At 40.1% G+C, this 56,470-nt stretch carries 43 protein-coding genes and 1 CRISPR repeat array; of the genes, 30 read left to right on the top strand and 13 right to left on the bottom strand.

Annotation, left to right across the window (positions count from 1 at the left end; genetic code table 11):
* Positions 1-696: 696 nt before the first annotated feature.
* Both NFS43_RS17095 and NFS43_RS17090 read right to left on the bottom strand, forming a co-directional pair.
* Positions 697-1,539 carry an aldo/keto reductase gene (locus tag NFS43_RS17095; protein ID WP_251553955.1) on the bottom strand — a complete coding sequence of 281 codons (843 nt, stop codon included), beginning with the start codon at positions 1,537-1,539 and terminating at the stop codon, positions 697-699.
* A 105-nt stretch (positions 1,540-1,644) separates the two neighbouring features.
* Positions 1,645-2,847, bottom strand: a complete 1,203-nt coding sequence (locus NFS43_RS17090) for an MFS transporter (protein ID WP_251553954.1) — start codon at positions 2,845-2,847, stop codon at positions 1,645-1,647.
* Between the two features lie 187 nt (positions 2,848-3,034).
* On the opposite strand from NFS43_RS17090, the gene NFS43_RS17085 reads away from it, so the two are divergent.
* Complete coding sequence (locus NFS43_RS17085) at positions 3,035-3,406, top strand: winged helix-turn-helix transcriptional regulator (protein WP_251553953.1); 372 nt, start codon at positions 3,035-3,037, stop codon at positions 3,404-3,406.
* A 40-nt stretch (positions 3,407-3,446) separates the two neighbouring features.
* Here the strand turns inward: NFS43_RS17085 and NFS43_RS17080 are convergent, their stop codons facing one another.
* From NFS43_RS17080 to NFS43_RS17070, 3 genes are all read right to left on the bottom strand, one after another.
* Complete coding sequence (locus tag NFS43_RS17080) at positions 3,447-3,830, bottom strand: DUF6157 family protein (RefSeq protein ID WP_338150617.1); 384 nt, start codon at positions 3,828-3,830, stop codon at positions 3,447-3,449.
* A 392-nt stretch (positions 3,831-4,222) separates the two neighbouring features.
* Entirely contained in the window at positions 4,223-4,717 is a 495-nt protein-coding gene (locus NFS43_RS17075) for a DUF2798 domain-containing protein (RefSeq protein WP_251553951.1), read from the bottom strand.
* Positions 4,718-4,879: 162 nt separating this feature from the next.
* The gene (locus tag NFS43_RS17070; RefSeq protein ID WP_251553950.1) at positions 4,880-5,797 is read right to left on the bottom strand and encodes a LysR family transcriptional regulator; all 918 of its coding nucleotides are present in this window, start codon (positions 5,795-5,797) and stop codon (positions 4,880-4,882) included.
* Positions 5,798-5,919: 122 nt separating this feature from the next.
* Here NFS43_RS17070 and NFS43_RS17065 point away from each other — a divergent pair, with 122 nt between their 5' ends.
* The 4 genes from NFS43_RS17065 to NFS43_RS17050 all read left to right on the top strand — a co-directional run bounded on the left by NFS43_RS17065 (position 5,920) and on the right by NFS43_RS17050 (position 12,238).
* A complete protein-coding gene (locus NFS43_RS17065) occupies positions 5,920-7,923 on the top strand; it encodes a YhgE/Pip domain-containing protein (RefSeq protein WP_251553949.1) in 2,004 nt (667 codons plus the stop codon).
* 198 nt (positions 7,924-8,121) lie between these two features.
* Positions 8,122-9,075 (top strand): L-lactate dehydrogenase, encoded by a 954-nt coding sequence (locus tag NFS43_RS17060; protein WP_251553948.1) that lies wholly within the window; start codon positions 8,122-8,124, stop codon positions 9,073-9,075.
* Positions 9,076-9,131: 56 nt separating this feature from the next.
* Entirely contained in the window at positions 9,132-10,361 is a 1,230-nt protein-coding gene (locus NFS43_RS17055; RefSeq protein WP_251553947.1) for an MFS transporter, read from the top strand.
* 218 nt (positions 10,362-10,579) lie between these two features.
* Positions 10,580-12,238 (top strand): PAS domain-containing sensor histidine kinase, encoded by a 1,659-nt coding sequence (locus NFS43_RS17050; protein WP_251553946.1) that lies wholly within the window; start codon positions 10,580-10,582, stop codon positions 12,236-12,238.
* Between the two features lie 80 nt (positions 12,239-12,318).
* On the opposite strand, the gene NFS43_RS17045 is transcribed toward NFS43_RS17050, so the two are convergent.
* The 4 genes from NFS43_RS17045 to NFS43_RS17030 all read right to left on the bottom strand — a co-directional run bounded on the left by NFS43_RS17045 (position 12,319) and on the right by NFS43_RS17030 (position 17,350).
* Positions 12,319-13,764, bottom strand: coding sequence for a L,D-transpeptidase family protein (locus tag NFS43_RS17045; RefSeq protein WP_251553945.1), 1,446 nt, complete (start codon positions 13,762-13,764; stop codon positions 12,319-12,321).
* A 284-nt stretch (positions 13,765-14,048) separates the two neighbouring features.
* Positions 14,049-15,191 carry a WD40 repeat domain-containing protein gene (locus NFS43_RS17040; RefSeq protein WP_251553944.1) on the bottom strand — a complete coding sequence of 381 codons (1,143 nt, stop codon included), beginning with the start codon at positions 15,189-15,191 and terminating at the stop codon, positions 14,049-14,051.
* A complete protein-coding gene (locus NFS43_RS17035) occupies positions 15,184-16,638 on the bottom strand; it encodes a HAMP domain-containing sensor histidine kinase (RefSeq protein WP_251553943.1) in 1,455 nt (484 codons plus the stop codon). Before NFS43_RS17035 ends, NFS43_RS17040 begins: the two co-directional genes overlap by 8 nt.
* Positions 16,639-16,654: 16 nt before the next feature.
* Entirely contained in the window at positions 16,655-17,350 is a 696-nt protein-coding gene (locus tag NFS43_RS17030) for a response regulator transcription factor (protein WP_251553942.1), read from the bottom strand.
* 206 nt (positions 17,351-17,556) lie between these two features.
* On the opposite strand from NFS43_RS17030, the gene NFS43_RS17025 reads away from it, so the two are divergent.
* On the top strand, positions 17,557-18,384 hold the full coding sequence (locus tag NFS43_RS17025) for a M15 family metallopeptidase (protein WP_251553941.1): 828 nt from the start codon (positions 17,557-17,559) through the stop codon (positions 18,382-18,384).
* A gap of 87 nt (positions 18,385-18,471) precedes the next feature.
* Here NFS43_RS17025 and NFS43_RS17020 read toward each other — a convergent pair whose 3' ends face one another.
* The gene (locus NFS43_RS17020; RefSeq protein ID WP_251553940.1) at positions 18,472-18,948 is read right to left on the bottom strand and encodes a DUF4188 domain-containing protein; all 477 of its coding nucleotides are present in this window, start codon (positions 18,946-18,948) and stop codon (positions 18,472-18,474) included.
* A 623-nt stretch (positions 18,949-19,571) separates the two neighbouring features.
* Here NFS43_RS17020 and NFS43_RS17015 point away from each other — a divergent pair.
* Positions 19,572-20,375, top strand: coding sequence for a M15 family metallopeptidase (locus NFS43_RS17015; protein ID WP_251553939.1), 804 nt, complete (start codon positions 19,572-19,574; stop codon positions 20,373-20,375).
* A 107-nt stretch (positions 20,376-20,482) separates the two neighbouring features.
* On the opposite strand, the gene NFS43_RS17010 is transcribed toward NFS43_RS17015, so the two are convergent.
* The 3 genes from NFS43_RS17010 to NFS43_RS17000 form a co-directional block, all read right to left on the bottom strand.
* Positions 20,483-21,247 (bottom strand): IclR family transcriptional regulator, encoded by a 765-nt coding sequence (locus tag NFS43_RS17010; RefSeq protein ID WP_251553938.1) that lies wholly within the window; start codon positions 21,245-21,247, stop codon positions 20,483-20,485.
* A 669-nt stretch (positions 21,248-21,916) separates the two neighbouring features.
* Positions 21,917-22,630, bottom strand: a complete 714-nt coding sequence (locus NFS43_RS17005; RefSeq protein ID WP_251553937.1) for a GntR family transcriptional regulator — start codon at positions 22,628-22,630, stop codon at positions 21,917-21,919.
* A gap of 81 nt (positions 22,631-22,711) precedes the next feature.
* Complete coding sequence (locus NFS43_RS17000; protein WP_251553936.1) at positions 22,712-23,911, bottom strand: enolase C-terminal domain-like protein; 1,200 nt, start codon at positions 23,909-23,911, stop codon at positions 22,712-22,714.
* 299 nt (positions 23,912-24,210) lie between these two features.
* Here NFS43_RS17000 and NFS43_RS16995 point away from each other — a divergent pair, with 299 nt between their 5' ends.
* The 23 genes from NFS43_RS16995 (at position 24,211) to cas2 (ending at position 50,182) form a co-directional block, all read left to right on the top strand.
* Complete coding sequence (locus NFS43_RS16995; RefSeq protein WP_251553935.1) at positions 24,211-25,608, top strand: PTS transporter subunit EIIC; 1,398 nt, start codon at positions 24,211-24,213, stop codon at positions 25,606-25,608.
* Positions 25,609-25,736: 128 nt separating this feature from the next.
* Positions 25,737-26,597 (top strand): Cof-type HAD-IIB family hydrolase, encoded by an 861-nt coding sequence (locus tag NFS43_RS16990; protein WP_277613960.1) that lies wholly within the window; start codon positions 25,737-25,739, stop codon positions 26,595-26,597.
* Positions 26,598-26,648: 51 nt separating this feature from the next.
* A complete protein-coding gene (locus NFS43_RS16985) occupies positions 26,649-27,143 on the top strand; it encodes a PTS sugar transporter subunit IIA (RefSeq protein WP_251553934.1) in 495 nt (164 codons plus the stop codon).
* Positions 27,144-27,444: 301 nt separating this feature from the next.
* On the top strand, positions 27,445-28,488 hold the full coding sequence (locus NFS43_RS16980; RefSeq protein WP_338150616.1) for an APC family permease: 1,044 nt from the start codon (positions 27,445-27,447) through the stop codon (positions 28,486-28,488).
* Between the two features lie 676 nt (positions 28,489-29,164).
* Positions 29,165-29,455: a hypothetical protein gene (locus NFS43_RS16975; protein WP_251553932.1), complete on the top strand. Its 291-nt coding sequence runs from the start codon at positions 29,165-29,167 to the stop codon at positions 29,453-29,455.
* 75 nt (positions 29,456-29,530) lie between these two features.
* Positions 29,531-29,830 carry a hypothetical protein gene (locus tag NFS43_RS16970; RefSeq protein WP_251553931.1) on the top strand — a complete coding sequence of 100 codons (300 nt, stop codon included), beginning with the start codon at positions 29,531-29,533 and terminating at the stop codon, positions 29,828-29,830.
* Positions 29,831-30,300: 470 nt separating this feature from the next.
* Positions 30,301-31,698 (top strand): OmpA family protein, encoded by a 1,398-nt coding sequence (locus NFS43_RS16965; RefSeq protein ID WP_251553930.1) that lies wholly within the window; start codon positions 30,301-30,303, stop codon positions 31,696-31,698.
* 363 nt (positions 31,699-32,061) lie between these two features.
* Positions 32,062-32,577, top strand: coding sequence for a DNA-binding response regulator (locus NFS43_RS16960; RefSeq protein ID WP_251553929.1), 516 nt, complete (start codon positions 32,062-32,064; stop codon positions 32,575-32,577).
* Complete coding sequence (locus tag NFS43_RS16955; protein WP_251553928.1) at positions 32,546-32,725, top strand: hypothetical protein; 180 nt, start codon at positions 32,546-32,548, stop codon at positions 32,723-32,725. The genes NFS43_RS16960 and NFS43_RS16955 overlap by 32 nt, the downstream gene beginning before the upstream one ends.
* Positions 32,726-33,390: 665 nt before the next feature.
* Complete coding sequence (locus NFS43_RS16950; protein ID WP_251553927.1) at positions 33,391-34,710, top strand: DUF7281 domain-containing protein; 1,320 nt, start codon at positions 33,391-33,393, stop codon at positions 34,708-34,710.
* The gene (locus tag NFS43_RS16945; protein ID WP_251553926.1) at positions 34,686-36,116 is read left to right on the top strand and encodes a hypothetical protein; all 1,431 of its coding nucleotides are present in this window, start codon (positions 34,686-34,688) and stop codon (positions 36,114-36,116) included. The genes NFS43_RS16950 and NFS43_RS16945 overlap by 25 nt, the downstream gene beginning before the upstream one ends.
* 37 nt (positions 36,117-36,153) lie before the next feature.
* A complete protein-coding gene (locus tag NFS43_RS16940) occupies positions 36,154-36,783 on the top strand; it encodes a hypothetical protein (protein WP_251553957.1) in 630 nt (209 codons plus the stop codon).
* Complete coding sequence (locus tag NFS43_RS16935; protein WP_251553925.1) at positions 36,780-39,986, top strand: coiled-coil domain-containing protein; 3,207 nt, start codon at positions 36,780-36,782, stop codon at positions 39,984-39,986. Before NFS43_RS16940 ends, NFS43_RS16935 begins: the two co-directional genes overlap by 4 nt.
* A 171-nt stretch (positions 39,987-40,157) precedes the next feature.
* A complete protein-coding gene (locus tag NFS43_RS16930) occupies positions 40,158-40,904 on the top strand; it encodes a hypothetical protein (protein ID WP_251553923.1) in 747 nt (248 codons plus the stop codon).
* Positions 40,901-41,146, top strand: a complete 246-nt coding sequence (locus NFS43_RS16925) for an LPXTG cell wall anchor domain-containing protein (protein WP_251553921.1) — start codon at positions 40,901-40,903, stop codon at positions 41,144-41,146. The genes NFS43_RS16930 and NFS43_RS16925 overlap by 4 nt, the downstream gene beginning before the upstream one ends.
* Before the next feature lie 470 nt (positions 41,147-41,616).
* Entirely contained in the window at positions 41,617-44,043 is a 2,427-nt protein-coding gene (gene cas3, locus NFS43_RS16920; RefSeq protein ID WP_251553920.1) for a CRISPR-associated helicase Cas3', read from the top strand.
* A gap of 290 nt (positions 44,044-44,333) precedes the next feature.
* Positions 44,334-44,468, top strand: a complete 135-nt coding sequence (locus NFS43_RS24430; protein ID WP_277613959.1) for a hypothetical protein — start codon at positions 44,334-44,336, stop codon at positions 44,466-44,468.
* Between the two features lie 252 nt (positions 44,469-44,720).
* Positions 44,721-45,437, top strand: coding sequence for a type I-C CRISPR-associated protein Cas5c (gene cas5c / locus NFS43_RS16915; RefSeq protein WP_251553919.1), 717 nt, complete (start codon positions 44,721-44,723; stop codon positions 45,435-45,437).
* Positions 45,437-47,326: a type I-C CRISPR-associated protein Cas8c/Csd1 gene (gene cas8c, locus NFS43_RS16910; RefSeq protein ID WP_251553918.1), complete on the top strand. Its 1,890-nt coding sequence runs from the start codon at positions 45,437-45,439 to the stop codon at positions 47,324-47,326. Before cas5c ends, cas8c begins: the two co-directional genes overlap by 1 nt.
* Positions 47,327-47,341: 15 nt before the next feature.
* Positions 47,342-48,205: a type I-C CRISPR-associated protein Cas7/Csd2 gene (gene cas7c / locus NFS43_RS16905; RefSeq protein ID WP_251553917.1), complete on the top strand. Its 864-nt coding sequence runs from the start codon at positions 47,342-47,344 to the stop codon at positions 48,203-48,205.
* A 19-nt stretch (positions 48,206-48,224) separates the two neighbouring features.
* Complete coding sequence (gene cas4 / locus NFS43_RS16900) at positions 48,225-48,854, top strand: CRISPR-associated protein Cas4 (RefSeq protein WP_251553956.1); 630 nt, start codon at positions 48,225-48,227, stop codon at positions 48,852-48,854.
* Complete coding sequence (gene cas1c, locus NFS43_RS16895; RefSeq protein ID WP_251553916.1) at positions 48,851-49,882, top strand: type I-C CRISPR-associated endonuclease Cas1c; 1,032 nt, start codon at positions 48,851-48,853, stop codon at positions 49,880-49,882. The genes cas4 and cas1c overlap by 4 nt, the downstream gene beginning before the upstream one ends.
* A gap of 9 nt (positions 49,883-49,891) precedes the next feature.
* Entirely contained in the window at positions 49,892-50,182 is a 291-nt protein-coding gene (gene cas2, locus NFS43_RS16890) for a CRISPR-associated endonuclease Cas2 (RefSeq protein WP_251553915.1), read from the top strand.
* Between the two features lie 169 nt (positions 50,183-50,351).
* Positions 50,352-56,270: a CRISPR direct-repeat array (repeat unit 32 nt; unit sequence GTCGCACTCCTCGTGAGTGCGAGGATTGAAAT).
* Between the last annotated feature and the right edge of the window lie 200 nt (positions 56,271-56,470).

Here is a 56,470-nt window from a genome sequence, read left to right as displayed (position 1 = left end):
GGTGAAGGAAAACTGGTTTTTGTCGTCATGAAAGGGTTAAGGCGCCAAAATCGGTGAAGGAAAACTGGTTTTTGTCGCCATGAAAGGATCAAGGCGCCAAAATCGGTGAAGGTAGACTGGTTTTTGTCGTCATGAAAGGGTCAAGGCGCCAAAAACGGTGAAGGAAAACTGGTTTTTGTCGTCATGAAAGGGTCAAGGCGCCAAAAACGGTGAAGGAAAACTGGTTTTTGTCGCCATGAAAGGGTTAAGGCGCCAAAATCGGTGAAGGAAAACTGGTTTTTGTCGTCATGAAAGGGTCAAGGCGCCAAAAACGGTGAAGGGGACCAAGTATTTGTCGCCATGAAAGGATCAAGGCGCCAAAATCGGTGAAGGGGACCAAGTATTTGTCGTCATGAAAGGGTTAAGGCGCCAAAATCGGTGAAGGGGACCAAGTATTTGTCGCCATGAAAGGATCAAGGCGCCAAAATCGGTGAAGGTAGACTGGTTTTTGTCGTCATGAAAGGGTCAAGGCGCCAAAATCGGTGAAGGCAATCAAGTTTGTGTCGTCTCGTGACCGTAAACCAGAAAAAAGAAGGATCAAGGTAACGTAGAAGGGCCCTACGTTACCGTAAATCATGAAAAAGAAGAATCAGGGTCACGTGAAAGGTTCTACGTGACCTTGTTCTATCAGCAGCCAGGAGGCGTTCCCGCACTTTATTAAAAATCAATATTGTCGGGGTCTGGGCCGACTCGGTGATTTTCGTTCAAGGCATTAATTTGATCCATATCTTCTTTCGATAGCGAGAAATCAAATACACTTGAATTCTCAACAATTCGATGCTCCTTAGTGGATTTTGGAATCGTAATCACCCCATTTTGCAAGTCCCAGCGCAGAATGATTTGAGGCACTGTTTTGTGATATTTATCAGCGATTTCCTTTAATGCCGGATGCTCCAATAATTGACCCTGCATCAAAGGGGACCAAGCCTCTAATTGAATTCCGTGTTCAAGGCAGTAGGATTGGACCTCCTTTTGCGTTAATTTTGGATGATATTCGACTTGATTGATCATTGGTTTGATTTCAGCATCCTTCATAAGGTCCTCCAAATGGTGGACTTGGAAGTTGCTGACACCAATCGCCTTAACTCTTCCTTGTTTGTAAAGAGTCTCCAAGGCACGCCATGCCTCTTTAAATTTGCCTTCAACCGGCCAATGAATCAAATATAAATCTAAATAATCAAGACCAAGCTTTTTTAAACTCGTTTCGTAAGCGGCTAGGGTAGACTCATAGCCTAAGTCAGAATTCCACACTTTTGAGGTGATAAATAGCTCCTCTCTTGAAAGGCCTGTCTCTTGCAGCCCTTCCCGGATCGCCTGTCCAACCCCTTCTTCGTTCCCATAAATGGCTGCTGTATCAATACTTCGGTACCCGTGTTTAATGGCAAACTTGACAGCATGGACTAATTCAGGACCTTCTTCCACTTTAAAAACGCCAATGCCAAACCCAGGCATTTGAACACCATTATGCAATGTAACCGTATCTTGTAAGTTATGAATCATTTTGATTATCCTCCAATATTTAAAAATGAAATAAACCTCATCATTCCGTAAAAACTATCACCCCCTTTAAAGAATTGATAGAGTTCCACAAACGGATTCGTACCGTTAAGCCACGCTTTGATGCTGTTTTTGCCGATGTCTTTCAAGTGAGCGGCTCCAGCCTGTAAGTAGAACAGCAGCCGCTACCATTATGGAGCCAATCCATGTGGTATGAATAAGGCCAAGGGAGTCGGTGACCATGCCTCCCAGGAAAGAGCCAATGGCAATCCCAGCATTAAACGCAGCGATATTAATCGCGGATGCCACATCGACCGCTGCCGGCACATAACGCTCAGCTAAAATCACAACATATACCTGCAGCCCTGGCACATTCATAAAGGCCATTAGCCCCATCAAAAAGATGGTGACTAACCCGATGACTTTAAATGGTGCTGTAAACATCAGGATCAATAGGACAATGGCTTGGATGATAAACATATAAAATAACGCTTTAAGCGGGTTCCGGTTTGCCAGCCTGCCGCCGACGGAATTCCCAATGGCAATGGCCACCCCATAAATAAGCAAGATGACGGCCACCGTTTCTGCTTTAAAGCCTGTGACATTCTGCAATAATGGAGCTAGATACGTAAAGACAACAAACGTTCCTCCATAGCCTAAAGCAGTAATAATAAACAGAAGCAGCAAGCGTCCGTTTGTCACTAATTGGAGCTGATCGCTAAATTTGGCAGGCTTCCCTTTCCGCAAATTGGCAGGGACGAGAACACTATTGGCAAATAAGGCAATCACTCCGATAACGGAAATGACGATAAAGGCCACTCTCCAGCCCAGCTGCTGCCCGATAAAGGTACCAAATGGCACACCTGTCACCGTTGCCACTGTCAGTCCGGTGAACATAATCGAAATGGCGCTGGCTCTGCGATTTTCCGGCACTAAATCAGCCGCAATTGTCGAACCGATTGACATGAAGACACCATGCGAAAAAGCAGCAATCACACGGGCCGCAAGTAATATCCCAATGCTTGAAGCGGCTGCCGCAAGACTATTTCCTGCAATAAAAATGACCATAATCCAGATCAGTAACGTTTTCCTTGACATCCTTGATGTGAGTGATGTTAAAACGGGGGCACCAAATGTAACCCCTAAAGCGTATAAAGAAACCGTTAAACCCGCTGTAGTTACAGGGATCTGCAAATCCTTGGAGATTAACGGCAATAAGCCGACACTAATAAACTCTGTTGTACCTATCGCAAAGGCGCTTACGGCTAATGCCAGCAGAGCAAACATACTTTGCTTTCTATTAAAAGACATCATTTCTCCCCCTTTTAATGGTGATAGTGGATAAAGGTACTCCGCAAAAGGAAACTATATTTTTAGGGAATACGTTGAAATCCAACCCGCAAATGCTATTATGGGATACAGGGAAGTTTAATGGAAGTACGCACTTTAAAGTGATATAGGTACTTTTTAGTGCCTATCAATTCAGGAGGAAATCATCATGAAGAAAAAGAAGTACAATATATCGGTTGAAGCGACACTTGAAGTAATCGGGGGAAAGTGGAAGTGTGTGATTTTATGCCATCTGACCCACGGAAAAAAGCGGACCAGTGAATTGAAGCGCCTGATGCCTGATATTACCCAAAAGATGTTAACCCAGCAGCTGCGGGAACTAGAGGAGGATGGAATCATTAATCGGATCGTCTATAATCAAATCCCTCCAAAAGTGGAGTATGAATTAAGCGAGTATGGCTGGAGTTTAAAAAGCATCCTGGATGCCCTTTGTTCCTGGGGGGAAAACCATATTACGAAGGTATATGGGGACAAGTTTTCGGTTTTAGAAGAGAATGTATTGAATGAACATTTAAAGTAAGAGAATGAACGGGGGTGGCTGGGATGTCCATCCCCGCGTTTTATTTCTTCCTTTTGGAGCGCATGCCCTTTAGTTTTGCTGTGTTTTCCTGATGGAGCAGCTGCTCATAAGTGTCACTGTTCACCTCATAAATGGCTATTTTTCCATGTTCGTTGTAATGGATGCCCCAGCCAGAATTTTTTACCAAGGGTGAGGCTCTAAAGCAGGCTTTTGGCTTGGAGAAATATGGTTCCCACAGTTCGCCGGTATTTTCTGAATCTATTTGGTTCTTGATTAGATACGTCTTAAACTGGACTTCTTCTTGGGTGTATGGATAGGGATGATGTTTGATTAACTCATATTCAATCGAAGCAATGGTTGGTTTTCCATTCTTTGCGAGAGGTATCCTAGCAGAGGTTACATTTGAATCGTCAGAAATGGTTATAAAGGTGTTTTATAGATCATTTTACTACCACTTTGCATTTATTAGATATTAACACATGTGGGATATTTTTACATATATACATTGCTTCTTTCTATGAAGGTTCCTAACGACTGAAGTCAGAAGAAAATCAGGTCAACGGTCATTTAGAAGGATCCATAACGACCGAGGTGTAAGGAAAATCCAGGCTATGGTCGTTTAGAGTAAAAGAGCTCCGAAAAAAAGACGTATCCTTTATACTTGTTTTATAGGGGAAATATGTAATATCAACTAAAAAAGAGCACCTGAACAACTGATTCAAGCACTCTTCTTACTATTGTATTCATAGTCAAAAAGACTGTCTTTTACATTGCTGAAACGAGGAAATGTACCTCAAAAGCGTTTTTATAAAAAATTTATGCACTCTCTTGGTAAGCCTGTTTTGCGTGAACTTTTTTCATCGCAAATCTTGCTATTGGCTGGGCAATCATCAGCTCAATCCAAAATGCGACACCAAAATTTCGAAACCAGCTATGAAAGAAGTGCTGGAAAGGTGCCAGACTTATCTGTCTCGTACCAACCCATGTTCCTATGATGGTGAGAAGAATCGATAAGACCGTAACATTCAAGAAGGTATTTAATAACACTCGGGCATTAAACCCATCTGTTTGCCCCGCGAATTTTGGCATGACCTTTCCCACTAACGGTCCCGCCACCAATCTGACTAACAGCACAACGATGATCCACATATACGGAATAATCTTTAGTGTTTCTAAATAATGCTCTTTACTGAAGCCTCGTTCCAACCCCATAATAATTGGGGCGATGGTGTTGACAGAAATAATGGAAATGATCAATAAAAATAATATGCCTTCTTTTGCATTTTGAGGAAGCCGATCTTCCTTATACATACTTTTCCCTCCGAAAATAAATTTTCAGATGGCAGACGTATCTTGCGACATATATTTTTGGCCAGTAAAACCACTGCCAATATCTCTACACACACTGATTTAATCATTATAACAACTTTTTTAATCGTTGATAAATAATTTTTTTGAAGGATTTGTTTTCCTTCAGGAGAAGGAGCCTCTTTTATGACTATAAAGCTTAGTGGATAGTGCGCAAAAATATGATTTTGTAAACTCTCTGAATTGCTGTGCGGCTCCCGAGAGATATCTTCTTTCCGACCACGCAATCCCGATGGTCCTGCGGCAATTCGGTTCTGTCAGGTGAAGCTTATCCGGGAAGCGGGCTGATTGATGAAGCAAGGTAATTTCCGGGATAAACGCGACACCCAGCCCCTGTTCCACCAAATCCCCAATAACGGTGGGATCATCCCCTTCAAAGGCGATATGCGGCTCGAACCCAGCCGTCTGGCAAAACTGATCCGTTAAATCACGGAAACCGTAACCCGTATGCATACTGATGAACGACTCATTTTTGGCCTCTGCTAACTTGATTGCACTCCGGCCGGAAAAAGGGTGGCCAGGAGGAACGATTAGATAAATTTCTTCAGTCATTAACGGTTCCCAAACGATATCTGGACCTTCAATGGGAACAGATGAAATGCAGTAATCTAACTTCCCTTCCGAAAGCTCCATTTGAATCGACGATATCGGCTGCAGGAATTGCTGGAAGGTCACATCCGGAAATTGAGACAGAAAACCACGCAGAAGGTCTGGCAGAACCCTTGGGATCGTCACAGACAGCGTCACCTTGTTTTCATGTTGATTGGATCGCTCCAAAAGCTCCCTTCTTCCTTCATTCAGCTCCAAGAAAACCTGATCGACCCGCTTTAAAAACACCTTTCCAAATTCATTTAGCTTGATCTGCCTATGTTCTCGGCTGAATAAGGGAACCCCCAAATCCTCCTCCAGCCTGGATATCGTTTTGCTGAGCGATGGCTGGGCGATATTAAGCTCCATCGCAGCTTTGGTCATATGCTCATGTCTCGCTACAGTCTGAAAGTATTTTAATTGTAAAAGTTCCATTCCTCATTGTCCTTTCAAAGATAGACTCAAGGCTATTTTTTTATATGCAATAATGTATTATACAATATGGAAAAAATTAATTACTATATATAAGTTGAAAATATAATAAAGGAAGTGAGAGTTTGAAGGGAATACAGCTGATTAAGCGCGATTTATTGGGGATGTGGAAGCATCCGCACGGACGGATTGCATTAATTTTTCTGATTATCGTACCTTTAATCTATTCCGGTTTCTTTTTAGCTGGATATTGGAACCCATATGGGAATTTAGATGACCTGCCCGTGGCGGTCGTTAACCATGATCAGGGAGCTGTCATGGGAGATGACCATATTGAAGCGGGGCAGGATTTTGTAAAGGAATTAAAGAAAAACAAGGAACTGGAATTCCATTTTGTTTCAGATGAAAAAGCCAGTCAGGGATTAAAGGGAGGCACTTACTATATGGTCCTTACCATCCCAAAGGATTTTTCAAAAAATATCAGCACACTCATGGATGACCATCCGGTTCATGCTAAGCTGATGGCTAAGACAAATCCTGGGAAAAACTTTGTCGCCTCGCAGATCAGTTCCACCGCTGTGGAGAAAATGGATGAGAAAATCTCAAAAAGCATCACAAAAACCTATGCGGAGAGCGTCTTTTCAAAATTCAGTGAGCTGGCAGCAGGACTGAAGGATGCAGGCGATGGAGCAGGGGAGCTTCATGACGGCATAGATGAAGCCAAAAATGGCATGGTCAGTCTTGGTGATGGCTTTGATCAGCTGGGCCAAGGGTTGAATGAGTTAACTACGGGCAGCAATAAGCTTCTAATAGGGGAAGAAACGTTATCTTCCGGTGCTGCCGAACTGGAAAAAGGATCTCAATCCTTATCCGCAGGTTTGGGTCAGCTGACTGCCGGCCTGGGTACTATCCAAACAGGGGAGGAGCAGGTTGCGGCTGGGACCAAACAATGGTCAGCCGGAAATGACAAGCTGCTTCAAGGACAAACGAAGACAAAGGAGGCAGCTCAACTTCTCCAGGAGCAAATCAGTGCTTATAGCCAGTCACACCCTGAAGCAGGTCAGGATCCGGAATTCCACAAGCTTGAAGAAATAGCCGGCCGTTTAGCGGCATCGACGGCAGAGCTTCAGGCCGGACAAACGCAGCTGGCGCAGTCCGCTGCGGATTTAGCAGCCTGCCAGGAAAAAGTTAATTCAGGCCTTGGCCAATTTTCTGCCAAGCTTGGCGAAGCAGCAGCTGGGGCCAGCGAACTGGCCGCAGGTACCGCCAAATTCAATGATGGTTTCATAGAGTGGGGCCAAGGGTATGCCTCGCTGAACAGCGGAATAAGCAAAGCGTTCAGCGGGATTCAGCCGCTAAAAGAAGGCACGGATCAAATAATGGATGGACTGGGGCAATTGTCTGATGGATCCAAGACCCTTTCCTCCAAATTAAACGATGCCGCTGAACAAACAGCCGGCATCCGAAATAGTGACTCCTTAACGGATATGTTTTCCGAACCGGTCCTGCTGAGAGAGACAAGCGTTTCGAATGTTCCTAACTATGGTTCGGGAATTGCTCCTTATTTCTTGTCCCTTGCTTTTTATGTAGGAGGGATTATGGCCTCTAACATCCTTCCGCTTGGAAGGAGACAGGAACCAATTGTCAATGGTACCCACCATCTGATCAATAAGCTGGGATTGGTTTATACGATTGGATTTATTCAAGCGATCATCGTCGATGCCATTGTTCTAAGTGTGTTTAAACTGGAGGTGGCAAGTGTTCCATTATTTGTCCTCTCAAGTATCATTGTGTCCTTCACTTTCATGACCTTTATTTTGATGCTGATTACCGTATTTGGGCTCGTAGGAAAGTTTTTGGCGGTTACGTTCCTTGTGTTCCAGCTGGCAACATGCGGCGGCACCTTCCCAATGGAGCTGGGTAATCCGGTATTAAGCAAGATAGGGCAATGGATGCCAATGGCGCATTCCCTTCAAAGCCTTCAAGAGGTCATTTCGTTGGGGAATTGGCATGAACTGCAAACCCAATTATTCATTTTGGTCATCTATCTCGGGGGCGCGGGAATCATTTCCTGGGTGGTCAGCCATATCCAGCATAAGGATCTGCCACTCCAAAAATCGCTTACGTAAGCTTCACCAAAAACGGGGATTTTTCCCCGTTTTTTTCTATTTAAAAAAATTCATTTTTTGTTCAAATTTTATGTGAAACATTTCACAAAGTTTGTGTTAAACTAACGTTGTCAACATGATAATAGTTAAAACATGGATAACAGCATTAGATCTAGATTTTTCAAAAAAAGAGTACAATTTTGAGGGGAGACTTTCATCATGAATATAGGAAAAGTAAATCGTGTCGTATTAATTGGTACTGGAGCAGTGGGATGCAGTTATGCGTACTCCATGATTAATCAAGGAGTTGCAGAAGAATTAGTTCTTATTGATGTGAATGATTCAAAAGCGGAAGGTGAAGTAATGGACCTGAACCACGGAATGCCATTCTCACCTTCCCCAATAAAAATCTGGGCTGGGACCTACCAAGATTGCGAAACGGCCGACCTTGTTGTGATTACAGCAGGATTAGCTCAAAAACCAGGTGAAACCAGGCTGCAATTAGTCGAGAAGAACACGAAAATCTTTAAACAAATCGTCCACAACGTGATGGCTAGCGGCTTTGACGGCATATTCCTAGTGGCAACCAATCCAGTCGATATTTTAACCTATGTCACATGGAAAGAATCCGGCCTTCCAAAAGAACGCGTTATCGGTTCTGGTACGGTTTTAGACTCTGCCCGTCTTCGTTTCAACCTTGGGCAGTATTTCGATGTGGATACAAGAAATGTCCATGCCTATATTATTGGAGAGCACGGCGATACAGAGCTGCCGGTTTGGAGCAGTACCTCTATCGGAGTCGAAAAGCTTGAAACCGTCCTTGCCAAGAAAAATGATCTGAAAAAAGAATGCTTAGACAAGATCTTTGTAAATGTACGTGACGCTGCCTATCACATCATTGAAAGAAAAGGCGCTACCTATTACGGAATCGGGATGTCGCTGGTCCGGATTACCAAAGCGATCTTAAACAACGAAAACTGCATCCTGACAGTGTCCGCTCATCTTGATGGCCAATATGGCCACCATGATGTCTATATTGGAGTGCCTGCTGTCATAAACCGCGGCGGCATTCGTGAAGTCATTGAAATGGAATTGACTGAAAAGGAAAAAGAACAATTTGATCATTCCGTTTCAGTCCTAAAACAAACCATGCAGCCGCTGGAATTGGCGTAAGTTTTTATAAAAATATCGGGTATCTTATGATACTGATTATGTAAGAAGGGTGAATAATGGAACCAGGTATCGATACAAAAAAAGGATACTTCATGATGGCTGTATTATGGATGGCTTATGTGACCTTTGCCATGAACTGGGTGGCCGGATCCTCCTTGACGCCGCAAATTACCGCCGCCTTTTTTGACGGGCCGGTCAATCCGCTTATTTCACAATTAGTCAATTATTCGATTACAACGGCCCGCGTATTTGCGAACATTTTAGCAGCCGTTGTCTTGATGAAATTAGGCCCTAAAAAAGCAGCAGGCACGGCGATCGGCCTGTTAATGATGGGGCTTGTGGCGATTTATCTGCCAAACTATTGGGCTTACACAGCTGCGAGGATGGTAATGGCCGTTGGCGGTTCAATGGTTATCGTCTATATGAATCCCGTTGTGGCCCACTATATGACAAACTCAAAAATCAAACTGCGCTTGAACGCGGCCAATACGGTTGCCTATAATGCGGGTGCTTTTATCGTCGCCGTATTATTTACGGCTTTTGCCAAGCAAATGGTGGTTAACTGGCGTCTAACGTTAACCTTTTTTGCCTCATTAACCGTTTTGTTTTTTATTGGATGGCTTTGGAAAGCGGAGACTTTTGAAACGAAGGACGATCCAAAGGGAAAAATGGAGGCTTACGGATATAAAGATGCGCTAAAGGATGGATTTATCTGGCGTTATGGCATGGCATTTGCCTCTTTTTTAACCTTATATGTTTTATCGCTTGTGAGCTTTAAAGCGATTTTTGATCAATATACCTTATTAAACGGTTCCGTTACGAACTTATTGATTTCTGGTTTTGGCATTTTGGGGACATTTGCTGGGATTTGGATTGGCAATAAAGGAGTGCCGCGAAAGCCTGTGCTTGTGGTCAGCGGGATTGTCATGGTGGGAGCATTTGCCTTAGCATTACTGTTTGCTAATAAAATGCCATTATTTTCCTACACGTTGATTGCCATTTCTGGATTGGCGATGTATATTCAGTACCCAATCTTTTTAAATCTCCCTCACGAATTAAAGGGGATGACACCACAAAGATTGACGATCATGTTTGGTTTATTCTGGGCATTGGCTTATGCCGGACAGACTATAGCGACCATTGTTTGGAGCTATATTTTAGGCAAGGCAGGCTACGCACCGGCGATGATTTTCTTTATTGCTGTCTCAAGCCTCTACATCTTCTTGGCAGCTACTTTACCGGAAACAAGACAGAAAGCAGCTGAGAGCATCAGGAAAGCGGCCTAATGGAAAGCATTGAAAATAAAAAAGTAAAATACAAAACTGCGGTCTTTTCTCGGTATCCAGTATAGGAAAAGGCCGATTTTTTTGGTCCCATTTATAAAAGGGAGCCAATGATTTCCAAAAGAAAAACCTGCCGGGAATATGGTAACATAATGAGGGTCAGCAAGTTCAAAACTGTAAATTCAAAAAAGAATCTTTTAATAAAATAAGGGGTTTAAATAGTGAAGTACACCGGGAGGCTATGGCTAGCCGGGCTTGTATTGTTATCCGGCGCCATTTTTAAAATAAATGCTTATTTAACATTAGGGCATGTTCCTTTAACGGAATGGATCATCAACGCGATTTTTATCTATCCCGCCTGGTGGTGTGGATGGCAATACGATAAAGCAAAATATTACGCCAAAGAAATAAAGAAAAAAGATGAGGATTTCAACCAAATTTTTAATAGCGTAGATGTTGTTATTTATTCTTTTGACCTCGTTGAAAATAAAACAATGGTTTCGTCCAAAATCCAAAATCTATATGGATATCCCGCTAATGAATTCAAAGATAATCATCGGTTCTGGAAAGAGGTAGTCGTCCAAGAAGATAGAGAGATCATTCGGCAATTGGAGCAGGATTTATTAAAAGGAAAGGACGTCATGAGTGAATACAGAATCGTGCTGCCCACTGGGGAAACCAAGTGGATCCAGAAGCGCGCTACCCCTATTTTCAATTCTGCTGGAAACCTCGTGAAAATCAATGCGGTGGACATTGATATTACCCACCGCAAACAAGTGGAAGCCTTGCTTAAGCATACGCAAGAACAAAACCGCAGACTATTGGAAAAACGGTTAGAGGAATCGGAACAGCGCTTTACATCCTTGTACGTTCATAATTCCGACGCGATTTTCACCCTTAATCTAGAGGGAGAGTTAATGGACACGAACCCGGCGACGGAAAAATTAATCGGCTATACGCTGGAGGAGCTCCAAAAAACGGGCTGGGATTCCATTGTGATTCCGGAGGACCGCTTAAGGCATAAACAGCATTATCATGATGCCAAAGAAGGAAACCCCCAGGAATTTACGGTCTCCATGTTTCATAAAAATGGCGGAAAAAGAATCGCAGATATCAAGATGATCCCGATCATTAATGAGAATGAATTTATCGGCATCTATCAAATTGCTAAAGATACGACGGAATCAAAATTAGCGGAAGAAATGCTAAGAAGATCCGAAAAGCTATCAGCAGTAGGGCAATTAGCGGCCGGAGTGGCCCATGAAATTCGGAATCCATTAACGACTCTTAAAGGCTTTGTTCAATTTCTTAAATCAGACATTAATCATCAATACGTCGATATTATGTTGACGGAGTTAGACCGAATAAATTTGATTGTCAGTGAGTTTCTGATTTTGGCAAAGCCGCAGGGAATCAGGTACGAGTTAAAAGATGTCATTCAGATTCTTACGAGTGTAATTTCTTTACTAGACACACATGCCATTATCAAAAATGTCCATATCCGTCTCGAGAATGAGCTGGAAAATCCGGTTATCTCCTGTGAAGAGAACCAATTAAAGCAGGTCTTTATTAATCTTCTCAAAAATGCCATTGAATCGATGGAGCACGGCGGGGAAATTACGGTGAAGATCAATAGTGTTCATCATGAGATGATTAGGATCGCTGTTATCGATCAAGGAGGAGGAATACCGGAGCAGCAAATTGCCCGGCTTGGCGAGCCTTTTTATACGACAAAGGCAGATGGAACGGGGTTAGGGTTAATGGTTTGCTATCGAATTATTGAAACCCATGGCGGCAGGATGAAAATTTCCAGCGAGCTGAACAAAGGCACAACCGTTGAGGTTTGTTTGCCCTGCCATCATCAATTTGCAGCAGAATAGAGGCCTGCCAGAAAGCATCGCCCATAAATGTAAAAAAAACAGGAAATCCGTAACGATTTCCTGTTTTTAATAAATGACGGTTAGTAGATGACAACTGGTTCATAAGTGCTGAGATTTTCATACACGGTTTTCATGACGCTTGGCGGCGTATTGACGCAGCCATGCGATCCGTCTGTCAGATAGGCGTTACTTGACCAGTTTTTCCGCCAGCTGGCATCGTGGAATCCTTGCCCATCATTTGTAAATGGTGCCCAATAATCGACTTTTACTTCATAACTTGGTTGTCCGCCGAGTTCTCTGCCGGTCAGTGTGGAAGGTGATCGTTTATAGAGGATATACCACACTCCCTTGGATGTATCATTGCCAGTGCTGTGTTTGCCGGTTACGACATTTGATGTGACGACTAATTGTCCATTTTTATAGATCCAAATCCGCTGTTCGGAAAGCGATACTTCCGCATACGTATCGCCAATGCCGTTATTGGCGGTCGTATCATAACCGAATCCTTCCCCTTTCCAGCCATTACCGATAATACTAGACGCCGCAAGCGATTTTTCTCCGTTTTCAAAAGCCTTCAGAACCTGAGCGGTCTCTTTTTCCTCATCCAATGCCCAGCCATAGCCTTGTCCCTTGACGGACACAACGGCACCGGAGTGGGTTTTGAAGTTGAAGTTCTTGTTTAACGTGGATTGGGCCTCATTAATTTCAGCAATTTTTTTCTTTATATCAGCCGAATCAATGGTTACTTTCAAATCTTGTGTCACTGTGGCATTTTTAATTAATTCACTGGCGCTTAATGTATGCACTTTATCCTGTACCTTATATTCAACGGTTTGTTTCAGGAGCTCCTCCAGCTTTTTCTGTTCATTTTGGACGATGTCACTGTCTTCTTTAATAGGTTGGATATAAACAGGCTTTAGATGAATTTCACTGGTATATTCCTGTTTTTCGTATTCCTTTAAAAGACGGCCGACATCATACTGGTCCCCGTTTATGGCGGGACTGACCTTAATTTCCCCTTCCTCCAAATAGGCTAGGGCATCTTGAGGCGCGGTCAAATTCTGATTCAGGGATAGCAGCTTTTCTTCGACTTGCTTTTTTAAGGTTTGACTGCGATAGTCATCCAGATTGCTTGGCATGATGGAATAATTTTTTTCCTTTGAGGAAGGAAAGAACGTCCACTGTTTTTTTAATAATTCTTTCACGCTTGGCAGATCTTTTTCCGTGAAGGACATTTTCATGTCTTTGCCATCTATGATTTGCTGGCCGCCAACATAGACAGTGTTTTTCAGCACGGTTGAAGTTAATTTTTTTAGTGCCTTATCAGAAGTAAGACCGCCGACGTTTGTGCCGTTTATCTTAATATTGGAATTAAAGTGGGTTGCCTGATAATAGCTGATTCCCCCGATTATAAGTGCAATGACGATGATAATGGCGCTGACAAGCTTCCAATTCACAGGACGCTTGGATGTCTTTGTCCTTTTTCTGCTAAGTTCCTCCATTGCTTGATTTACTGCTGTTTCCATTTTGTTTATCCATCCCCCGATTACCTGGTAATCCAGCTAAATTACGTCTTTCGACCTTATCCTTTTTTATTAAAAAACTATTACCTATTTTACTCTTTTATTACATTTATCACTACTATTCTACTAAATTTTATCCAGTGAAAGTTCATTTTCTAGAAAATTGTTAAAAAATAGGAAGGAAGACATAAATATAGACGATCAATTGTAAGTTTTTGTTTCAAAAATTGACAAGACTTTCCTGATTTTTTTTATCAGTAAATCCCCTCAGTCGTACGTGTTCGTTATCAATCAGAAAGAAAGGTAAACCTGTAAATGCTGCTCTCATTAATTTGGTCGCTGATACAGAAGAGCGTATTTCCACTCTGGCTCCATTTGATAAAACTGCAATACTCTAGGCCTCTGTATAGGACTTCATCATAATTAATTGTATCCTTTTTTAACATAGCGGCATGTAAATTGTCCCCATTTTCAACCATTGTATAGGCCAATTTTCCGTCCGGGTTAATGTCAAAATTATTAATCGTTCCATGGATTAAGTGTTTATACTTTTGGGTAGAGGGGTTAAGCAGAAATAGACCTTTTTCTCCTTTGATACTGCCTGACAGCAAGAGATTTCCATCGGCTAAAGGAACAAGCTTGGTAATCGCCCCATCAAAATTGATAACTTTCATCAGGGTATTGTTTTTTAAATGGACACTGTAAATCCCCGTCCCTTCAGCGGAATACCCCATGAAATAAACCTTGTTTCCATCTGGAGAAAAAATAAAATTGAACAGTTTTACGGTTTGCAAGGCTTTAGCCAGTTTATATAGCTCAGAAGAGGCCTCTCCCCTATTAATTAGTTCTTTTCTCTCTTCCGTATTAATATCATTAATAAATATGGTACCGTTCTGTTCACCGACATAGTGAGTATTATCATTGGAAAATTTCCAAGGAAAGCCGGTAAAGGTTTTAGTAATTTGCTTTGTTTGTAGATCATATAAATGGGTTTTTGTCATTTCAGTAGAATGATCGAAGGAGGAAAATAGCAATATTTTCCCATCAGGTGAAACGGTCAAGCCATTGTAGAGATGATCATAGATCATCTCCTTGGAATGATTAGTCGTATTAAGCTTGTAAAGGATATTTTGGTCAGCCTGTTTGCCATCTCTATTAGCAGTGCTAAATAGAATAGATTGATCATCCACAACAGCAGGACTCCAAATCGGATAGGGTGTGTTTAATTTGGAGACATCTTCAAGTTTGGGATTCATATCATCATTTGTTGGACTACTTGTTTGAAACAGGCTTTTATTTAACACGAAGGTTTCTGTTTTTTTTAATCCATAAAAATGATTGAAACTCATGAAACCTACTATAAAAATAGCTAGTATGAAGACAAAGAAAATAGGTCCATTCCATTTCTTTTTAAATCTCAAGCTACTCATGATTCTCTCCTTTAAACTGGATCTCCACTTCAGTTCCTGTGTGGATTTTACTCTTTAATTGAATGGTACCGTTATGCTTTTCAACAATGCTTTTTACAATAGATAATCCTAAACCTGCACTTCCTTTTTCTCTTCCAGGCTTTGCGGCAATTCTGTAAAACGGCTGAAATAAGTGATCAATTTGTTCAACAGGGATTCCTTCACCCTGATCGATCACTTTTAATGTAATGGTATTTCCCTCTTGAAAGACGATCACACGGATAGTGGAGTTCACATTTCCGTATTTTATAGAGTTATCAAGTATATTGATAAGGACTTCCTTTAATTTATCCCTATCTCCTACGACATAAAGATGATCCTGAATGTCACAATCGATTCTAATATGATATTTCTTCGATTTCAGGCGCATTTCATCAGAGGTTTCACTAACCAGAAGCGATAAGTCTACCTTCTGAAAATAGTAGGTGAAATCATTGGAAGTCCCTTTAGAAAGCTCAATGATTTCCATTACCATTTGTGTGAGCCTGTTGCTTTCTTTGATGATATACGAGGTCCCCTTGTCAAAAAACTCCTTATCGGAAAAACCATTTTCCTGCAAAACTTGGGCATAGCCTAGAATGGTTGTCAGAGGCGTTTTCAGCTCATGTGTAACATTGTCAAAAAAAACTTTATTTTGGGCCTGGGATTCTCTTAATGCATCTCTGTCCAATTCAATGATCTCGATTTGTTCTTTAATCCTTAATGCCATTTTTTTAAACCTGCCAGCAAGTTCTCCAATTTCATCCCGTGAGTAAACGCCAATATCGAGGTCGAAATTTCCGGCAGATATTTGCTCTGTACTTTTTGTGAGCTTACTAATAGGATTCGTAATTTTCCTTGAAAGAACCATGGAGGTTATAAAAATGATGATAAAAATAAGAATGGCAAAAATTGTAATCGTGTTTTGAAACTTGCGATCATATTGATACTGTTCCGTATAGTTTTTGCTGTATCTCATAATTCCAAGAACCTGCTGATTGGTCTCAATTGGAAAGGAGAGTGTCACGATTACTTTATTTTTTGAAAAATTCACCGAATACGCTGTTTTTCCATGGATCGCTTTTGTTAAGTCTTCGTTGGATAAATTTGTTGCCCTCAAACGAGAGGACAAGTTATTTCCGCTGGCATCATAAATGGATATATCACTGCCAATCTGGCTGCTTAAAACATTAGAAATATTCATAGCCTCTGATTCAAGGGAGGTTTTGCTTATATCGGTATCTTTTATTAAAAAGTATTGCTTCAAATAAATATCCAATGTGTTTTTTACTTCGATCATGTCTTTTTTAATCATTTGCGAGGTGTTCTGTTCTGTTATTTTGTTAGCAGCAAAAAGAAGAGAGGTAAGGCCAATAAAGGTTACCATGGAAAGGGATAAGAGCATTTTATGGTGTAAGGAATAGTTCATATGGGTCGATCCCTTTCTATATCAACTTGTAGCCGATTCCGAATACGGTTTCAATGATGGATGTATCTTTTCTTTCATCCAGCTTTTTTCTCAATCGCTGAACATGTATATCGACAGTCCGAGTATCTCCAGTAAAATCATAGCCCCAAACTTTATCCAACAATTCAGCCCTGGAAAACACCCTGCCTTTATGATCCGCCAAGAAAATAAATAAATCGTACTCTTTATTCGTAAAATCCACTCTGATTCCGTTTTTTACTACTTCTCTTTTCTCCTTAAAAATTTCAATCCCATGCCCAAGCTGAAGAGCATTAAACTCATTTGCTTCTATCGCTTCTGAAATCAACTCGATTCTTCGAAAAATTGCTTTGATTCGAACAAGTACCTCCCGTAAATCGAAGGGCTTTGTTATATAATCATCGGCCCCTAATTCCATTCCAAGAATTTTGTCAAAGGTATCTGATTTGGCGGTAATCATAATGATGGGTACAGGATGTTCTTTTGTAACTTTTTTACATATATCAAAGCCGCTCATATCTGGAAGCATCAAATCCAATAGGATTAAATCGGGTTTATACTCTGCAATCATTTGCAAGCCTTCCTCTCCAGTGAAAGCAGCCTTCGTACCAAAGCCCTCTTTCCTGAGTGAATAGGAAAGCAAATCAGAAATAGACTGTTCATCTTCTATGATCAGTATTTTTTTAGTTTCCATTGTGTCTCCGTCCTCCCGTGCTAATCCCATCATATACTTTTTTATTTTTCCCGCCTATGGAATGGAGTATGAATTTACAAGTTAGATACAACTGCTAGAAGGGCTGAAACAACCACGGACTATAATCAAACAAAAGCAGGGTTGAAACTGGCTGACTACTCTATTTTTTTCGGATTTAAGAGATTAATAAAGGAGGAGAAAAGAGGATGAAAAAAATATTGACGGCAGTAGTAGGGATGACTTTTTTGTTATGTTACTTAGGATGGGAAAATTCCGGACATACCTTTGATACAAAGCCTTCATCCATTGTAAACAAAATCTCAAGAGACGAGAAACGAGTAAAAGAATCCATCTCCGATGCTGCTATGGAAGCTAATGGGAAGGCAAGTGACGATGAAAAAATGATTTCTGCTGACACCAATGGAGCGGAAGGAGTAGCAGCATTCACTGATCCTTCCAGTCTGCTGGTATTAGTAAACAAACAGTACGGACTTCCTGAAGAATATAGACCAAGGGATCTCGTATATCCGGATGTACCATTCCTATTTTCGGATAAAATAGACAAGCGCAAAATGAGGGAAGAAGCAGCGAAAGCATTGGAGCAATTATTTTCAGGGGCAAAAGAGGATGGGATTTCCCTAATGGGAGTATCGGCTTATCGTTCCTATAAAACACAAACAGATCTATTTGATTACTATGTCCATAGGGAAGGGGAAAAGGCAGCAGAGACATTCAGTGCCTTTCCAGGTCATAGTGAGCATGAAACAGGTCTTGCCATTGATGTGACGGGGGGCGATGGCAGATGTGCGGCAGAAGACTGTTTTGCCGATACAGAAGCAGCAAAGTGGCTGGCTGAGCATGCTCATGAATATGGCTTCATTATCCGATATCCGGAGGGGAAGGAGCAGATTACGGGCTATAAATATGAACCCTGGCATATTCGATATGTGGGAAAGAAAAGTGCAAAGGAAATGGCGGAAAGAGGAATCACTCTTGAAGAATTCCTTACTCCCGAGCAGACAGGAGCCAAATAAAAGGTATCTCGCAAAAATTATTTATAGAGAACAGTGATGAGTGCTATTTGCTGTTTTTACTTGGCATCTGAGCCTGGTCTTAGCGGCTTAGGGAAGATTCAGCCGCTTCTGAGCGGCATTTCGTTTCTCGGTAATCGGGATATGCTCCAATGCTTTTCCGAGACCATAGAGGGGCATGTTCCCATAAATCGTTTCATAATCGCCATTTTTAACCTGATAGGTCTCGTGATAGATGCCGACAGCATCATTATTGCCCACTTTTTTATTAAAATTTTTCCAGGCTTTCAAGTGTTTCTCATTTCTTGCATAGCTAAGCAGATCATCAATGGAACGCCAATATTGAATCATAACCGTTGTTCTAAGGCCAAAAAAGCTTTCCATGGACAAGAAGCCTAAATCCTCTTTGTTCGTATAAAGCTCTTTAATCATCCCGGGCATGGCATTAAATACTGGCAGCCATTTATGAAGTGCCAATCGTTTGTTGACTCTCATTCCAATAAGAAAGACAACAACGTCCTCCTTATTTTCCGTTGTGTAGCGGCCCGTATAAATCTGTTTCGCCATGTTGATTCCTCCCCGTTTTTAATTGACTCAAGGGCAGCGGTGTACCAGTCTTTGGCCGCCCTTAATAAAATCTAATGTGAAAATTAGGTATAGGATACTGCGTTTTTTGGAAAAAGTGGAAGGGTGAACATTGTTTTTTAGGATGCGTAAAGCAAGGGGACTGATTTTACATTTATATGTTCAATGGAACGCAGTGATGACCAGCAGCATAGGGAGCAGCGCCAAAAGCCCGTGAAGCCGAAAAAAGAGCAAACAGGGTAAATAGGAGCTGTCCCAAAGGCCCGGGAATGTTCTTGTTTCAAATGAATAACCCCTCACATTATTTATTGGTTATTACAGCAAAGATTAAAAAAATAAGATGTTCTATTTTTATGAAAAAGAAACTCCCGAAATCAATTCCTTGGGGATAGATAAAATTTCCTGTTTATACAACTTTAGGAAGGTTATTTCGTTCAGATGAAGAATCTCCTTTATGAATCATCATTTCTTCATCTATATTCATATCCTAATAAAATGCGAAACGAGAAGCTCATGAGCCAGCAAAGATCCTATTTGTTTTTCCGATTATTGAAAGATTCGTTTGATGTATGGAACCAGAGAATAATCATGAAGGAGAAAATCATATGAGAAAAATAGTCATGGCGGCAGGCTTAATTATTTCTCTCCTATTAATTTATATAGCATGGGGGACGGCCAGACATTCGGATGAATCGCCTTCCGACACCAGTGAACAAAGGAAAGAATCGACTTCAGGAGCTTCTTTGGCAGGAAAGGGTAGGGCAGACCGTCATGAAAAAGAGATCTCTGCTGCCAGGGAAGCAGAAGAACTGGCCGCGGCAACGGACCCTAAGAGTCTGCTAGTATTAGTCAATAAACAGTATGGACTTCCTGAAAACTATAAACCGAGTGATCTAGTGTATCCAAATGTTCCCTTCACTTTTACAGAGAAAATTGACAAGCGCAAATTGAGGGAAGAAGCGGCGAAAGCATTGGAGCAATTATTTGCAGGGGCAAGAGAGGACGGAATTTCCCTATTGGGCGTATCGGCGTATCGTTCCTATAAAACCCAAAACAATTTATATGATTACTATGTTCATAAGGATGGGGAACAGGCTGCGGAGACATTCAGTGCCATTCCCGGCCATAGCGAGCATGAAACTGGCCTCGCCATCGATGTGACAGGCGGCGATGGCCGCTGTGCAGCAGAAGACTGTTTTGCCGATACAAAGGAAGCAAAGTGGCTGGCTGATCATGCTCCGGAATATGGATTCATTATCCGATATCCGAAGGGCAAGGAGCAGATTACGGGCTATAAATATGAACCGTGGCATATTCGTTACGTGGGAAAGAAAGCGGCTAAAGAAATAAAGAAGAAAGGGATCACACTGGAGGAATACTTAACCGCCATACAAACAGCGGCTAAATAAAAGATAAAATCTGCAATACATTTTCCCTCATGATCTCTTCAATTAAAGCCAAATGAAAAGGAACCGTGTTTGGAAAAATACGGTTCCTTGCTATTGCTAAAAAATTGTTAAACGTCATAGGCATATCTCATTTGTTCCGATAATTCCTGGCAGGATGTTTTAAGCAGATCAATAAATACATCCAGCTCCTGGTCGTTAACCCGCGAGACCAGGGTCGAAATACTGATTGCCGCGAGCACTTTCCCATTGCCTTTAAAGATCGGCACCGCTGCACACCGAACCCCTTGCTCATTTTCTTGATTATCTACGGCAAAACCCTGCTGCTGGATTTTTTCGATTTCCTTCTGAAATACGGCTTCATTGGAAATGGTGCTAGTGGTCTGCTGCTGGTAATGATAATCTTTCAATAGACTTTTGATTTCCTGAGGGTCCTGAAAAGATAACAGAACTTTGCCGATAGCGGTGGAATGGAGGGGAAGTCTTCGCCCAATCCGGGAATAACGGATAATCGATTGTTCTCCTTCCACCTTGTCGACATAAACCCCTTCACGCCCATCCAATATCCCCAAGTGGACCGTTTGCCCTGTTTTAGCGGACAGATCGAGAAGGTACTTCCGGGCCGCTTTCCTTATATCGATATTGCTGATGACAACATTGCCCCGTTCCGCTAATTTAAGTCCTAATTTATATTTTCCATCTTCCGGATTTTGGTCAATGTAGGAATACTCTTGAAGTGTTTTTAACAGAGAATGGACCGTGCTTTTATGAAGTCCCATTTTCTCGCTTATTTCGGTAATTTTTAGTTCGGTTGTATATTCATCAAATAAATTCAAAATCTTTAGAGCGCGTTCTACCGATTGAATCATTGGCATATGCTACACCTCTTGTTTTATATTATAAAATTATATCTTATTATACCAAACGCTGTTGATTTGTGTGGTATACGATAATCACCTTGTGAGAAAAACACAGTTTTATACTATAAAACACATAGCTCCGATAAAACTATTAACGATTGGTATCTCATTGTGGATTTGTTCAATGATAAAGCGATTTTGAAGAGGGAAGCAGCAAATTGCTTCCAAAAACTTTTTTTAGAAGAGGCAAAATACCTTACCATTTTTATAACGGTTCTCTTAAAGGTGAGAATTCATAGGCGGAGAATTTCCGGCTAATGTATATAGAGGGGGCCTAAGCAGCAGATATAAGAGGAGAAATTCCGGTTAACTACTCTAAATAAGACAAAATTCAAAGATTTGAATCCGATAAGCGGAAAATCCTCCCTTATTTTTATGTAAATAGGAATATTTCCTAATTTAAGCGGAGTTTTTCCGTTTATTTTTCAAATACAGAATTGCACACGGGTGGAGTAGGATGGTTATTGCTGCATACCCATGAACAATTCCTCTGCATTCCATAAACCCTAGTTCTTTTTACGCTGCTTCTATTGGGTTATTATTATTTTTTCGAGTAACTATTCCTCAGCATCTTTCTCTTATTCTCCCTAAACAAAATTAGAAAGGGTCCACTTGAAAAGAGTATTAATTCTTTCTGTACTTATGACTATAAGGGTTAAATGGTGTGAAATAGGAAACGGAGTAATCTAAATTAATAATTTCACTGTATTCAAACACTTTGCCGTTTTGCAAAATCCCTCTATTGACGATCTTCATTGCGGCCATACCCTTCTTGCAATTGAGGAGTTCAGCATCTTCTTTACTGACATTTACGGCACTATACGTTGTGATGAAGTGAGATATTTGGTAATCGTTTTGCTGCACATAATCATGTACGGAGCTAGTTACTACCGCTTCATTTAAATCTGGAAAATAGGAATAGGGTAATCGGGTCGTTTCAATTTGCACTTTTTGATAATCGACAATCCTCACCCGTTTGTACTCCCATAACTTTGCATGCTGCCCGTTGATATCAAAGATTTTTTCTAATGCCGCATCAGGAGTGATCTTTTTTAAAAAGATTATCTTAGATTCAATATCTTTAAATTTTTTTTCAGTTAAAGAATTATAAATTAAGGGGCTTTTATATTTTGTATCACTTACAAAAATTCCTGAGCCCTGGATGATTTTGATACATCCAATATTGGCGAGTTTTTTCAATGCTTCCCGAATGGTATATCGTGAAACATCATATTGCTTCGCAAGATCTCTTTCAGTAGGCATTTTCTCGCCAGCTTTGTATTTATTTTGATAAATCTTACTTAGGATGTCATCTGCAATGAAATCTCTTTTTTTCATCATGAGTACCTCAGGGAAGTTTTTAACTTCATTCTATATACTAAAAACCCTCTAAAGCAATACTAAAGAGGGTTTGTTTCATTATGGCGTATGAATCGAACCATTTGGAATACGTGCTTGAGTCCATTCATGCTTTCTATACCTTACTGGATATTCTTTGGCCATATCTTCATTAAAATCAACACCTATACCAATTCTCTCAATTGGATATATATATCCATCTACTACTTCAACTGAATGAGGGAACATTTCCTTCGTTGTTTCATCAGGCTCCTGGATCTCTTGAATCGCTGCATTGTGAAGATGAATATTTAAATGAGTATTGACAGCCACCCCAATTGGAGTCATGTCAGATGGCCCGTGCCACGCAATTCGGACACCGAAATTTTCGCAAAGTGCGGCAAGCTTCAAGGCAGGTGTGATACCGCCAATTTGGGAAACATGGCAGCGAATATAATCAATTTGCCGATTGACAATCAGACTTTTCCACTCCATTGGGTTATTAAACAGTTCACCAATGGCGATCGGTGTTGTGCATTGTGTTCTCACCTGTGACAGCCATTCGGTTTGATCCGGAGGCAGGATATCCTCAAGGAAGAATAATTTATAGGGTTCCAGATCTTTGGCCAATTGAAGTGCCTGATTCGGAAACAGTCTTTCATGGACATCGTGCAAGAAATGAATGGAATAGCCATACTTTTCTCTCAAAGCTTTAAACATATACACAACATCTCTCATATAGATGTCCGGATCAAAATATTCACCCTCACTTATATGAGTGGTTAAGTGCATATCATGATTTTTTCCGCCATATTTCCCTAATTGACAGCGGATATGGCGGAATCCCCGTTCAATCATCGTATCTACATTATGAAAAAGTTCCTTAAGCGTCAGACCGTCCGCATGGCCATATGCTGCAATCGCATTTTTGGACTTACCCCCAAGCAATTGGTAAAGAGGCATGTTCGCCAGCTTTGCCTTGATATCCCATAAAGCCATATCAATACCAGCAATGGCATTATTCATAACCGGCCCATTTCTCCAATAGGAATTGACCATCATTAATTGCCATAAATCTTCTATATGGTTTGCATCACGATCAATTAAAAGAGGTCTTAAATATTCATCAATAATGGTTTGAACAGCTAATGGACGCTGCTGAAAAGTAGCACAGCCATATCCAAAAATGCCTTTATTTGTTTCTATTTTGACAACAATTAGATTATGTCGATGTGGATTCGTCACAAATGATTTTATATCTGTAATAATGGTGGGTTCCAACTTTGATTCTCCTTCTCTCTGCATTCAATTGTGTCAAATCAAAGTGATTTATAATTAGATTTAAACACAGTAAATGGGCACCGTCAATTTGGTCAGAAAGGTTAGTAAAATAACGAGATTTACCGTACCAATTTCGAATAGAAATCTGCGTAAACCTTTGAAATGAAAAGGCTTCCGTGATTTTTTTGGTTGTTTTTAACCGTTTTCAAAAATTTTTTCGTTATGCTATTATGAGCGTGTCAAATCAAAGTGCAAGCAAGATAGAAAGTTTAATTGGAACAAGATTCAATTTAAAGGGGATGAAACAAGTGAAGGAAAAGGAAACGGTCAAAAAAATCATAGAATACGTGGGAGGGAAAGATAATATAAAGAAAGCTTGGCATTGCATGACAAGGCTTCGCTTCGATTTATATGATGAATCTTTAATCTCTCATGATCAAATAAAAAAATTGAATGGCGTGATTGGGGAACAATTACAAAGTGACCAATATCAAATCATCATCGGTACGAATGTAGCGAAATATTACTCTGTTTTGTCAGAGGAATTGGGGATCGATGGAAACGAAATCGACGACAAGGGAGATTCGAAGAAAAAAGGACCTTTCGGACGATTATTGGATGTTGTATCCGGCGTTTTCGGACCAATCGTTCCAGCCATCGCCGGAGCAGGTATGATTAAAGGTCTAATCGCCGGTTTAATTGCATTAAAAGTTTTATCAGCTGAAACTGATACGGTAAAAATATTGGACTTGATTTCAAGCGGCGTGTTTTACTTCCTGCCATTTTTCCTGGCAGCCTCTGCAGCAAAAATCTTTAAAGTCAATCAATACCTTGCCATCGCGATTGCAGGCGGCTTTATGTACCCAACTTTAATCGACGCCGCTAAACTGGGCGAGATCCATTCCTTTGACTTTTTTGGGCTGCCAATTCCTGTATATAATTATTCAAGTGCGGTTATACCAGTTATCTTGTCAGTATGGGCGTTAAGCTATATTTATAAGTGGGTTGACAGATTTATGCCAAACCTGTTGAGAACGGTATTTACCCCTACTTTAACATTATTTATTGCCATACCTTTTTCATTATTGGTAACAGGTCCATTGGGCGAATATGTAGGTAAAGGTATAGGCTTTATTGTTCAATCCTTATTTGATATTTCTCCAATCTTGGCAGGGGTTGTCATGGGCGGATTCAGACCGATTGAAATTGTATTTGGCGTGCACCATGCGATCACACCAATTGCGCTTCAGAACTTCGCTGATAAAGGGTATGACATGTTAATGCCAATGATGTTTATGACCAATATGGCCATTGCCGGTGCTACTTTTGCGATGATTTTCAAAACCAACAGCAAAGCGGAAAAATCAGTCATTTTTTCTGCGGCTCTTTCAGCCATCCTAGGTATCACAGAACCGGCTTTATTCGGGGTACTGATTAAGAATAAAAAAGCCTTTATCGCTTGTTCAATCGGCAGCGCAGTGGCTTCCACATTCTTTGCTACAATGGGAGTTCGAATTTATGGATATATTCTTTCAAGTATTGTAAGTTTGGTTGCCTATGTCGGACCTTACTTCCCATATGCTTTAATCGGAATAGCAATTGCAATCGGAGGTTCATTTGCCCTCACGTATGTGATTGTTAAAAAAAATCGCAATAGCGAAATAAACAACGCTCAAACTCTCAAAAAAATCGGATAAGCTGACAAAAAAGAAAGTGCTTGATTGCCTAACGGCTGTCGAGCCTTTCCTTTTGATTAGGAAAAAAAGGTGAGAATTTGAAAACAATATTTAGAGAAACTTAACGTAATCAGAAAGTAATGGAGTGAATGGTTATCAAGCTTATTGCAATCGATTTAGATGGTACATTATTGTCTTTGGAAAATAGTATTACAAATGAGAATCTTCAGGCGCTCCAAAAGGCGCAGAAAGAGGGGCATATAATTATGATCTGCTCGGGCCGCGCCCCTGAGGATATCGAACAAATTCTAAAAAAATATGATTTTTCCTGTCCCATTGCCGGAAGCAATGGTACCCTTGTCCAAGCAGAAGGGAAGCTTTTAGCCAATGTTTCCATGAATAGGGAAAACGTCGCACAATTAGCCTGCAAATTAGATGTGGAGAGGATTCCATATCGCGTCTACACAAGTAAGGGAATCTTTGTACCTGCCGATTGGTCAGAACGAGTGGCTCTTACAATCGAAGGGAAAAGAATTGAAGGGATGTCGGATGGCCTTTATAAACGGATCACTGAACAGCCGCAGAAGTCGGATCTCCTCCATTATATGGATGATTATCATGAATTAATGGACATAAAGAGCTTAACGGTTCAAAAATTCTTTGTGCTTATTTTTGATAGAGAGAAAAAAACGGAGATAATCACCTATCTCAATGGAATCTCAGGGATCGTTACCACGTCTTCTGGCCCCTGGAACCTTGAAGTCATGGATCAAAACGGCAATAAAGGTCATGCACTCAAAAAGGCTGCGGAATACTTTGGTATTCCATTGGCAGATACCGTTGCCATTGGTGACAATTTTAATGATGTTCCAATGCTTGAAGCAGCCGGATTATCGATCGCCATGGGGAATGCGGATCCGGCAGTAAAAGAGCTCTGCGATACTGTAACCCTGTCGAATGCTGAAAATGGAGTGGCTTATGCATTCGAACATTTTTTACTTAACCGGTAAGGTGACATATAGATAAGAAGAGTGATCATTTGGTGATAAAGGGGTATGATGATGTTTAAAAATCTATTTAAGAATCATAAGAGTTTAGCAGAAGAAGTCTTTTCACCTATGGACGGCGAAATTGTTTCATTATCAGAGGTGCCTGATCCTGTCTTTGCACAGAAACTAATGGGGGATGGGGTTGCCATTGTCCCAAAGAGCGGAAAAATGGTTTCGCCTGTAAACGGTCAAGTGATTCAGGTTTTTCCTACTAAACACGCAATTGGAATTATGACAAACAACGGGCTGGAATTACTTATCCATATTGGATTGGAAACCGTTGAATTGAACGGGGAAGGTTTTGAAGTACTGGTTGCCAGCGGTTCAACGATTAAAATCGGCGATCCTCTGGTAAATGTAGATTTAGAGTATGTAAAAAGCCAAAACAAAGAAATTATTACCCCTATCATTATTACAAATATGGAAAAAATTTTGGAAATTACCCCAATTCATAATGGGCCGGAAACGACCCGGGGGGATGGATTGTTTACTTGTAAACTGAAATAATTGGATTAGGTCCGATGGAGTGTTCTCTTGCAACATTTTGATAATAAAAAAATTTTTAGATTAGAAAAAAACTCTAGGCAGTATTACATGCTATAGAGTTTTTTTGTTTGCAATTACTATTTGCAGAAAATTTGATATAGTAAAATAAACCTATTAAATCTCCATATACGATAAGAACAAGATGTCAAATCAAAATAAGGGGCCTGGTTTCATTCAGGTATACCCCTCATAGCTAATTTGAGCTTGAGTTTATTTTTCTAGCATGAATCCGCCATAAAGAGGGAGTCAATATGAACGGCTTATTTTACTTGATTATATTTTTGTTCCGGCATTATTATATTTAGTTAGTGCATCCGCCTTACATGATATGGTACCAGGTGTACCGCTTATCGTATGGGTATTAATTTTTATCGCCATTAATACGGTCATTAATATCCGAGGGATTGAATTTACTGCACGGGCAAATAAAATAATCGTCATCTTGGAATTAGTCATTTTAGCCATATTTGTGATTGTTGGCATCGTTGCCATCGCCAAAGGGGTAAATGGAGCAGAAGTGACCATTAAGCCATTATATGATAAAAGCCATTTTAGCATGAGTATGGTCATGGGGGCTGTTTCCATTGCAGTGCTGAGCTTCTTGGGATTTGACGGGATTTCCACATTGGCTGAAGAAACGAAGGATGGCAGCAAATCGATTGGTAAAGCCTGTATTTATGCTCTGTTAACGGTTGGTGCATTATTTATTATCCAAACATGGGTAGCCGCACTTATTTGGCCGGACTTTAATAGCTTTGAAAATCCGGATGTCGCCTTTTATCAAATTGCTGAAGTAGCTGGCGGAACATGGCTTAAATATGTAACGATCTTAGCAACTGCCCTTTCTTGGGGAATTGCTAACTCCTTGGTTGCACAAGCCGCGATTTCAAGAATCCTGTTCAGTATGGCAAGGGATCGCAAGCTTCCGCAGGTTTTAGCGAAGGTTCATCCAAAATATCAAACACCATATATTGGAACAATTGTAATTGCCATTCTGTCTGTTATTGTAACGGTTGCTTTTGAATCACAAATAGGGGCTTTGTCTTCCGTTGTTAACTTTGGGGCATTATCCTCCTTCTTATTTTTGCATTTGTCTGTGATCAATTATTTTATTCGAAAAAAACAAAGCAAGGATTATGTCAAACATTTGATCCTCCCGATTATAGGATTCATTATTATTGGATATGTTTGGCTTAACCTTGATGCACTTTCTAAGCAGCTTGGATTTATCTGGCTGGGAATTGGTATTGTTTATTTAATTGTTTTGAAGCTAATGAAGAAGGATACTGGCTTGGATTTAGATTAGGATAAGGCAAATTATTTTAGAGTTGTCTGGACAAAGGAGAACCACCGATTGACTGATGAATCGGTGGTTTTCTTTTTTTAATCTTAGCGAAGTTTGAGCTGTTTTGCTTGGGGGAGGTTGAATCCATTTTTGGGCGGGATTTCTTTTTTCTGTAATTGGAATAGGTTCCAACGCTTTTCCCATTTTTCTTAAAGGAAATAGAAATAATAAGAAGGCTATTGCCGTCGAAAAACAATGAAAATAAATTGACAAAGTTACCTATTCTATTAAACTAAAGATAGTTCTATCCCCTAAAGTATTCACTCAATATGCTGCTCCACAAGTATTTATTTGCCTTTTTCATTCTCCAATTGAAGTCATATTAAACCTCTTCTTTTTTTCACTCGCATTAACCATCATTATGTCGGACGGTCAAATGAATAAATAAAATGCCTATGATGTGGACGGTCCATTATCCCCCCTATTAAGCAAGTCACCAGAAAATGCTCATTTATTATTCGAATCGTATCGGGAAAAGATGTTTATGGAGCATGGAATTCCCGAATATGATTTTTTGTTTCGATTGAGAGCTAGAAAAAGGTAATTAAAGGACAGACCAAAATTTGATTGTAGAAAGAACGGTTTCTGTCCACTAAACTTTGTTTAAATATTGTATTAAAGAGAGGAGCGGAAGGTTATGGGTTTTGAAGAAGAATACCAGGCATTTTTAAATGCTCATTTACAGGCAAGAACAGGTGAGCGGTTGCGACGTTTACAAGAAGGTCACAACCAGGCTGAAAGATTGTTTTTGAAGCAAGTATGGTGCCCTTTATTTTACCAATTTCGGTATCTTCATCTGGAATATGAAGTCGACGATTTTAAGGATGGCAAAAGGTATTTGGATTTTGCTTATATTCGTCCCGCTATCCGGATTTGCCTTGAGGTTGACGGGTATGGCCCTCACCTAAAGAACATAAGCAGATGGTAATTTTCCGACAACCTGGAACGTCAAAATCAGCTAGTAATTGACGGATGGATTGTGATCCGCTTTTCTTATGACCAAGTGAAAGAACAACCACGTCGATGTCAACAGATTATTCAGCAAGTGATAGGCCAATGGCTGGGTGATGAACTGGACCAGACATCTCTGTCCTTTGTTGAAAAGGAAGTACTTCGGCTGGCGATTCGAAAAGGAGAAGCCCTATCTCCTAAAGAAGTCGAGGCGTATTTGAAGCTAAGTGACAAGACGGTAAGGAAGATATTTTCTCAACTAGTCGACAAAAAGATATTGATTCCCGCATCCGGAGTCAAGAGGATCCGCACTTATCGGCTGGGGGATCAGGTTAAGCGCCCAATCAGATAATTAGGCGGAGAAATTCCGCTTATTTAGAAATTTCCATTAAGAATAGCTAAAATAGACGGAGAAATTCCGCCTATTGACTCGAAAAACATGAAAATGTGGGGTTTATCTTTGCATAACCGGAAAATCTTCCCTTATTTACTCCAAAATGAGCTCCATTCTGCAGATAACAGGAAAATGTCCCCTTATTTTATTCCGTTGGTTACTTAATTAGAACAACTATTCTTTTTTATAAGGAAGTTAGATGAAAAGCATTAGTGCTTTAATTTTCATTTTCTAGGTACATTACGCTGAAGCGTATCATACGAGATGCAACCGTAAAGGCAAGTGCCTAGTCACTACCGCAATTTGTCAAATTCTCCTCGACAAGATTCGAGTGGTGCCAGGCACCTCAACCTAGGTCTATATGCTTATTCCATAATGTTCCAAAATCATTTAACTTAAAATAGAGACTGAGAACTTAGGAGGACATTATGGGTAGAAAAGCGGGTTGGTTTGCACTTATTTTTATGTTCATTTTTTTCTTAATTGGATGTGAAAATAATAAGGAGAAACAAACAGAAGCGAAGGGGAACAGTACGGCTGCTGTAAAGAAGACAAATGAAGAATCAAAAAATAAAGAGGATCAAAAGAATCCAACGAACATCCAATTAAGCGGGAAAGTGGTCATCGAAAACGGAAAGATTGTCATTAAAGGGAAAAGTAATTTAATGGAAGGCACAATAGTAGGAATAGATTGGCTTGATCGGCCATTTTCGATTCGAAATCCGATTTGCCTTCTTTGTGACAAGGGAACTGTTGTCGATAAGGATGGGAATTTTACCTTTGAAATAACACAAGATCTCCAAAACTATGGCTATATTTATGTGACGATGGAAGTGGTCCTTGGCGGATTAGGACAGCCAGAAGAGATTGAGGCCGTTTATGGTGAGCATGGGGAGAACTTAAAAGGACCTTTTGTTGCGAAACATGAAATATTAGGTGAAGAATATCAAAAAATAGCTGCATCCATTCTTGTATCACCTCGTGGAGAACAAACTGTGTATCCAATTGACACACCAAAACGGGACAAGCTTCCGGATGATGCTGGCAGCACACAAGTTTGGATGAAACCGGAATTAACGAATGACCATACCTATTTCTATGTAAAAGGGACATCCAATTTAATAGAAGGAACAGAATTATCAGCATACTATTATTCATCCGAAGACGCAGCCGTTCCGCAAAATTGGGTCGGTTCCACGGCAAATGTGGTCAGTGACGGCACTTTTTCATTGCAAATTCCGTATGATACGATCACAGAAAATGGCTTTCTTGTGATTACCTCAAAGGGCAATGACCGTCATGTGCTGAAAACAAAAATGAAAGATATTTACGGGGAACATTTCGAAAAAATGAGCGGCGAACAGGTGGTGCCAAATGAAGAGGGCGGAAACATGCTGAAAGTCGTTCTTCATCCAAAACCGCCCATCGTTAAAGCCCCAGAAAAAACAAGGGTTACCACAGATGGGGAAGAAACAAAGGTCCAATTACCGGATGACATTTTATTTGATCATGATCAAAGCGATTTGAAACCGGATGCCCAAAACACATTGAATGAGCTAGTTCAATCGTTGGTCACCTTAAAAGAGGGTACCGTCATTCAAATTAACGGCCATACCGATAACACAGGGGATGACCAATACAACCTGGCGTTATCGGAAAAAAGAGCAAAAGCGGTAGAAGCCTATCTGCAGCAAACTGGAAAAGTCGGTCATATAAAAATCAGCACGGCAGGATACGGTGAAACTAAGCCGATTGCATTAGAGGATACAGAGGAAGGCAGAGCCAAAAACCGTCGAGTAGAAATGGTGATCAATCCAAAGGAATAGAGTGGCTTCCAAAAGGTGCCAGCACCACCCGTATTTTTTGGGGGGTGGCAGGCATCTTTTTATGTGCACCAAAATAATGGTAATGCTTAGGGAAACTAGGAGGCGAAGACGAACGTTGACGAAATGGAAATTGACGAGGGAAAATGGTAGAATTTTATTAAACTAGAAATAGTCCATTCCTCAAATTTTCCTTTTATCATTTCTTCCATTTAAGCCTCTTTTTTCACTCGCATTCACCTCATTAATCTGTCCCAAGTTCAAATGAAAAAAATAGAGATGATTCATTCGTGGCATCGAATATGTATGTAAAATTAGGTAGAAGAAGAAATTGAGGAAATGACCATTGATAGGAGGAGGAATCCTATGGGATTTGAAGAAGAATATCAGGCCTTTTTGAATGCGCACTTGCAGGCAAGAACCGGTGAACGGCTGCGGCGCTTACAAGAAGGTCACGATCAGGCTGAAATGTTGTTTTTGAAGCAAGTGTGGTGGCCGCTATTTTTCCACTTCAAGTACCTCCATCCAGAATATGAAGTCGATGATTTCAAGGACGGCAAACGATATTTGGATTTTGCTTATATTCGTCCCGGCATCCGGATATGCCTTGAGATCGACGGGTATGGCCCTCACTTCAAGAACATAAGCAGATGGCAATTTTCCGACAACCTGGAACGTCAAAATCAGTTGATGATTGACGGATGGACCGTGATCCGCTTTTCTTATGACCAAGTGAAAGAGAAGCCTCGCCGCTGCCAACAGATTGTTCAACAAGTGATTGGACAAAGGCTGGGGGATGAACTGGACCCAACATCTTTGTCCATTGTCGAAAAAGGAAGTACTACGGCTAGTGGTTCGAAAAGGAGAAGCCATATCCCCTAAAGAAGACGAGAAGTATTTGAAGCTAAGTGCCAAGACGGTAAAAAAAGTACTTTATAAACTAGTCGAAAAAAAGATGCTGATTCCCGCATCAGGGATCAAGAGGGTCCGTTCTTATCGGCTGGGTGATCAGGTTAAACATCCAATCTGATAAATAGCGGGAAAAATTCCACTTATTTAAAAATTAGTATTAAAAAAGGCTAAAATAGAGGGAGAAATTCCGCCTATTGTCTCTAAAAGCGTGAAAATAGGCGGTTTTTATTTACATAAGGGGAAAATCTCCCTTTATTTCACCTGAAAGGAGCACCATTTTGCATTTAACGGGAAAATCTCCGCTTATTTTACTTCCGCTAGTTAATTAATCAAGGACCAGAATGACTCAAAAATGATGAAACACTGTAAATCTTTTGAACCAAGTTGGGCGGGAGATGGTGGGGGATTTGGATGGATATAGGTCCCTTTTTTTAACCTTAAATACCAAATATAAGAATATTCAAAGAACCACATTTATTTTCAAAAAGAAGACCATATAGATCAGGGCAGAGGGAAATAGAGTATGGGGATTTCTATCACTTTTATCAAGGAACTTTTTAGAGATTTTGGATAATTCAAGTCGATATCTCCGGTACTAACATGTGATACCTCTGTTAATACTATTCAATTACATACCTATTTGCTAAGCTCTTAGAAACATGGTTACCCTCCTTTCATTTTGCTAAAGGTCATCTCTGCCAGAAAATTTCCTAATGATACCTCAAACTTATATCATATTAATTTGTTAAAATAAGATTAGAAAAACATAAATGAGGTAGCGGTATGATAGAGGAGTCATTCCATAAATATATAAAAGATTTCATTCTTAAAAGTGGCGAGGAACTGGAGTGGGGGAAACCAATTAGTGATCATTTTTTACTTGAAGGGAAGATTATCAAACGTTCTGAAAGAACCTATCGAATTCTGGGTTTTTTAACAGTATCGACCAAACGGGATAACATAGACGAATCAATTTACGATAATAAATTGGATGCTTTAAAATTTACCCCAAGGAAAAAAGTTAACTTAGATGATAACGGTCGTCAGACCTTTAAATGGCTGGAAGAAGGGTGGATTATAAAGGAAGTAAGGTTTGAGAAAGATGAGAGAACAGTCAGTTCATCCCACTATAGGATGGGATTTCGATTGTACCAATGTGAAGAGTTAAAGAGACAACAAAAAATGGAACAAACACACCATGAATTTCTTGAAATAAAGAACCAGATCCTAACAACTTTATCATCTGAAATCGTATTTCAAGCTTCCTTTTTGAATCAAAATAAGCTTGGACTTCAAAACATAATGAGGGTTGTGCAGAATCTTAAAAAGGATGAATTAAGTTCATCATCCTTTTTTCCAGAGAAGTGGACTTTAGGGAAACGGATAAAATTCTTTCACTTTATTAATGCTTTTAGTCAAATAAGTCTTCATAGGAAGGAATTTGACTGGAAGGAAATCGGTGCATCTTATTTTCAAAAAATTGGAGGTTCAAAGGAGTTTGACTCCAATAAGGATGAGTTTATTAATCAATTAGAAGAGTGGACTAATGTTCCGGCAATGGAGTTAGGTTTAACAAGCCTTGGTCAAATTACACCGGTATTTTTTGCTGGCCAATTGAGCGGGAAGTATGTTGCCTATGATTGGGGACCCGTTCATGCCTTAACGAATTTATCCATTGCAAATGGGGAGATCCAAACAAAGGCCACGACACTTTGGCTTGTCGAAAATCGAGCAATTCTGACGCGAATGGCAGCTGCTGAACAGTTCTTAAAAGAAGCCAATTCTCTCATTATATGTGTTGATGGACATTTACGTTCTGCTCACAAAAATGCCATTTACCAGATTTTGAACAACAGTGAAATTGAACAAGTGATGATATGGTGTGATTACGATCCAGATGGTTTGCAAATTTCAAAAGAAATCTACGAAGCAGTCTGTAAATATGACAGTTTCACGATAAAGTTGATCTTGCCAGACCAGAAAGTTATAAACCACTGGCAGCAGTATGAGCAATATTTATTAAGATTTTTGGAAAATAACAAAATGGAACAGGAACAAATAGTAGGAGGTGTTGAATATTGGAAAAAGTGGATTCGAGATTAATATCTATTTTTCAATCAACGGAATCAGCACCGGAAATTATGCAGGCAATGAAAGATATTTCTTCATTATCGGGGGTTCTAAGTGATTTAGGAGCGCAAAACTTCTTTCAGACTCCAGGCGAAATCTTGAGATTTTTAAGGCTTATTCAACTATTAAATGAAGAAGCGCTTGGACTCGATGATCCGATCGAAAATGAAGAAACCATTTATTATCGATATCGAAACCGGTACGATGACTCAGAACCGCCTTCGAAAAGAAGGGTTGAACAAATCATTAACGTTTTAGTAAAAAACAATTGGATTTCGAAACAAACAAGGAAAATTAAACTGCGAGATGTTGGAAAGCGCATGATGGATGCACTTATCCGACTTGCCAATGATTCTCTTGCCTACTATATGAACGATGATATTGGACGATCATTATTTCAAGCAAGGCGTGATGCCGAAATTAGTGAAGCTTATGATGATAACGGAATTTCTGGTGGAAATAAAATAGCGAGCATGATTCGCAATGTGGAAAATGCAATTGCTCTTTTAAGAGAACGTGAGTTAGAGATGCTTGCAGACCGCAATGCTCTACCCCAGCTTGAACTAATCCATCAATTAATGAAGGATTTAGAGATTAAGTTAGAGGAGAGAATTAGGCAATTCCAAACAGTAGAGGATAGTTTAGTGCTTACAGATTTAATGCAAAGAGGGACAGCTGTTCTTGCTGAAGGTACGAACCTTAGCTTAGGAATGATCAACAAGTATGTTAAGTTCACCAATATGCAAAAAACACCATTAACCTCGACCATTCAACCTGAAAAAGTCAGAGCCTTCATTTCGAAAATGTTTGATCCCCCACTCGATTCTGACATTCCCAATGCCTATCAGTTACTAAGTTTCATGGAGCAAGATCAATATGAGGATGAAGCCATCGATGGAATGTGGCTACCGATTAAGTTCGCGGCTCCTTTATCTCCAATAGCAATTGAAGAGGCAATAGAGTATTTAGAAACGTATGAACCTGCTGTTGATCCTATTGTTGATGAAGAGGAAGTAACAGAATACTCATCACAGGAAATGTCAGAGGATGAATTGGAGAGTTTGATGGGGGAATCGAACTGGCTTTTAACAAAGAATATGATCGACACTACAGCAATTGAAGCGTTTTTTGAAATGCAGGAAGAAGCACCATTAGAGCAGGTGATCATTGAGGCAACCACTGACCAGTGGAGTGATGCCATTAATGCTTTAACAGCCATTTCAGCATTAATTGGTAATAAAAAAGTAACGGTAAGTACTAATGAAAAAAATAAAGGTCGTAAGGTTTTCAATAAAAAATGGGAGTGGATGAAGGATGGAGATGGATCAGACATTATTAAACGAAAACACTCTTTCCAAAGAGATAAACAATCCGAATGATACTATCGAAGGGGTAAATGTAAATCCATTAAATGTCATGCAGTCAATTAGAGGGATCTTAACGCAAGAAGAGGAGTTAACATTTATGAATATCCTTTTCTCATCCTCTGCTTCAATTCGTTCGGGAAATTTTGGCTTATCCCGAAAAGAGGTTGAAAAACAGCTTAATATTTCAGGAAATGATGAGCGTTTTTTCTCGTTTATTACAAGGGTTAATCAAGCCATCAGTCGATACTTTCAACTAATTTATGATGAAAAGCGCGATCAAGTAGTGGCGCTAATGAGAGTACCTGCTTATTCAGCGCGCAATACTTTATCCAAAGAAAGTCTAGCGATATTACTTTATATGTTTTATCAACAAGAGGTTTTGCAGCATGAATTTACTCTTTTTGACCAATTGCTTGATGCACTTGGACACGAAACAAAAAAAGCAAACCAAAGAGTACTACTTAATATAGATCCTTTAAAGAAAATAGGGGCAATCGAGGATTATGAAACGAATTCATCAGAGAGGGCTTTTCAGCTTACGGCAATTGGCGTTCATCTTTTTTCTGATTCGTTCTTACGTCGAACAGCAGAATTCAGTCAGTCAAATCAATTAAACAAAGAGGAAGTATTGAAGTTTTTTAAACGTTATAACTTATATCAAAAAGGAGTAGGCGAATGATTCCTTGGAGAATGTCATTTTCAGGTATTCGTGATTATCGACCAGAACTGATTGATTTGTCGGGAGTCGACCATCATATTATGATTACTGGCCCAAACGGTTCAGGCAAGTCAACCATCACGTATTGCATGGGGGCGGTACTTTATTCTTCCAAAGTAGATGTGGAAGGATTAAAATCTCGCAATCTATTACCTGATCAAACTTGGAAAGCACAAGTGGCTTTAGTATTTAAAAATGAAGGGCAAATGAAAATTGATGCTGCTCCCTTCATCCAATTTTCATTAAGAATGGTTCAAGAACCGGGGCAACCGATAAAAAAAGAGTTTTCTATCTCAACGGGTGAGGAGATCGATCAGTGGGAGAATACTATTAAATTTACATCCGGCGATCGCCAATTTAATTTTACCGCCTATAAGAAAGATCTGCTTTACAAATACAAGATTGACCCTGATGCCTATTATCTTATTTGGTATCAGCAAGAGGTTAATCAATTTGCTGTTATGAACCCGGAAGAGCGGTTTCGAATCTTTAGTGAGATGCATGGAATTGATCAGACACAGCGCGAATGGGAAGAAAGTATTGAAAAGCTAAAGGACACAACCGAAACTCTTAAAACAGCCAAGTATAGTGTCGATAATAAAAAATTAGAACTACAAATCAAAAAGGCTGATTTAGATAGGTATAAGAGTAATCAAGAACGTCTACTATGTGGCGGAAGGGAATATACAGAAGCTCTTTTATTATTAGAAGCAGCTTTGAAAAAAGAGAAGAATAGTTTAGATGGCGTAATTGTGGAACTTTCCTCTGATATGGAAGAAGCAAAGGAGGCCATCTCTTCTAAGCAAGAAGAGAAAGAAAAGTTGATCGAACAATTGAACAAGCTGCTAATTGAAAAAGGAGTGTTAGAAGGCAAGCTGGAAGAGACTGAAGAATTACTGGAAACAGTAAATGGTGAAATTAAGGCTAAAAAGCAGTCCATCGATGAGCTAGAAAAAGAACTTGAAGACTTAACAAAGCGAAAAAAACAAATTACCCGTACAGAAAAAGAGGTTCAGGAAGCGTTAAGTCGATTGAGCAAAGAAATAGTTGACTCCAGCAGCCAGCTAGCTGAGGTAAAAGAGCTGCACAAACAGCAAGAACAGTTACAACGAGATTTACTGCGTGAAATCGCAAGATTAGATCATCAAGTAAAGGAAGACCAAAGGTTATACGAAGAGCATAGTAAAAGATTAGCAGAATACAAAAGTAGTCATGAGGTTTCTACGACAATTGATAAGCTGGATGCTGAAATTATCTCTTTTAAAAATGAACACCTGCTATTATCGAATGAAGTGAAAGAACTAAAAAAGGAAAGGACTTCTCTTCTAGAAAATCGCGATTTATCTAAACGTCAAAGTGAATCATTAGCCTATCTTCGGATAAGAAATATAAAAGCCTATCCTCTTCGTGAATTAGTGGAATTAGACGAACAGGCGCAACTAAAAGACGAGCGTCTATTTAATACGATTAAGTATACGATTTTTTTCCAAGGGAAACACATTGAGCCCCCTAATGATCTTTACCACGTTCCATTAATGGGAACGGTGCCTGATCGCTCTGTAGAAGCGTTACCTGAGCTTCATTTGAAAATAAAGGGAGGTTTGAGGGAAGAAGATATACCACATGCCATTAAAGCGCTGTGGTGGATCGGGCAATTTTTCAAAAACGGTCCAATTAAGATACAGAATGGGTTCTTACATGATGGGATGGGGGTTCGCGGGCCACAGGAACAAGATCGCTATATTTTAAGTAAGAAAGCTTTGTTAGCAAGAAAACAAGAAGTGGAAAAACTTATCTTTATAAAAGAATCCAGACTATCAGAATTAGACGAACTGATCGGTGATCATACAAAAAAATCACAAGAATTGAATCGAATTATTCAGTTTGTAAGGGAAGCCGAAGCCTTTATGGCAACGGATTATGAGCGGGAAAGTCGTATTAAACAACTAGAAGAGGAGAGAAAAAAATTATCAAGCATTGAGACATTGTTAGGGGAGCTTGGAGAAAAGAGGACAAATCTCGATGTTCATCTGATTCAACTTCAAGATAAACAACTTATCTTACAAGATGAAGAGTCTTTTTACGAAGAACTTGGAAAGATGAAAGGAAAGTATGACAACCTTCTCACTTTACAAAATCAGTTAACATTGCTTAAGAATCAACGTGAACAGCAGAATGCTATCCTTGAGGGATTGGATAATAGCCTAAATAAGCTAGAAAGTAAATTGAAAAAGCTCAAGCGGAACGAAGAACAACTTGATGAGGAAATTGAACGGTCCAATAAAGGGATGATGAGAATCTCTAATCAACTGACTGACAAAAAGGATGAAAGGGATGTAACGGCCCAGCAGCTAGTAGAGTATATACAGGAAATAACAGAAATAAAAGCCCTTGTTCCGCAAATCTATTCAGAGATTGCAGGTAAATCACTTCCCGACCAGCTGCCAGCTGTAACAAGCTTAAAAAATCAACGAGAAAACGGTAAAATTACGTTTGACGCCGCTAGAAGGGAACCTGATATTGACCCTGCAGCACCTGAAAACTATGAAGCAGTTAAGCAAGAGTTTGAACGATTGGACAATGAATATAAACGCACGAACATTTTACTCGAACAAGATAGAGAGCGGGCAGAGCAACTTAAGGACAAGCTAGAAACAACCATTAATATGCGGGTAACGGAAATTCGCAGAAGATTTCAATCCTATATGAGTCACTTTCAATTTGAAGGTCAAGTGGATTGGGACTCCTCCGAAGATAAAAGAGGTAGAACACACTTCAAGCTTTTCATTAAGGCCAGAAAAGAAGGTCATCGAGGAACAATGGAAGATGTCAGTACAAAGGCCCGAGGAGGAAAGGTTGGTAAGGGAGTATCAGGGGGAGAGGAATCACTAAGTTCACTACTATTTGCTTTGGCATTATTGCAAAATTTATCATTTAAACCGGGATTCATTGTACTAGATGAATTTGATAGTGCTCTGGATGAAAACCGAAAATTAAAGGTGTTTGACCTATATGTACAGGAATTACAAAGGAAACTAATCATCCTAACTCCGAAATCACATGAAGAACATTACCTGAAGCGCTTCTCAAAGGCATTGGTTGTTCAACATGACCCGACCATTCCTTCTAGTAAAGTCGTTGGGATAGTGAAGAAAGATTCTTAAAAGGAAAATGCCAGCCGCTACAATTAAAATAGTGGCGTAATCAATTAAAACAAAGCAGGAATCCTTCATTCTAATTGAAATGAAGGGTTCTTTTTTTCGACCGCTTAATACCCCTGTCATAAAAATAATAGAAAAATTACAAAAATAATACAGTAGAATAATAGTCTTTACTTGAATCTAGTGAACAGCGGCGAAACGGCAGCAGAAGCTGAGGCAGCAACGATTCCAATCCGAATTCCGGCTTCGACAAAAGAAGGAAGTAAGGCAGCCTATGAAATAGTTGAAGCAAACCTAGAGTATAAAGCGCCAAAGGAAGAGAACTTTGTTTCCACGTTTTCGATGGGAAAAAACAACATTATCATTGAAGTAACCGCTCAAAACATACTAAAGGCAGCCTGTACCATTACGGTGACTCGTCTTCAACCTGAGGTAGTGGCCACGCCTGTAAAGGATGGCGTCCGTGCAACCGTTTCTGATGACGAAATCAATCAGCTGGATGAAGAAGGAACACTTGTGATTGACTTAAAGAAGGGTCTGGACGAAGTCACCACGATTCACTTTACAGCTGGCCAGCTCGAAACGCTCATCAATCGCCAGGCGAAAATTAAAATCGTTAAAAAGGATGTGGAGCTTCTAGTCGATGCCGTAAACTTCGCAAAAGGGGAAAACCTGGTGATTAGCTTGGAAAGAGTGGACAAAAACCCTGAGAAGCTTCCTTCATCTAATCTGGCAGCAGGGGCGGTGTATGATTTCACGATCCAACAGGGAAATACAATCATCAGTCAGTTTGATCATGAAATTAAGCTTGTTTTCCCTATAAGCGGAGCCGCCCATCCTGAAGAATTAAAAGTATTTTATTGGAATCCCAATCAAAAGGTCTGGGATTTAATCGGAGGCACATACAAAACGGTCAGATGATCGCCGCGACGAAACACTTCAGTACGTATGGCGTCTTCCGTTCAAGTGATCTGGTAGAAGCTGATCCATCAATAGATGAGCAAGGACCAGACACAGAAACAGACGAACAAGCGAATCCATCAATTGAAGGGGAACTGCCAGAAACAGCAACAAATATGTATAACTGGCTGCTTGCAGGAATCATTCTCCTGCTCATTGGAGGAACGATCTTGTGGCAGCAAAGAGTCAAACAGAAACAATAGGCAGCGAGTAAGTGAAATAGTTAAAAGGGAAGGCATCTCAAATTTTGAGGTGCCTTTTTGGGTACAATCTTGGGATCGTTATTTTTGTTTATCAGTAATTGGAAATTGTAATGCACCCTTTTTGGATATTTTATAATTATTCAAAATAACTTGATGAAATAGAAAGGAGCAAAATAGGAATAGGATGGCTTTTAGAAGTCTGAATCTATAGGAAGTTTTTATGAAGAACAGCGGGATGTCTTTTAACGAGTTGTATTATATTGTAAAAAACTCTATTTATTGACGATTTTGGAAAATGTATTAATAGTTAATGTGTATTATGGTAAAATATGACTAACTGATTTTTAAAGGAATAATATACTAAGTATTTTTACTCATATCATAACAACAAGAAAAGCAGAAAATCTTTAGAGGGCTTTCTGTTTTTTTGTCTAAAAATTAATTTGATTGTTTCCTTGGGAGGAATAATGATGAATTATATTGCACACATTCGTGAAAGTGACAAATGTATTCAATCTGTTGAGGAACACTTATTAGGCGTAAAGGAGCTAGCTGAATCTTATGGTGAGCCTCTAGGGATTAAGCATATTACTGGACTAGCGGGGATGCTTCACGACCTAGGAAAATATACTCAAGAATTTAAAGAATACATTTTAGAAGCAGTAAATAATCCTGAAGCACCTCCCAAAAGAGGGAGTGTTGACCATTCCACTGCTGGCGGTAAACTCCTCTATGAGCTTTATCATGTAAAGAATATTACCCCATATAAAGCTATTGTTGCAGAAATTGTTGGTAATGCAATTATTTCCCACCATTCCTACCTTCAAGATTTTTTAAATCCAAATTTAGAATCCAATTATTTAAACCGAGTTCGCGATAAAGAATTGAATGAATTCAATAGGTCAATAGAGTGCTTTTATAAATATGTTATGAGTGAATCTGAATTTGCCGGTTATGTAAATAAGGCAGCAGATGAACTGGGAACATTTTTGGCAAAAGAGTCTCAAGAAAATAATGAAAAACAACTGATGTTTTTAACAAAGTATATTTATAGTTCTCTAATTGACGCAGATCGGACGAATACGAGGTTATTCGAAGAAAATGGGTTCAATGAGGAATTCATTCATCAGCCAGATTTATTTCATACTTATTACGATAGACTAATGAATAAAATGAATGAATTCAAGCTACATAAACAGGCTAATACCCCTATTAATCTATTAAGAGCTTCAATGTCTGACCAGTGCGAAAGGTTTGCGGAGAAACCCTCAGGAATCTACACATTATCGATTCCAACTGGCGGCGGTAAAACTCTAGCAAGCTTACGATATGCATTGAAGCACGCCATATTACATAACAAGAAACGGATTATTTATATCGTTCCATTCACGACAATTATTGAGCAAAACGCTGAAGAGGTTCGAAAAATTCTCAAGGATGATGCCAATATTTTAGAGCACCATTCAAACATGATTGATGATGAGAATGATAATGATGAATTACAGGATGGAATGGTAACGGTTCAACAAAAATTGAAGTTGGCAAAGGATAATTGGGATTCTCCTATCATTTTTACTACCATGGTTCAATTCTTAAATGTTTTTTATGCAAAGGGCAGCAGGAATAGTCGACGACTTCATAATTTAAGTGAGTCGGTCATTATTTTTGATGAAGTGCAGAAAGTTCCGATTCCGTGTGTGACACTATTTAATCAGGCATTAAACTTTTTAAAAATTTATGCTCATTCTAGCATGGTTCTGTGCACTGCGACCCAGCCTGCCTTAGATTTTGTGGAACATAAACTGGAAGTAAACACTGATGCTGAAATGATCCATAGCCTTGATAATGTGATTGATGCCTTTAAACGGGTAGAGATTATTGATCAGGCTACTGAAGAAACATTTACGAATGAGAAACTGGCTGATTTCGTTGTAAATAAAATAGAAGAAATTAATAGCGTCCTAGTTATTTTAAATACAAAATTAGTGGTTAAGAATTTATATCATCTCTTAAAAGAGCAGCAATTGGATATTCCTATTTATCATTTAAGTACTTCGATGTGCGCTGCCCATCGTAAGCAGATGTTAGACGAAATAAGGAATCACCTAGATAAGGGCAATAAAATCATTTGTATTAGTACGCAGCTTATTGAAGCGGGTGTCGATGTTAGTTTCGATTGTGTTATTCGCTCTTTAGCTGGACTAGATTCGATCGCACAGGCTGCTGGAAGGTGTAATCGCCATGGAGAAAAAGATATCCAATATGTGTATGTGATTGACCATGAGGAAGAAAATCTCGATCGTTTAAAAGAGATAAAAATTGGTAAACAGATTGCAAAGAGGCTTCTTATTGATTTAAAGAAAAACAGTAGAAGTCATGGAGGCAATATATTATCTGTACAAGCGATGGAAAGGTATTTTAGGGAATATTATACGGAATTCGAATCAGATTTGAATTATTCTATTCCAATGTTAGGAAAAGACATGATCGAGCTATTAACTGCATCGAAATCTAATTCTGGTTTTTATTCGTCATATAAAGCTAAAGAGCAAATGGCTCTACCCTTATTTCTAGTTCATAGTTATAAAACAGCTGCAGAACATTTTCATGTTATCAAAAATGTCACTACCTCTGTGATTGTTCCATTTGAAGAAGGGAAAGAGATTATTGCCGATTTAAATGGCAATCACTCGATAAAAGATCTTACACGTTTACTTCAAAAAGCCCAACAATATACGATTAATCTTTATCATTATGAGCTTGATCAGTTAGGAAAAAATGACGGGTTGGTAAGTTATTTAGATGGAAAAATTATAGCTTTAAAAGAGGGCGGATATGATAAGGAATTTGGACTTAATCTCAAAAATGATAGCCAATATGGCTTTACTATGTTTTAAAACCCTATCTACTTTCTTTAGATAGGGTTCTGATTAATATAATGTATATTTCAATCCACGCTTATTAAAGCGACACTTCATTATAACATAAAAATAAAATTCATATTAAAATTCATACAATATATAAATCAAGATTGATTTTTATGTATTTTAGGTATATTATGGATTTATAGTATAAAAATGTAAATTATATTTTTTGTCTGACCAGCAACAACTGTGAAACTACAAATAGTTACACAGAAATAGATAACTATTGTTTTTGGGATAATTTCAATGAAAGGTGGAATTCAATGGATAATGAGATTATGAAAATGTGGATTAAGGAGAATCTTATAATGCAGGATGAAGCGAGAAGTATTACAGGCCAATCAGTATCAGGATTTAATCAGTCTGTGGCAAATAGAAGAATAATCTCGTTTGTATAGTTTGGTGGATCTAGAAAGACAAGGTTATATTTGAAAGCAGATTTAGAAGAGTACGATAAAAATAAAAGAACCAGATGAAGATATTTATGAGAACGCTAACATTGGTTAATAGAGTTAATAATTAGAGAGGGATTTGTCACTTCCACTGTTAGTATTATGGAGGTGGCAAGTTCTTAAATAAAATAGCCTTCTAATTATTAACTTTTTTAATATAAAATCTAATTCGACTAAAATCAGGAAGGAGGTGAGCAAATGAGAAATGCGATTGAGTTTGAGGTCTATGGTAATTATGCGCTGTTTACGGATCCATTAACAAAAATGGGGGGAGAAAAACTATCCTATCAAGTACCCACTTATCAAGCCATCAAAGGAATTGTTGAGTCAATCTATTGGAAACCCACACTGTTAATGGTAGTTGATGAAATTCGTGTGATGAATGCCATACGGATGGAGTCAAAGGGAATTCGCCCGATTGAATATGGCGGAGGCAATACACTGGCTAATTATACCTATCTTAAGGATGTAAGATATCAGGTGCGTGCGCATTTCATATTTAATCCGTATCGACCTGATATGGCTTTTGACCGAAATGAAAATAAGCATCATAACATCTTGATTCGTTCACTAAAGGCAGGTGGAAGGAGAGATATCTTCCTAGGTGCGAGGGAATGTCAGGGCTATGTTGAACCATGTGTTTTTGGAGAGGGGGAAGGCTTTTACGACAATTATGGCGAGATTCATCTCGGTACTATGGTACATGGAATTAATTATCCTGACGAAACAGGGAAAAACGAAATGGAAGTTCGAATTTGGAATCCCGTTATGAAGGATGGTGTAATTCAGTTTCCTAGACCTGATCAGTGTACACAAACACGTAAAGTCAGGGAGATGGAACCAAAGCAGTTTAATTCAACGAACGTTGAATCAGCAGAAGATCTGTCACGACGAATAGTAGAGGGGGGGAATTAATGAGTTGGCTATTAAATTTATATGAAACCTATGAATCAAATTTGGGCAGTGTCGGGAAAATTGAGAAAAGACATAACGGTCAGGAGTTTACGTTACTCCCCATCTCTCATACCACTCAGAATGCCCACATTGAGGTGGATATCACTGAAGAGGGAGAATTCCATTCGGCTAGAGTCATAGATAAGAAAGACGCTAGTACACTAATACCATGCACGGAAGGGTCAGCAAGCCGGGCTGGATCAAAAATTGCACCATATCCACTTCATGATAAATTAAGTTATGTAGCAGGTGACTTTGTCGCTTTTGGAGGAAAAATTAAAGAAGAGGAACCATTTACATATTACATCGAGCAATTAGAAAAGTGGGCCAATTCTCCATTTGCCAATAGTAAGGTCATTAGTATTTATAAATATTTAAGCAAGAAACAATTAATTGCAGACCTAGTAAAAGAAAAGGTTCTGTTTTTAGATGCTAATAATCATCTGATTGAGACTTGGGATAAAAAGTATGAATCTTTATATGAAGAAAAACCAGCCATCTTTACAGCTGTAACGGGCGGACAAGAGAGCGCTTTCGTCCGATTTAATGTACATTCTCCAAATAAGATCTTGAAAAAGGTTTGGAAAGATGAAGAAATGTATAAATCCTTTGTAAACTATTATCAAACCTTATTAGGTGAAGAAGATCTTTGCTTTGTCACTGGTGAGAAGAGTCCCAGTACAGAAAGACATGCCAACAAAATACGAAATGCAGCTGATAAGGCTAAATTAATTTCGGCAAATGACACCAGTGGATTTACCTTTAGAGGACGATTTAATAAAAGCAGTGAAGTGGCCAGTATTAGTTATGAGGTCTCACAAAAAGCGCATAATGCCCTGAAGTGGCTTATTAATCGTCAAGGGAAAACCATTGATCAGCGCGTGTTTTTGGTATGGGGCAACGATGACTTATCTATCCCTGATCCGATAGAAGATACTTTTTCGCTCCATCCTATTCCTATAGACAAGAAAGACAGGAAGGCATTTACCAATCAGGAGTTTGCTAACGAAATTGCAAAAGCTCTAGATGGATATAGGAATAATCTATCAAGTAAATCAGAAGTCAATATTATTATCCTCGATTCTGCCACAACGGGTCGGTTGGCTGTTCTTTACTATAGAAACATGAATAAGGAACTTTATCTAGACAGGCTAAAGAATTGGCATTCAACCTGTGTGTGGCTGCATCGTTATCGTAAAGACGATTCAGGTGAATATGTTCAATTTTACGGAGCGCCAGCTACAAAGGATATCGCCTTTGCTGCATACGGACCAAAAGCAAATGAGAAGATCGTTAAAGGGCTAATGGAGAGAATGTTACCATGTGTTGTCGATGAAAAAAGAATTCCCCTTGATATTGTTAAGAGCGCTTTCAATCGTGCTTCGAATCCAGTATCTATGGAAAAGTGGGAATGGGAAAAAACGCTTAGCATTGCCTGTGCACTGATTAATAAACAGGAGGGATACAATGTGGCATTAGATTTGGAAAATAGGGATCGTGATTACTTATTTGGCCGTCTGTTGGCGATTGCTGATGTTTTAGAAAGACGGGCTTTGGGATCTGAAGAAACCCGCTCTACCAATGCAATTAGATATATGAACTCTTTCTCTAAAAATCCAGCAAGAACATGGAAAACGATTCAGGATAGTTTACAACCCTATCAGGCAAGGCTGGGAACAAAAGCTAGATATTTATCTGGTTTAATTGATGAAGTGGCATCAAGAATAGATTTTGAGGATTTTAATAATAAACCATTATCGGGTAAATATTTATTAGGTTTCTATAGCCAACGTCATGATTTGTATCAGAAAAAGGAAAAAACTGATGCACCAGAAGTAATTGCCCATTAAAAGGAGGAAAAGAGAATGTCTATATTAGATCATAAAATTGACTTTGCTGTTGTTTTATCTGTAACAAAAGCTAATCCGAATGGCGATCCATTAAACGGGAATCGGCCAAGACAAAATTATGATGGACACGGTGAAATTTCTGATGTTGCGATCAAAAGAAAAATTAGAAACCGTCTGCAGGATATGGGTGAATCTATTTTTGTCCAATCAAATGATCGGAATGTGGATGATTTTAAAAGTTTAAGAGAACGTGCAGAATCCAATATAGCCTTACAAAAAATATTAAAAGCAAAAAATGGTTCTAATGATGAATTTGCTGCAATTGCCTGCGAACAATGGTTGGACGTTCGAAGTTTTGGCCAAGTATTCGCATTTAAAGGAAGCGGTTCAGGTTCAGGTGTTTCAGTCGGTGTAAGAGGGCCAGTTTCAATTCACACAGCGACTAGTGTCGATCCAATCGATATTACAAGTATGCAAATCACCAAGAGTGTTAATTCAGAACCAGGAAAAGAAAAGGGCTCCGATACAATGGGAATGAAGCATCGTGTAGATTTTGGTGTATATGTTTTTTACGGAAGTATTAATACACAGCTTGCTGAAAAAACGAGATTCACGAATGAGGATGCTGATAAATTGAAACAGGCACTCGTAACCTTATTTGAAAATGATGCATCTTCAGCTAGACCAGATGGAAGCATGGAAGTGCATAAGGTTTATTGGTGGGAGCATAACTCTAAACTAGGTCAGTATTCATCGGCAAAGGTTCATAGATTAATAGACATTAAATCTAATGTAGAAGAACCAAAAACCTTTGAAGATTATACTATTACGCTTGATGAATTAGAAGGTTTAAGGGTTGAGGTCATTGAAGGAATTTGAGGATGAAGACAACTATCTAATGCTCTCCGGCATCCAGCACTTCCAATTTTGCCGCCGCCAATGGGCCCTCATACATATTGAACAGCAGTGGGAAGAAAATGTTCGCACAGTTGAAGGACAGCACCTTCATGAAAAAGCAGACCAGCCTTTTATTCGTGAAAAGCGCGGTGATAAGCTGATTGTTCGGGCAATGCCGATTAAATCAAGAGAACTGAAGATAACGGGTGTTTGTGATGTCGTAGAGTTTATAAGAGACCGTGACGGTGTGAAGATTAATGGGATGGACGGAAAGTATATGGCTTATCCGGTTGAGTATAAACGAGGAAAGCCCAAAATAGATGATGCTGATATTTTACAATTAACTGCCCAAGCTATGTGTTTAGAGGAAATGCTGCTTTGCAAGATTGATAGGGGATACCTGTTTTATCACGAAATAAAACATAGAGTAGAAGTACTGCTAACAGATGAGTATAGACGGAAAGTAAGGGCAATTGTAAATGAAATGCAGGATTACTATCAGCGAAGGCATACACCTAAAGTCAAACCAGGTACTTTTTGTAAAAATTGTTCCCTACAGCATATTTGCTTACCGGTATTAATGAGTAAACGATCTGTCAAAAGTTATATTGAAGGGAAGATCCTTGAGTGAAAAGACTTTTGAATACATTATATATCAATCAGCCGGATGTTTATCTATCACTTGACGGGGACAATATAGTTCTTTTGAAAGAGCAGGAGCAATTAGGCAGGCTGCCGCTTCATAATTTAGAATCGATTGCAGCATTTGGATATACAGGAGCTAGTCCTGGATTAATGGGTTATTGCGCTGAAAGAAACATATCATTGGTGTTTTTCACAATGAACGGTCGTTTTCTTGCAAGAGTGATTGGTCAAAGTAGAGGAAATGTGGTTCTAAGAAAGAAGCAATACCGTATTTCAGACGATGAGCTAGCTTCGGTTAAGATGGCTAGGAATTTCATCGTAGGTAAAATTTTTAATAATAAATGGATTATTGAACGAATGACAAGAGATTATCCATTACGGATTGATGTTGCTCAGTTTAAAGAAATATCTCAACACCTATCATCCATTATTTTAGAAGTAAGACAATGTGAGGATTTAGAAAGATTAAGAGGTTTAGAGGGACAAGCAGCTATTAGCTACAATAAATTATTTAATCAAATGATCTTGCAGCAAAAAGAAGATTTTTCATTTCATGCACGCTCTCGAAGGCCTCCTCTTGATAATGTAAATGCTATGCTTTCCTTTGCCTATACGCTGTTAGCCAATGATATGGCTTCCGCATTGGAAGGTGTAGGATTAGATGCTTATGTTGGTTTTTTACATCGCGATCGACCTGGGCGTGCCTCTCTAGCTCTAGACGTAATGGAAGAACTGAGGGGAGTCTATGCTGATCGGTTTGTGCTGTCTTTAATTAATAAAAAAGTGGTAAATAAAGACGACTTTTTAAAAAAGGAAAACGGCGCTGTCATTATGACGGATGAAGCCAGAAAGAAATTTTTATCGGCCTGGCAAACGAGGAAGCAGGAAAAGATCACACACCCCTATCTTGGTGAAAAAATCGCATGGGGATTAGTTCCCCATGCCCAAGCATTATTATTAGCACGATACTTGCGTGAAGATCTAGACGAGTACCCGCCGTTTCTGTGGAAGTAGGTGTACCCTTTGTTAGTATTGATTACTTATGACGTGAGCACGGTTAGCAGCGGAGGACAAAAAAGGCTGAGGCAGGTCTCAAAAGCCTGTCAAAATTATGGTCAGCGAGTTCAAAATTCTGTCTTTGAATGTGTTGTCGATGCCGCACAGTTGGCTGCTTTAAAAATTAAACTTGTTGGCATTATTGATGAAAAGCAGGATAGTCTCAGATTCTATCGGTTAGGTAATAATTATAAGTCAAAAGTAGAGCATTTTGGCGTAAAAGAGTCTATTGATTTAGATAACCCGATAATTTTTTAGTGCGAATGTAAAGTGGACATAGTTTTTCTAATAGATTCGCACCAAATATTTTGTGGAAATTTGAAGTTTTTTGTCTTCCGTTTAAATAATGTTCTTTATTTACTAAAGAAAATAGTGCATTTTTGGTTAAAAACTCTATAAATTTAACTTGTTTTGATCAAAAATCGCTGTCGCACTCCTCGTGAGTGCGAGGATTGAAATGCAAGTATTAAAAGCTAACATGAAAATCGTAGGAGGTCGCACTCCTCGTGAGTGCGAGGATTGAAATAGACAAGCTTGGGAGCAGGGAAAATCAATGCTATGGTCGCACTCCTCGTGAGTGCGAGGATTGAAATAGCGCAGCCGTCTGAGGTTGTAGATGCTCGTGGAGGTCGCACTCCTCGTGAGTGCGAGGATTGAAATGCTTAACTACAATCTCCATGCAATTCATGATGCTGGTCGCACTCCTCGTGAGTGCGAGGATTGAAATCAGAAGCAATTGTCCCCACCTCATCGTTTATCGGGTCGCACTCCTCGTGAGTGCGAGGATTGAAATTGTATCGTATTGGCATATTTTTGCACAGGTTTTAAGGTCGCACTCCTCGTGAGTGCGAGGATTGAAATTTTTTTGTATGGTTTTAAAATTGATTCGGTCCTGTCGCACTCCTCGTGAGTGCGAGGATTGAAATCTGGCTCGCCGTATATTAAGAGGTTAGGACTATTGTCGCACTCCTCGTGAGTGCGAGGATTGAAATCCTTTGAGAGGCAGACGGCCAGAGCGGGTCGCACGTCGCACTCCTCGTGAGTGCGAGGATTGAAATCGAACTTTGACACAGAAAGGATCCTACGCAACTGGTCGCACTCCTCGTGAGTGCGAGGATTGAAATGGTATATGAACGCTTAATGGATTCAGTTTCAATGGTCGCACTCCTCGTGAGTGCGAGGATTGAAATATTATTTCTGATAGTCGGCAGCCAGTTGAATATGCAGTCGCACTCCTCGTGAGTGCGAGGATTGAAATCAGAAGCAATTGTCCCCACCTCATCGTTTATCGGCGTCGCACTCCTCGTGAGTGCGAGGATTGAAATTTCGATAAACTCATCTAGCTTTGCATCAATCCATGTCGCACTCCTCGTGAGTGCGAGGATTGAAATACATCGTTAAAGATAAGCCCATGGGAAAAGCCATGTCGCACTCCTCGTGAGTGCGAGGATTGAAATTCAAATATTGCAATCCATCAGAAGTAATCTGGGGGTCGCACTCCTCGTGAGTGCGAGGATTGAAATTGATAGAGAAGAACAAATTTTTGTACACGAATTAGTCGCACTCCTCGTGAGTGCGAGGATTGAAATCGATTACTGGGTGCGCCAAGACCAACGAATTCTATGTCGCACTCCTCGTGAGTGCGAGGATTGAAATTGATGTGAAGTAATAACATTAAGTATCTCTTCAGTGTCGCACTCCTCGTGAGTGCGAGGATTGAAATTAATCTTTTCTCTAATGTCGTTAGGGGACTTAATGTCGCACTCCTCGTGAGTGCGAGGATTGAAATTTTTAAGGCCGCTGCTTGATTTAATGCTGGTCTGGTCGCACTCCTCGTGAGTGCGAGGATTGAAATCGTTAAGATATGGCATAAGTATAGTTTCATAGGGTCGCACTCCTCGTGAGTGCGAGGATTGAAATACCAAAGTCAGCTACGTTAATATCTTGAAAGACGTCGCACTCCTCGTGAGTGCGAGGATTGAAATTCATCGATGCCAGTAATGGATCCATTGTCAAAGGGTCGCACTCCTCGTGAGTGCGAGGATTGAAATTTTTCAAACTTTTTGTTCCTGCTATCTTGCGCTTGTCGCACTCCTCGTGAGTGCGAGGATTGAAATCGTGGCAATCTTATCAAACTGATTGGTAAAATGGGTCGCACTCCTCGTGAGTGCGAGGATTGAAATTTGAGCCCCAACAAATTTGATAAATGGATTTTTAGTCGCACTCCTCGTGAGTGCGAGGATTGAAATTTACGTAAATTAAATTTAATCGACTATGTTCCGGTGTCGCACTCCTCGTGAGTGCGAGGATTGAAATCTTAACCGCTTTAATGGCTGCTCTCTCCACGTCGTCGCACTCCTCGTGAGTGCGAGGATTGAAATTTGGAAAAGTTGAACTCAAACATTCCTATTCCTGGTCGCACTCCTCGTGAGTGCGAGGATTGAAATATCCTCGTTGGTTAATGTAAACGGCCGCATAGCGGTCGCACTCCTCGTGAGTGCGAGGATTGAAATAAGGGGGGAGACAAGATAAAGCTGGTCAAGGCCGAGTCGCACTCCTCGTGAGTGCGAGGATTGAAATTGGATGCAATAGTGAATATCGACATCTAGCTGCAGTCGCACTCCTCGTGAGTGCGAGGATTGAAATAATTCATTTTTAGGAAGGTTTTGCACTTGAACCAGTCGCACTCCTCGTGAGTGCGAGGATTGAAATATCTGTATCCAGATTCAAGTAATTGCTCATATACGTCGCACTCCTCGTGAGTGCGAGGATTGAAATCTCATCAATCAGAATGACGTCCTGTTTGCCTTTGTCGCACTCCTCGTGAGTGCGAGGATTGAAATACCGCGTCCACCTTCATTCATTAATGCAAATCCACGTCGCACTCCTCGTGAGTGCGAGGATTGAAATCATTTGCTTTTGTAATTTTAATGTCCATCGATTAAGTCGCACTCCTCGTGAGTGCGAGGATTGAAATTCGTTGTTAACGATATCACTGTTGCCAACTGGTCGTCGCACTCCTCGTGAGTGCGAGGATTGAAATTCATCGATCCCGGAAATGGATCCATTGTCGCAAGTCGCACTCCTCGTGAGTGCGAGGATTGAAATTCGAAAAGTGGTCGCTGCCACAAGTTGTCTTAATGTCGCACTCCTCGTGAGTGCGAGGATTGAAATCGTCCTCATCAATTTTGATACCGGTCTTCCAAAGTCGCACTCCTCGTGAGTGCGAGGATTGAAATATAAGTTAATAGCATCTTAATTCACCTCGACGCATGTCGCACTCCTCGTGAGTGCGAGGATTGAAATTCGATAAACGTGGAGATAATCCTCCTCGTTAAAGGTCGCACTCCTCGTGAGTGCGAGGATTGAAATTAAATCTGAAATACTGTTTTTAACAGTCATCATGTCGCACTCCTCGTGAGTGCGAGGATTGAAATCTTTAACAGTGTTAAATACCGATACAATTTGAGTGTCGCACTCCTCGTGAGTGCGAGGATTGAAATTTACGTAAATTAAATTTAATCGATTATGTTCCGTCGCACTCCTCGTGAGTGCGAGGATTGAAATTAGTAACCTATAAGATTTGCATTTAAAAGTCGTGTCGCACTCCTCGTGAGTGCGAGGATTGAAATCACCCTCGTGGAATTAAATGGACTGAGACAGTTGGTCGCACTCCTCGTGAGTGCGAGGATTGAAATTGTTGAATTTGCGGATTTTCTTTTAGCTGAAAATGTCGCACTCCTCGTGAGTGCGAGGATTGAAATAATCTCCCGACCAACATGGAAGCCAGCAAAAAAGTCGCACTCCTCGTGAGTGCGAGGATTGAAATAAGACGAGCTGTTAAGGAGGTGATACATACGGGGGTCGCACTCCTCGTGAGTGCGAGGATTGAAATGCTCCACACCAGGCATGCGGGAAAGACGGGACGGGTCGCACTCCTCGTGAGTGCGAGGATTGAAATTTCTAGCCTGACTTCTAACTTTTGCATTTCCACATGTCGCACTCCTCGTGAGTGCGAGGATTGAAATTGCTATCACTATGGGATGTTACTGGCAGTAAATTGTCGCACTCCTCGTGAGTGCGAGGATTGAAATTTAGCGGAGTTTTTAGCTTCGGCCCAAGCCATTTTGTCGCACTCCTCGTGAGTGCGAGGATTGAAATCTAAGCCAAAATGGTCTGTGCCCGCAAAATTGGGTGTCGCACTCCTCGTGAGTGCGAGGATTGAAATCTCGGTCATATACCAAACCGTTACCTTTCCAATGGTCGCACTCCTCGTGAGTGCGAGGATTGAAATTAGAAATGGAAGAGAAAAACGGGAAGTCATGGGTGGTCGCACTCCTCGTGAGTGCGAGGATTGAAATCTAGTCGCTAATGTTCTAACCATCATGCCGAAGGTCGCACTCCTCGTGAGTGCGAGGATTGAAATCATAAACTTTTCTTTCTGAAAACCCCATATGTTGTCGCACTCCTCGTGAGTGCGAGGATTGAAATATATCTCAAATCAGATTGACCGTAAATTGCTCTTAGTCGCACTCCTCGTGAGTGCGAGGATTGAAATCTGCTCAAATGGGTGGATAGATACATTACCGGCATGTCGCACTCCTCGTGAGTGCGAGGATTGAAATTTAGTTGGGATAGTCTTAACCTTTACCGATTGAATGTCGCACTCCTCGTGAGTGCGAGGATTGAAATCTCCAAGAGAAGGATGGAAAATTTGGTGAGTTGACGTCGCACTCCTCGTGAGTGCGAGGATTGAAATATCCTCTCCTATCCTTTAACCGAAATCAAACGTAGTCGCACTCCTCGTGAGTGCGAGGATTGAAATATTTAATATATATCATTCATTGTGACTGTCTCCTTGTCGCACTCCTCGTGAGTGCGAGGATTGAAATCACGCTGCAATGATATCATCGTATAAGTCATAAAGTCGCACTCCTCGTGAGTGCGAGGATTGAAATCCTTTGAGAGGCAGACGGCCAGAGCGGGTCGCAGTCGCACTCCTCGTGAGTGCGAGGATTGAAATTGACCGTTTACAGACGGAATATAGAAAAGAAGGATCGTCGCACTCCTCATGAGTGCGAGGATTGAAATTCTGTATTCTTGTGCTTTTCTTATGTGTTAGCGACGTCGCACTCCTCGTGAGTGCGAGGATTGAAATTCCTTTTTGCCAGCCTAAAGGACATATACAATAGTCGCACTCCTCGTGAGTGCGAGGATTGAAATAGCTATTAAAAGTGTTTTTTCGTTTTGTTTGGCGTCGCACTCCTCGTGAGTGCGAGGATTGAAATTATCTTGAACCAATTTGCGACATAAAGAGGTGAAAAGTCGCACTCCTCGTGAGTGCGAGGATTGAAATACACCTTGTTATTTAATTCTTTTTCCTCTTTGTTGTCGCACTCCTCGTGAGTGCGAGGATTGAAATAGCAAGTACCCGATCTAATGTAATTATCACTTTCGTCGCACTCCTCGTGAGTGCGAGGATTGAAATCTCCCCTATAAGAATAAAAAGGACACCGACTGAGTCGCACTCCTCGTGAGTGCGAGGATTGAAATATAGTCAAGGTAATAGAACGGATCAACCACGACCAGTCGCACTCCTCGTGAGTGCGAGGATTGAAATATTGTTGTTAATCTCATTAAAAGCATTCTGCCGCGTCGCACTCCTCGTGAGTGCGAGGATTGAAATTTGTTTTCCTTATGAATCTTTTCAAGATCATCTAAAGTCGCACTCCTCGTGAGTGCGAGGATTGAAATGCTCGAATGGGTCGAGGAAAAAGGTGATTATGGTCGCACTCCTCGTGAGTGCGAGGATTGAAATTGTTTTCATTAGTCAAACCTCCGTCAAACTTTATGTCGCACTCCTCGTGAGTGCGAGGATTGAAATCTGTGGTCGTGTAAACGCCTAAAGTATTGTCTGGTCGCACTCCTCGTGAGTGCGAGGATTGAAATCAAACTGCTGCATAGCCGCTAAAATCTCTCCATGGTCGCACTCCTCGTGAGTGCGAGGATTGAAATGCCATACTTGTATTGGGTGGATTTCTGTGTGTAAGTCGCACTCCTCGTGAGTGCGAGGATTGAAATAAGGTTAAAAGATGAATTAAGTTTAATCAGCGCACCGTCGCACTCCTCGTGAGTGCGAGGATTGAAATATATCTAACCCAGTCTCGTCAAAAATTGTGTCTGGTCGCACTCCTCGTGAGTGCGAGGATTGAAATTTGCCCCAGGGTTCGAGCAGTAGTAATCAGCATAGTCGCACTCCTCGTGAGTGCGAGGATTGAAATGGGCAAGCCAAAAAACAGAGCAATGAAATATCTGTCGCACTCCTCGTGAGTGCGAGGATTGAAATATGGGACCGCCCAGTACGGCATAGAAGCGACTTGTCGCACTCCTCGTGAGTGCGAGGTAAGCCCGTATTCAAACAACGCATATAAAACAGCAGCATCTCCTGGTACGATCAAAGTATCAATTTAAGGAGCATTCCTGTTAGAAGGATTTTCGGGGACTTGAACAAAAAAGAGCCCTCTTGGTATGATACGGGGTGTCAAA

Origin of the sequence: Neobacillus muris (genome assembly GCF_943193175.1) — a bacterium.
Lineage (GTDB): Bacteria > Bacillota > Bacilli > Bacillales > Cytobacillaceae > Neobacillus > Neobacillus muris.
The sequence above is the reverse complement of the archived record's forward strand: the minus strand, read 5'-3'. Positions and strand labels throughout refer to the sequence as shown.

Bases quoted from the DNA above. Each gene is read 5' to 3' on its own strand.
- NFS43_RS17010 (WP_251553938.1), bottom strand. From the start codon at position 21,247: ATGCCAATGATTCAATCGGTAGAACGCGCTCTAAAGATTTTGAATTTA.
- NFS43_RS17005 (WP_251553937.1), bottom strand. From the start codon at position 22,630: ATGAAAAAAAGAGATTTCATTGCAGATGACATCCTAAGTAAGATTTAT.
- NFS43_RS17020 (WP_251553940.1), bottom strand. From the start codon at position 18,948: ATGGCGAAACAGATTTATACGGGCCGCTACACAACGGAAAATAAGGAG.
- NFS43_RS16940 (WP_251553957.1), top strand. From the start codon at position 36,154: ATGCAGTCAATTAGAGGGATCTTAACGCAAGAAGAGGAGTTAACATTT.
- NFS43_RS17085 (WP_251553953.1), top strand. From the start codon at position 3,035: ATGAAGAAAAAGAAGTACAATATATCGGTTGAAGCGACACTTGAAGTA.
- NFS43_RS16960 (WP_251553929.1), top strand. From the start codon at position 32,062: ATGGGATTTGAAGAAGAATATCAGGCCTTTTTGAATGCGCACTTGCAG.
- cas8c (WP_251553918.1), top strand. From the start codon at position 45,437: ATGAGTTGGCTATTAAATTTATATGAAACCTATGAATCAAATTTGGGC.
- cas4 (WP_251553956.1), top strand. From the start codon at position 48,225: ATGCTCTCCGGCATCCAGCACTTCCAATTTTGCCGCCGCCAATGGGCC.
- NFS43_RS17060 (WP_251553948.1), top strand. From the start codon at position 8,122: ATGAATATAGGAAAAGTAAATCGTGTCGTATTAATTGGTACTGGAGCA.
- NFS43_RS17030 (WP_251553942.1), bottom strand. From the start codon at position 17,350: ATGGAAACTAAAAAAATACTGATCATAGAAGATGAACAGTCTATTTCT.
- NFS43_RS17015 (WP_251553939.1), top strand. From the start codon at position 19,572: ATGAGAAAAATAGTCATGGCGGCAGGCTTAATTATTTCTCTCCTATTA.
- NFS43_RS17095 (WP_251553955.1), bottom strand. From the start codon at position 1,539: ATGATTCATAACTTACAAGATACGGTTACATTGCATAATGGTGTTCAA.
- NFS43_RS17055 (WP_251553947.1), top strand. From the start codon at position 9,132: ATGGAACCAGGTATCGATACAAAAAAAGGATACTTCATGATGGCTGTA.
- NFS43_RS16925 (WP_251553921.1), top strand. From the start codon at position 40,901: ATGATCGCCGCGACGAAACACTTCAGTACGTATGGCGTCTTCCGTTCA.
- NFS43_RS16950 (WP_251553927.1), top strand. From the start codon at position 33,391: ATGATAGAGGAGTCATTCCATAAATATATAAAAGATTTCATTCTTAAA.
- cas3 (WP_251553920.1), top strand. From the start codon at position 41,617: ATGAATTATATTGCACACATTCGTGAAAGTGACAAATGTATTCAATCT.
- NFS43_RS17090 (WP_251553954.1), bottom strand. From the start codon at position 2,847: ATGTCTTTTAATAGAAAGCAAAGTATGTTTGCTCTGCTGGCATTAGCC.
- NFS43_RS17045 (WP_251553945.1), bottom strand. From the start codon at position 13,764: ATGGAAACAGCAGTAAATCAAGCAATGGAGGAACTTAGCAGAAAAAGG.
- NFS43_RS16985 (WP_251553934.1), top strand. From the start codon at position 26,649: ATGTTTAAAAATCTATTTAAGAATCATAAGAGTTTAGCAGAAGAAGTC.
- NFS43_RS16965 (WP_251553930.1), top strand. From the start codon at position 30,301: ATGGGTAGAAAAGCGGGTTGGTTTGCACTTATTTTTATGTTCATTTTT.
- NFS43_RS16935 (WP_251553925.1), top strand. From the start codon at position 36,780: ATGATTCCTTGGAGAATGTCATTTTCAGGTATTCGTGATTATCGACCA.
- NFS43_RS17040 (WP_251553944.1), bottom strand. From the start codon at position 15,191: ATGAGTAGCTTGAGATTTAAAAAGAAATGGAATGGACCTATTTTCTTT.
- NFS43_RS16975 (WP_251553932.1), top strand. From the start codon at position 29,165: ATGGGTTTTGAAGAAGAATACCAGGCATTTTTAAATGCTCATTTACAG.
- NFS43_RS16995 (WP_251553935.1), top strand. From the start codon at position 24,211: ATGAAACAAGTGAAGGAAAAGGAAACGGTCAAAAAAATCATAGAATAC.
- NFS43_RS16990 (WP_277613960.1), top strand. From the start codon at position 25,737: ATGGTTATCAAGCTTATTGCAATCGATTTAGATGGTACATTATTGTCT.
- NFS43_RS17070 (WP_251553950.1), bottom strand. From the start codon at position 5,797: ATGGAACTTTTACAATTAAAATACTTTCAGACTGTAGCGAGACATGAG.
- NFS43_RS17035 (WP_251553943.1), bottom strand. From the start codon at position 16,638: ATGAACTATTCCTTACACCATAAAATGCTCTTATCCCTTTCCATGGTA.
- NFS43_RS24430 (WP_277613959.1), top strand. From the start codon at position 44,334: ATGGATAATGAGATTATGAAAATGTGGATTAAGGAGAATCTTATAATG.
- cas5c (WP_251553919.1), top strand. From the start codon at position 44,721: ATGAGAAATGCGATTGAGTTTGAGGTCTATGGTAATTATGCGCTGTTT.
- NFS43_RS17075 (WP_251553951.1), bottom strand. From the start codon at position 4,717: ATGTATAAGGAAGATCGGCTTCCTCAAAATGCAAAAGAAGGCATATTA.
- cas7c (WP_251553917.1), top strand. From the start codon at position 47,342: ATGTCTATATTAGATCATAAAATTGACTTTGCTGTTGTTTTATCTGTA.
- NFS43_RS17025 (WP_251553941.1), top strand. From the start codon at position 17,557: ATGAAAAAAATATTGACGGCAGTAGTAGGGATGACTTTTTTGTTATGT.